The organism is Azospirillum oleiclasticum (genome assembly GCF_013423485.1).
Classification (GTDB): Bacteria; Pseudomonadota; Alphaproteobacteria; order Azospirillales; family Azospirillaceae; genus Azospirillum; species Azospirillum oleiclasticum.
On record NZ_JABFFR010000025.1, the window covers coordinates 169873 to 225624 of the forward strand.

Genomic DNA, 55752 nt, shown 5'->3' on the forward strand with positions numbered 1-55752 from the left:
CTGGCCGACATGGCGCCGCTCGCGCCAGCACAGGATCGTGCGCAGGCGCTCCGCCGGCAGCTCCACCGGGCGGTGCAGATCCTCAGGCCGTGCCGGGGCCACCGCAAAGCGCGCGTTGAAGCGCTCCATGAAACCCGGCAGGAAGGCGTTGCCCGCCTCGATGCCGCCGATCCCGGCCAGCCGCAGCTCCTTCACCAGCCGGTCCTGCAGCGTCCGGTTCACCCGTTCCACACGACCCTTCGCCTGGCTGGAGTTGGCGCACAGGATCTCGATGTTCAGCTCCGCCAGAGCCCGCCCGAACTGCGTCATCCCCTGGCCGCCCTTGGCCTCCCGCCGCGCCACCCGGAACACCGAGTGCTTGTCGGAGTAGAAGGCCAGCGGCCGCCCATGCGCCGCCAGATAGCCCTCCAGCGCCAGACCACGCAGACCCGGACCCAGCCGGTTGTTCGACGGCCGACCCCGCGCCCGGTGCACGATCGCGCCCCCGCCGCCCGTCCGGTAGCGCCGAACCAGACGCCAAACCTGACGCTCGCTCAGCCCCAGCACCGACGCCGCCGACCCCACCGTCAACCGCCCGCCCGCCACCTCCGCCAGCACCTCGACACGCCGGACATCCCGTTCGCTCATCACGACCCAGCCCATCGCCAGCCTCCAAGCCGGGGATCACCCGCTCGAAAACTGACATTTCTGCTTTGCCAGACCGCGACATTCTAACTTTGCGCCTACATCGAAAAGCGTGATAAGTATTCTTATGGAAAATATGGAGTTCGGCAGCGAAGCGGGGGCTCATGCCCCCCAGCGCAGCGCCGCCGTGTGCACCGGCGCGTCCCACAGGGCGACGGTCTCGGGGTCGAGCATCGACAGCGTGACCGAGCAGCCCGCCATGTCGAGCGACGTGACGTAGCTCCCGACCACCGACCGGGCGACGGTCACGCCGCGGCCATTCAGACGGCGGCGGACGGCGTCGTACATCAGGTACAGCTCCATCAGCGGCGTGCCACCGAACCCGTTGATCAGCAGCAGCGCGTCCCCTGACGCCTGATCGGCCAAGTCGCCGAGTACCGCCTCCACCATCTCCGCCGCAATGGCGTCGGCGCTCGCCAGCGGCACGCGGCGGCGGCCGGGCTCGCCGTGGATGCCCACGCCCATCTCCATCTCGCCTTCGCCCAGCGCGAAGGTCGGCTTGCCGGCGGCCGGCACCGTGCAGCTCGTCAGCGCCACCCCCATGGAGCGGGTGCGGCCGTTGACGCGCTCGCCGAGCGCCTGGAGCGCCGCGAGGTCGCGGCCCTCCTCGGCGGCGGCGCCGACGATCTTCTCGACGATCATTGTGCCCGCCACGCCGCGCCGGCCGGTGGAATAGCTCGACGTCTCGACCGCCACGTCGTCGTTGGTGAGGACGGTGGCGACCGGGCGGTCCAACATCTCGCGCGCCATGTCGAAGTTCATGACGTCGCCCTCGTAGTTCTTGACGATGAAGAGCACTCCGGCGCCGCTCTCCACCGCCTCCGCGGCGGCGATCATCTGGTCGGGGGTGGGCGAGGTGAAGACCTGTCCTGGGCAGGCGGCGTCGAGCATGCCTCGCCCGACGAAGCCGGCGTGCAGCGGCTCGTGCCCCGAGCCGCCGCCGGAGATCAGCGCCACCTTGCCCGGCGTGACGGCGGCGCGGCGGACGAAGCGGCCCTCGGGATCGGCCGCCACGATGTCGGCGTGTGCGGCGGTGAAGCCGGCGAGGCTCTCGGCGAGCACGGTATCGACGCTGTTGATCAGCTTCTTCATGGCGGTTGTCTCCTCCCCGGCCCTGGATGTGGTTAGAGGTCGTGCAGCAGATGGGCGATCCTGGCGGCGAATTCGGTGACGATGGCGTCCAGCCGGCGGTTGCGCTCCTCGTCGCCGAGGTCGGGCACCTCCACGCTGATCCGGCGGGCGCGGTGGTGCTCGTGGGGCTGGCGCAGCCGGCGCGGGTGGGCGCGGCGGTAGGCGGCGAGGAACGCCTCGCGCTCGGCCGGCGCGAAGTGGCAGAGATCGAAGATCAGCTCGATGTGCTGGGCCGGCACCGGCGTCGGGTTGGCCGGGTTGGTCAACTGCGACACGAAGCTGCGGTTCTTGCCCATCGCCTCGGCCAGGCGCTGCCGCGTGCCGGACGGCCGCAGGGCCAGAACCTCCTGGAGCACCCGCTTGTAGGCGACCAGCGGCGGTTCCTGTTCGGGCGCAGCACTCACCCCGCCGCCCTCCAGCGCGCGACCGCCGCCTTGACCGCGGCGACGGAGGTCGGCGCCATCGACAGCGTGCGCAGACCGGCGCCCAGCAGCGCCGGCACATGCCGGGGCTCCCCCGCCAGATCGCCGCACAGGCTGACCTCCCGACCGGTGGCGGCACCATGTACGGCGACGCGGGCGATGAGCTCCATCACCGCGGGCGACGGTTCCGCCAGCTCGGCCAGCTCGGGCTCGTCCCGGCTGGCGGCCATGGTGTACTGGATCAGATCGTTGCTGCCGATGGACAGGAAATCGGCGTCGAAATCGGCGACGGACAGGGCCGCCGCCGGCACCTCCACCATCATGCCGAGCGGCGGCCGGGCCGCCGGAACACCCTCGCCCTCCAGCCCGGCCAACGCCTCGTCGAGCAGATCCCGGCACCGCCGCAGCTCGTCGGGCACCGACACCATCGGCACCATCACCTTGAGGTTGCCGGCGACGGCGGCACGGGCGAGCGCCCGCAGCTGCACCCGGAACACCTCCGGGTGACGCAGCGACAGCCGCAAGCCGCGGACGCCGAGGAACGGGTTGCCCTCCCCCGCCCGCGTCAGGCCGGGTATCGGCTTGTCCCCGCCGGCGTCCAGCGTGCGGATGGTCACCGGCCGGTCGCCGGCCCAATCGAGGATGCGGCGGTAGGCGGCAAGCTGCTCCTCCTCGCCGGGCAACCGGTCGCGACCCTGGAACAGGAACTCGCTGCGCACCAGCCCGATGCCGTCGACATGGGCGGGGTCGAGCGGCGCCAGATCGTCGGGGCCGGCGATGTTGAGCATCACACGCACCCGCGTGCCATCCGCCGTCACCGCCGGCTTGGCGAGATACGCCGCCTCGACCGCCCGGCGCTCCTCCCACGCGGCGCGCCGTTCGGCGAAGGCGGCGGCCGTCGCAGGGTCCGGGCGCACCACCAGCGTGCCGGCCGCGCCGTCGAGCAGCGCCGGCGCGCCGTCCTCAAGGCCGCGCAACGCGACACCGACCAGCATCGGCACGCCGCGCGCCCGCGCCAGGATCGCCACGTGGCTGGTGGCGCTGCCGCGCTCCAGCGCCAGCCCTCCGCCCGCCCACGGCACCGCCAGGAAGCGCGACGGCGGCAGGTCGGCCGCGGCCAGGATGGCGTCTCCGGGCAGCGCCCGCTCCGCCACGCCGGCCAGCCGGCGCAGCACGCGGTCGCGCAAATCCTCAAGATCGGCGGCACGGGCGCGGAAATAGGCGTCCTCGGCCGCCGCGTAATCGGCCACCTGGGCGTCGAGCGCGGCGCGGAACGCCACGTCGGCGGGCGTGCCTCCGGCGATGGCAACAAAGGCCGCCTCGGTCAGCGCCTCGTCCTCCAGCAGGGCGATCTGCACGGCCAGCACCGCCGCCGCCTCGTCGTCGCCGGCCGCGTCGGCGAGACCGGCAAGCTCGTCGGCGGCCTCCGCCATGGCCCTGCGCAGGGCCGCCGTCTCCATCACCGGAGTGCCCGCGGCGCGCACCCCCGCATCGCCATCGTCGAGCCGCAGCAGCGGCCCGGCGGCCATGCCGGGGCTCGCCGCCCTGCCCTGCCGGCTCTCCTCAGTCGCCATCATCGAAATCCCGCTCGACCAGTCCGACCAACGCCGCCACGGCATCGGCGGCGTCGTCGCCCTCGGCGCGGAAGTGGAGTTCGGTGTCCTTCGGCGCCTTGGCGGCCATCACCTTGACGATGCTCTTGGCGTCGATCCACGGTCCCTCGGCCGACAGGCCGAGGTCGATCCGGCTCTGGAAGCTCTTGGCCAGCTTGGTCAGCTTCACCGAGGGTCGGGCGTGCAGCCCGACCTCGTGGCGCAGCAGGACCGATCCGCGGCTGTGGCCGTTCATCATGCCGTCCCCTTTCACGCCGGCCTCAATTCTTCGGCGGTGCGGCGCACCTCCTCCAGGGTGGAGCCGGCCGACGCCTCGGTTCCCGCCATCACCGCGCCCTCGACGATCGGGGCGTTGCACAGCAACACCCGCCCCTGCCGCTCCTCCGGCAGCATCTCGATGGCCATCTCGCTGTTGGTCTCCGCCCCGCCGAGATCGACCAGGATGGCGACGCCGCGTTCCGACCACGCCCGGTCGATGGCGTCCAGGATGGCCGGCACGCTGGTGCCGAGACCGCCGTCGGGATTGCCGCCGCACCAAGCCAGCGGCACCTCGTCCCCCACCATCTGGCGGACCATGTCCGCCGTCCCCCGCGCCACGTCGGGCGAATGCGAGACGATGACGATGCCCACATTTGCGTTCGCGTCCGGCCCAGTCACGCCTGCTCCTCCAACCAAGTCACCACCGCCTCCACCATCAGCGCGGACGACCGCGCCCCCGGATCCATGTGCCCGACGCTGCGCTCGCCCAGGAAGGACGCGCGCCCGCGCACCGCGCGCATCGGCACCGTCGCCTCCGCCGCGGCATGGGCCGTCGCGGCGAGCCGCGCGGGCAGCCCCTCCCCGCCCGCCTTCAGCTCCTCCAGCACCGGCACCAGCACGTCAAGCATCGTCTTCTGCCCGGCGTCCGACTTGCCGCGCGCCTTCACCGCGGCGACCGCCGCCTCCAGTGCCGGGGCCGCGTCGGCCATCCCCGACTCCTCCGGCAGCGTCTTGCCCAGCGTCAGGAACAGCGTTCCGTACAACGGTCCGCTGGCACCGCCGACGCGCATCACCAGCGTCTTGCCGATCCCGGCGAGCATGGCGGGCAGCGGCTGCGCGGCCAGCGTGTCGGCCTCGGCCAGGACCGTCTCGAACCCGCGCTTCATGTTCAGGCCGTGGTCGCCGTCGCCGATCGCCTGGTCGAGGCCGGTCAGCTCGTCCGCGTGCGCGATCACCGTGCCGGCGAGCGCGCGGATCAGCCGGGCGCGGGCCGCGGCGTCGATGGTCATGGCTGTGCCCTCCTCAAGGGGGTGGCGGCCGCCGGCTCGCGCGCCGGCGGGGCGGCCTCGATACGCTCGCCCGCCGCGTCGAAGCACAGCGGCGCCACCAGTTCAACCGCAATCGTGTCGCCGGCCCGCAGCGGCGCGTGCGGGTCGGCCAGCACCACCAGCGCATGCCCGCCGGTTTCCAGATGCAGGTAGCTCTGGTCGCCCAGATGCTCGACCCGGCGCACCAGCGCCGGCCGGGCGTTCGGCCCCAGGCTGCCGTCCGGGGGGCCGAGGCGCAGATGCTCGGTCCGGGCGCCGATGGTGCGGGTGGCGGGCGGCGCTCCGGGGGCCGGCAGCAGCCCGGCCGGAAACAGGTTGATCGCCGGCGTGCCGAGCCGGGCCGCGACCTGCACCGAGCGGGGGCGCTCGTACACCTCCCGCGGGGTCCCGACCTGGAGCAGACGGCCGCGGTCGAGCACGCCGATGCGGGTGGCCAGCGTCATCGCCTCGATCTGGTCGTGGGTGACGTACAGGATGGTGGCTCCCAGCTCGTCCTTGATGCGCTTCAGCTCCAGCCGCAGCCCGGCGCGCAGCTTGGCGTCGAGCGCCGACAGCGGCTCGTCCATCAGATAGACCGCCGGACGCCGCACCAGGGCGCGGCCGATCGCCACCCGCTGCATCTCGCCGCCCGACAGCCGTGTCGCCCGATTGCCCAGCTTGTGCCCGATGCGCAGCAGCGCCGCGATCTCCTCCACCCTCGCGCGGATCGCCGGCTCGGGCTGGCGGTGCAGCGGCGAGCGCAGGGGGAAGGCCAGATTGTCGAAGACTGTCAGGTGCGGGTACAGGGAGAATTGCTGGAACACGAAGGCCACGTCGCGCCCGGCCGGCGGCACGCCGTCCATCGGCAGGCCGCCGATGGAGACGGTTCCCGACTCCGGCCGCTCCAGCCCGGCGACGAGGCGGAGCGTCGTCGTCTTCCCCGCCCCGGTCGGTCCCAGCAGCACCACCAGCTCGCCGTCGCCGACGGTGAGGCTCAGGTCATCCACGGCGACGGTGGAGCCATAGCGCCGGGACACCGCGTCGAGCGCCACCTCAGCCATGCGCCACCCGATCGTAGAGGTCGCTGCGCAGCGCCCGCCCCGACGCCGCGTCGAACAGCGCGAGGCTGGCGGCGCGGAAGCTCAGGCCCACCGTCTCCCCGGTGCGCACCCGCCGGCTGGCGGGGATGCGGGCCTTGAGGGCGCCGGCGGCGGTGGTCACGGTGACGATCTGCGTCGTGCCCATGTACTCCGCCCCCAGAACGGCGCCGCGCAACGCCGCCGCGTCGTCGAAGCGCACATGCTCCGGCCGGACGCCGAGCGCCAGCGGCCCCTCGGCGCGCTCCTCGTGCAGCTCCGGGACCGGGATGGCGGCCTCGTCGATGACCACCCGCCGGTCGCCGCGCCGCACCGCGCCGTGGAAGGACAGGAAGTTCATCGGCGGCGAGCCGAGGAAATCGGCCACATACATGGTCGCCGGCCGGTCGTAGATCTCCTGCGGCGGGCCGTGCTGTTCGATGACGCCGTGATTCATCACGGCGATGCGGTCGGCCATGGACATCGCCTCGAGCTGGTCGTGGGTGACGTAGACGGTGGTGGCGCCGAGCCGGTCGTGCAGGTCGCGCAGCTCCCCGCACATCAGATGGCGGAACTCGCTGTCCAGCGCGCCCAGCGGCTCGTCCATCAGGAAGGCCTTGGGCTGGCGCACGATGGCGCGGCCCAGCGCCACCCGCTGGCGGTCGCCGCCGGACAGGCCGGAGACCGGCCGGTCGAGCAGCCCGTCGATGCGCAGCAGCCGCGCCGTCTCCTCGACGCGGCGGCGGATCTCGGCGCGCGGCACACTCTGGCAGCGCAGCGGGAAGGCGATGTTGCCGCGCACGTCCATGTGCGGGTACAGCGCGTACATCTGGAAGACGAAGGCGATGTCGCGCGCCGCGGCGCGGCGCATGGTCACGTCCTCGCCCCCCAGCAGGATGCGGCCGGAGGTCGGCAGCTCCAGCCCGGCGATCATCCGCAGCGTCGTCGTCTTGCCGCAGCCGGACGGCCCCAGCATGACGAAGAAGGTGCCGTCGTCGATGGTCAGGGTCGAGCCCTGGACGGCGACGAAGCCGGCGAACTCCTTGCGCACGTTCTCGATCCGGATCTCGGCCATGGCGGGTCTACTCCGGGAAATGGCTGACGACGAGGAAGGCCGCGGTGCCGGCCAGGATCACCGCGAAGGACCAGCCGTACAGGTCCAGCGAAAAGGGCTGCATCAGCATCGCGGCACCGGCGCCGATGGTCGCGGTCGCCGCGTTCTCCCACGGCCGGCGGCGCAGGACGCGGGGCCACCGGCGGGATCGCCCGCTGCGCGCGCTCATCGCCGCACCGCGCCGAAGGTGATGCCGCGCAGCAGATGCTTGCGCAGGATCACGGTGAAGACGACGATCGGCACCAGGAACAGGGTGGTCCCGGCGGCCACCGCCGGCCAGTCCTGCCCGCCCTCGCCGATGATGAAGGGAATGAAGGGCGGCAGGGTCTGCGCCTCGCCCGAGGTCAGCAGCACGGCGAAGGCGTATTCGTTCCAGGCGAAGATCAGGCAGAAGATCGCGGTGGCGGCGATCCCGGTGGCGGCCTGCGGCAGCACCACCTTGCGGAAGGCGGCGAGGCGCGAATAGCCGTCGATCAGCGCCGCCTCCTCGTACTCGCGCGGGATCTCGTCGATGAAGCCCTTCAGCAGCCACACCGCCAGCGAGATGTTCACCGCCGTGTAGAGCAGGATCATGCCAAGGTGCGTGTCGGTCAGGCCCAGCGACCGGTACATCAGGAAGATCGGGATCGCCACGGCGATGGGCGGCATCATCCGGGTGGACAGGATGAAGAACAGCAGATCGTCCTTCAGCGGCACCTTGAAGCGCGAGAAGCCGTAGGCCGCCAGCGTGCCGAGGAACACCGCCAGGACGGTCGAGCCGAAGCCGATCACCAGCGAATTGACGAAACGCTGTCCGAACTTCGACGGCCCGGCCACCACCATGTTGCGCGAGCGCACGAGACGGTCGACCCAGCCGTCGGCCGGCGGCAGCGCGGCGATGTACTCCGGCGTCTGGCGCGAGCGGGTGGTGAACAGGTTGACGTACCCCTCCAGCGAGGGTTCGGCGAGCAGCTTCGGCGGGTAGGCGATGGAATCGGGCGGCGTCTTGAAACCGGTCTGGACGATCCACAGGATCGGCAGCAGCGTGATCAGCGCGTAGGCGATCACCGCCGCCGCCGCCGCCCGGTTGCGCCAGCGTTCCGCCCGCGGGGGGATGGGTGTGGCGCCGCTCATCGTTGCTTCACCCCGTTCAGGACCTTGACGTAGATGTTGGCCAGCCCGAACACCGTGACGAACAGGATGACCGCGAAGGCGGAGGAATAGCCGGTCCGCCATTTCTCGAACGCCTCGCGCTTCAGGGTGATCGAGGCGACCTCGGTCGTCGATCCCGGCCCGCCCGAGGTCAGCAGATTGACCATGTCGAACATCTTGAAGTTCTCGATGCCGCGGAACAGCACCGCCAGCATCAGGAACGGCAGGACCATCGGCAGGGTGATCGACCAGAAGCGCCGGAACGGCCCGGCCCGGTCGACCTCCGCCGCCTCGTAGAGATCGTCGGGGATGGAGCGCAGGCCGGCGAGGCAGATCAGCATCACGTAGGGCGTCCACATCCAGGTATCGACCAGCACGATCGCCCAGGGGGCCAGCGTCACATCGCCGATCATCTGGAAGGAGCTGGGGTCGCGGCCGGAGACGAACGCGACGACATGGTTGAAGAGGCCGGTCTGCGGCTGGAACAGGAAGGTCCAGAAATTGCCGACCACCGCCGGCGACAGCATCATCGGCAGCAGGATCACCGTGGTCCAGAGGCCATGGCCGCGGAACTGCCGGTTGATCAGCAGCGCCAACCCGAAACCCAGCAGAACCTGGAGCGTGATCGACCAGACGACGAAATGCGCCGTCGTCTGCATGGCGTGCCAGACATCGGGATCGGACAGGATGCTGGTGTAGTTCTCCAGCCCGACCCAGCGCAGCGGCGCGTTGGGCCGGTTGGCGCGGTAGTTGGTGAAGGACAGCCGGATCGTCCAGATCAGCGGGAAGACGTTGATCGCCAGCAGAAGCAGCATGGTCGGGGTGATGAACAGCCAGGCGACGGCGCGGTCCGACAGGCCGCGCACCCGTGCGGCGACGACCGGCGGCGTGGCGGCACCGGCGCGCCGCGCCAGCGTGTGGAGGCTGGAGGTCTGGGTCATGACGGGGCCGTCCGCTGGTGGCCGGGATGCGACGGAGAACCCCCGGCCGGGTGTGCCGGGGGTGCGGGCCGGCTAGAGCTTGCCGTCATCCTTGAACACCTTGGTCCAGTCCCGGATCAGCAGGTCGAGCGCCTGCTGCGCCGTGCCCTGGCCGGCGATCACGTAGTCGTGCATCCGCTTCTGCATGTCGAGCAGCAGCGTGGCGTAGGACGGCTCGGCCCAGAAATCCTTCACCATCCCCATGGAGGTCAGGAAATCGGCGGCGAACGGCGCGCTGGCCGGGAAGCCGGGATCGTTCAGCACCGCCTTGTGGCAGGAGTAGCCGCCCAGCGACCACCATTTCTTCTGAACGTCCGGCTGGGCGAACCACTTGATGTACTGGAGCGCGTCGTCGCGCCGCTCGGAATAGGCGACGACCGAGATGCCCTGGCCGCCGAGCTGGGTCCCACGCTCCTTCTGCATCGGGTTGACGAAGAATCCGATCTTGTCGCCACCGACGTTGGGGTCCTTGTACAGGCCGGGGAAGAAGGCGAAGAAGTTCATCTGCATCGCCACCTGGCCCGACTTGAAGGCGTCCAGCCCCTCCTGCATGTAGGCGTTGGTCATGCCGGGAGCGGTGCAGCAATCGTAGAGCTGCTTGTAGAACTCCAGCCCCTTGACGGCGTCGGCGGAGTTGACGAAGCCCTGCATGCTGTAGGGCTTCTTGGGATCCTCGTACTTGAAGCCGAAGGCGTAGAGCGCGTTGGTGACGCCCATGGTGATGCCTTCGGAACCGCGCTCGGTGTAGATGTAGGCGCCGTAGACCTTGCGGCCGTCGATTTCCCGCCCCTGGAAGAAGGACGCGACCTCCTTCAGCTCGTCCCAGGTCTTGGGCGGCGCCAGTTCACGCCCCGCCTTCTGCTGGAACGCCGCCTTGATGTCGGGGCGGGAGAACCAGTCCTTGCGGTAGGTCCAGCCGATGGCGTCGCCCATCGCCGGCAGCGCCCAGTAATTGGGTGTGTTCTTCGGCCACTCGGAATAGCCGGTGACCGTCGCCGGCATGAAGTCCTCCATGCGGATGCCTTCACGCTGGAAGAAGTCGTTCAGCTTGACGTAGTGCCCGTTCTCCGCCGCGCCGCCGATCCACTGGCTGTCGCCGATGATCAGATCGCACAGCTTGCCCTTGGAGTTCAGCTCGTTGAGGAAGCGGTCGGCGTAGCTGGTCCAGGGCACGAACTCGAACTTCATGCCGATGCCGGACTTGGCCGTGAAGTCCTTCGACAGCTCGACCAGGGCGTTGGCCGGGTCCCACGCGGCCCAGCACAGCGTCAACTGCTTCGATTGCGCCATGGCCGGCTGGGCCGCCATCACGGTCAGGCCGCAGGCGGCCGCACAGATCAACGTCACCGGAGTTCGCACGCTTTCCTCCCCAGGAACGACCGCCACCAGTCGGAGGCGGCCATCCGCCCCCACGCGCCGGGTGCCGGAATGTTTAGTGATTTGCTTAGTGGAAAGGTTTTCACTTAACAGACCGCCTGTCAAGTCCGCTTAACGGATTGTTTGATGTTGGCGCATAATCCGGTTCCCAGGCCAAGCTCGCCCCATCCGGGTTGACGGTCAGGTGATCCGGGCCTCGGCCTTCTGTGCGGGGAGAGTTCTGGCACGCAGGCTGCGTCCGATGAGGACCGAGTTGGTCCCCGTTTCCCGGACAGTTTGGCGGCTGGAACAAGCTTGGCCCTGATCTCCGGAGCGCCGCCACTTTGATCCGATCCGGTGTGCCCTGGCAGGTCTCGTCCGGGGTGCGGGCGGACTTTCCGGAAACCGGGCCCAACTCACTGTTTCCGGGAAATTGGACACCGGCGACTTCCACACAACACGCTTTACCACTGGATTTCGCGCCAATGTCACGACTGTGAAAGTAATTCATTCATAAATAAGCCAGCAACGCTGAACCATACGGTAGTATGTAAGGTATTGTTATTAAAATGCAAGAAATCCAACTATGAAAACGACTGCGTTAGTGGGCGATGTTCACAATTTTTAAATATGTTCAAGCGTAATGATTATGCGAGATACAAAGGCGCAAGTATAAGGAATTTGGTCATTTCGCTAAAGTGGCCTCCTGGGCAGCGGTCGTTCGGCGACACCTGCGCCGGGGACATGGGCGACGCCAAAAGGAAAACTTGTCCGATTCGCCGATTCTGGCGGCAGATCACGTTCAATGGAGAAGAATGTCTCATGAGCATGGATCTTGCGCGTCTCACAAACCTTGAGCGGCTGATCACGCTTGTGCATCAGGGACACCGAGAACTCGATACCTGGCCGTTGGAATTGGACGGCGTCTTCCAGCGGCGCGCCATGAGGTCGGACGAGGCAATGCGGGAAACCGTCGCATGCTTGGCGGCTGGCTTCCGCAAGTTGCGTCCCGCCGAGTTTCCGGTTCTCTATTGCGGATGGGGCAAGGCCCGGGTCGGATCGACTGCTCTCAACAACCTGTTCGGCATGGCCGGGATTCCGTCCTATTACCAGCCGGTGAAGGCGCTGCTCCGGCAGGTGCTCGCCGACTCCGAGCGAACGCCGTGGGAACCTCCGGCGGCAGCGGTGCATTCTCATGTATTCACCAAGGAAACACAGGGTCCGTACTCCGTGGCGGAATGCCTGTTCATCCCCCTCCAAGCGCTGGTCGAAGCCGGCTATCCCGCCGACCGACTGCATCTTATCGTACTGGACCGGGACCCAGCCCGGTCACTGGCCTCCTGGCTGGCCAAGCTGGCGCATTTGGTGCCTGCCGAGGTGTTGCAGCGCCACTACGTGATCGCGGCGCTCAACGCGCGCCGCGTCAAGGCTTATGCCCGCAGCCACGGCATTCCGATGACCCACTACGTCTACGAAGCGAGCAAGGAGCCGGTTGACGCGGTGCGCGCCTTGTTCCGCCGCCTGGGATTGGCCGCGCGCTTCACCGAGGCGGCGGTGATGGACTGGAGGGAGCAAGGCACGCTCGCGCCGGACAAGTCCAGGATCCACTTCCCCAACGAACCGGCCATCTACCATGTGCCCGGCCTGCACGGTGCGGACACCGCCTATCGCTTCCGCAACGGCGGGACGACGCTGACCGACGAGCAGGCGGAGTTCCTCGTGCACAGCGGGGTCCCGGAACTCTATCGCGAGTCTGTACTTGCCTGCATCGACGATCTCGGATTCGACAACGCCACCGCCAAACGTCTGTTTGGTGTCGTTCGTGCCGCATCCGACGCCATCCGCAAGATGCCGGTCCTTGCCGCCGCGCCGACGCCGGCGTGATACCGCAACGCTTCATGGTAAGGAAACCATCCATGCTCAAGAAGATGCCGATCGCCCGTCGGCTCATGCTGTTCATGTCGATGCAGGTGTTCACACTGGCAGCGATCATCTGGTTCGGCCTGGCGACGCTGGACAGCAACCTGCTCGACGACCGCAAGGAAATGCTCAAGCAAGTCGTCCAGATCGGTCAGCAAACCATCAACTATTGGCACGAGAAGCAGAAATCCGGTGAGTTGAGTGAGGAGCAGGCCCAGAAGGGTGCGCGCGAGGAGCTGCGCCAGGTGCGGTTCGGCGACAAGAACTACTTCTTCATACAGCGTTACGACGGGACCACTCTGCTGCACGTCCAAAAGGATCTGGAAGGCAAGAACCGGATCAACGCAACGGACGTGGACGGCGTGCCGACCGTGCGCAGCCAGATCGAGGCGGCCCGCCAGGGCGGCGGCTACGTCTACTACCGCACAGCGCGCAACGGCACGCTGGGCGACCAGAGCAGGATGCTCAAGCTCTCCTACGTCCTCGGTTTCGAGCCGTGGCAGTGGGCGGTCGGCACCGGCATTCTGATCGACGACGTCGATGCCATCTTCTATGAGATGATGCGCTATTACGTCGGCATCGCCGTTTTCGTGCTCGGCATCGGCGCGATCCTGGCGTACGGCATCGGCAGGAGCATCACCCGCCAGCTGTCGATGATCACCGAGCGCATGGGCCGGCTGGCCGACGGCGATCTGTCCATCGACGTGCCGTTCCTCGGCGATGGCCACGAGATGGGCAAGCTCGCCCGCGCGCTCGAGTTCTTCAAGATCAACCGCCGCAAGGCGGACGAGCTGACCGCCGAGCAGCAGGCGGAACAGGCCGCCAAGCAGCACCGGCAGGCCACGCTGGAGAGCATGATCGCCGAGTTCCAGAAGCGGACGGAGGTCGCCATCGCCTCGGTGGTCCAAGCCTCGGAGCTGGTCCAGACGCACGCCGGCGGCTTGGCGGCCACCGCCACGCAGACGCTCAACCAGGTCGAGAGCCTGAACCAGGCGACGACGGAGACCTCCGGCAACGTGCAGACCGTGGCGGGCGCGGTCGAGGAGCTGTCCTCGGCCGTCAACGAGGTCAACCGGCAGATCGTCCAGTCCACCACGATCGCCCAGCGCGCGGTCGGCGAGGCGGACAGGACGAACGTCACCATGACCGGGTTGACCGACGTGGCGAACCGGATCGGCGCCATCGTCGAGGTGATCCACGGCATCGCCAGCCAGACCAACCTGCTGGCGCTGAACGCCACCATCGAGGCGGCGCGGGCCGGCGAGGCCGGCAAAGGCTTCGCCGTGGTCGCCTCCGAGGTCAAGGCACTGGCCAACCAGACCACGAAGGCGACCGAGGAGATCCAGGCACAGGTCGCCGGCATCCAGAGCGAGACCGCCCAGGCGGCCGGGGCCATCGTCGGGATCGGCGGCACCATCAACGAGATGCGGACGATCGTGACCGGCATTGCCTCGGCGATGGACCAGCAGGGTGCCACCACCCGCGAGATCGCCCGCAACATCAGCCAGGCCGCCGCCGGCACCAATGCGGTCGCCACCAACACCGCCGGCGTCGCCGAAGCGGCCGAAGCGACGGACGCCGCCGCGGCGGCTCTGCACCACGCCTCCGAGGACCTGCGGCGCGAGGCCACCACGCTGAGCCGCGAAATGTCCGCCTTCTTCGAACGGATGCGGGCGGCCTGACGCGGTTGCCCCCGGCCCGGAACCCGGCTTCACGAATGGAATTGGACGATGCGGTCACAGTCAGACGATAGCGCCGTTCCGAACCCGGACCCCGGCGACGGCGCTCCGCCGCCGGTGCGCCCTCCCGGCGACGTGGTGTTCTCCGCGGCGATGCACCTCCGGCTTCTCCTGCGCGTGGATCGCACGCAGAGCATCCGGCGGGCGTTGCAGGCGGCCGTGCGGCCCGGCGGCCGCGTCCTCGACGCCGGGTGCGGCTCCGGCCTGTTGTCCCTCCTGGCGCTGGCTGCCGGGGCGTCCGACGTGGTGGCGATCGATCGCGACAACATCGACCTGGCCCGTGCCCTGGCGCGCGAGAACGGTGTCGAGGGGCGCATCCGTTTCATCGAGGCGGACCTCAACACCCTCGACGCCCAGGCCGTGCCCGGGACGTTCGACTCCCTGCTGGCCTTCGTCTACACCAACCACCCGATCGTCGACGAACCGCGTTCGCGGACCGTCGCGTCGCTGCGGCGGCGGTTCGGCTCACCCTCCTGCGTCACCGTCCCGAACCGCGTGCGGTACTGGGCGGTGGCGTGCGAGTGGCCGCAGTTCGACGCTTTCACCGAGCTGGCCGACCTCCGCCACGCCGTGGCCGACATGGAGCACCGGTACTCCCTGAAGTTCGGGCCGCTGTTGGAGGCGGCGACGGGGGAAGTCTTCTTCAACGGCACCGGTCCACGGATCCATGGTGATCGCAAATGGATGCCGGGCTCCACCAACGGCGGCTATCGCCATGGGCGGGACGGCGGGCGCTTCCTCAGCGAGCGGACCGCGGTCGCCGAGATCCTCTACGACGGCGGTGGTGGCTTCGAGGGGCTTCCCGCACGGGTGGGGCTGACGGTCAGCAGCCCCGGCACAGTCACCGCGGTGATGTGGGGGCAGGAACTGTGGTTCGACGAGTTTCTGCTCTGGTCGTCGGAGACGTTCAGCCCGGCGGCGGAGGCGGTCGCCGCCCGCGCCGGCGAGCGCCTTGACCTGATCCTCGATGACCGCTGGCGCGCCACCAACCTCGTCACGCTGGCGCCGGCAGAATTGCCCCGGCAAGAACGTGAATAGGATAAGGATCATCGTCCGTCCACCTCGAGGCGAGTGTGGTATCGGCGACAGGGCCTGTGCGGGCACCGGGGTGGTGCCCTGATCAAGCGGCGCCTTGTGATGCGGCGTCAGCTTGCGCGGGCGCACGCATCCAAGGGGCATTCCCTTCAGTGCTTCCAGGCAACCTGAGAATGCCCTACACCCTGGCGGTGTCGGCCGGCCGTGCCGCCGTGCCGGACCGGACCAGCAGATCGGTGTCGGGGGAGAAGCGTGCCTTGAGCGGCAGCAGCGCCGCACCCAGCACGCGCGCCATCGGCCCGATCGAGCCGGCGGCCACGGTGGTGGGCGTGAGCCCCGACCGGTTGAACCCTTCCAGGGCCGCGGCCAGCCTTGCGGTGACGCGCTGTCGCCAGACCGGCGGCAGCAGGCCGTCGACCACGATCGCCTGGAAGTCGATGACGCTGAGAGCGGACACGACGGCGCGGGAGAGCTCGGCGGTCGCCGTTTCGGACCAAGCGTCGAAAATGGCGTTGGCCTCGTCGCCCTGACCGTCGGCCAGCGCGGTGGATGGCGCGAGGCCGGCCGCGGCCAGCGCCGCCTCGAGCAGGAAGATCGAGGCGCTGTGGATCAGTTGTGCGGGCGGTCCGCCGTCCAACCTCCGGCCGGTCGGCATGGAGCCGATGGCGCCTGCGTTGCGCTGTTCCCCCTGGTAGAGCCGACCGTCGAGCACCACCCCGCCGCCAACGAAGGTGCCGAGATAGATGTAGAGGGCGCTGCGCGTCGTGATCGCGTTCCCCGCGATCATCTCCGCGGCGCAGGCGGCCGACGCGTCGTTGTACAGCGACACCGGAAGACCCGTCGCCCGTTCCAGGGCGCCGGCCACATCGGCGGTCCGCCATCCGTCGAGCGCGCCCACGGGAAGGTCGAGCTCGGTCGCCCAGGCGTGGATCTCGTCGGGCATCGCCACGCCGAGACCGACCACGCGCTCGCGCGCCGCCGCCGGAAGATGCCCGAGCAGGCCCGTGGCCTGCGCGATCGCCGTCGCCATCGCCGGCTCGGGCAGGGGCGCCTCGTACCGCACCCGGCTCGCCCCCAGCTCCTTGCCCAGGAGGTCGACCAGAAGCGCCTCGACGCTCCGCCGTCCGATCTTGATGCCCAGGGAAAAGGCGCCGTCCGGGTTGGGGGCGATCGGAGTCGACGGTTGTCCGATCTGCCCGCGCACCTTGTCGCGCTTGATCAGAAGGCCGCCCTCGATGAGCCGGTTGACGATCACCGACGCGGCCTGACCGCTGAGGCCGGTCTCCCGCGCGATGTCCGCCTTCGACGGCCACCGCTCCGCCTGCAGCACCGCATGCATGACCAGACGCTCGTTGTAGGCGCGAAGCCCGGTGGTGTCGCCGCCCCGCATGCTTCCGCCGCCTCCCGGATGTCCAACGCGGACCCATCGCGTCTATAGCAGATTGGAAGTAACAAAACCAAAGTGATTTATCGGGCGGAGATCCCAGGGATTCGGGATGGTCGTTGAGAGAGAACGGTGCGATTTCAGGGCGGAGAGCCGATCAGTGCGCCCGCCACGGGCATAAAACGCCGGTCGAGCCGGCCAATATGGAAAGCAATATGATTTAATCGTTGCGCGAAGCATTTTGCGGCGTGTATAGTCGCCGCATCGGCTTCAACCGGATTGTGGGGTGGCCCCGGACAACGGGGGCCGCGCCTTGGCGCTCCCCGCGAGGGCGGACGCGCCGGCGATGCCAAGCCCCCATCGGGCCAACGACAAAGGACAAGCGGGAGGATAACGATGAGAAGCGCGCTTTCCCTGACCGGCGCGGCGGTGGCCGCGCTCCTCGGCACGTCCGTGCACGCCGAGACGATCTCCATCGCCACGGTCAACAACGGCGACATGATCCGCATGCAGAAGCTGGCGGGCCACTTCACCGCCGCGCATCCGGACATCACGCTGAACTGGGTGACGCTCGAGGAAAACGTGCTGCGCCAGCGCGTGACGACCGACATCGCCACCAAGGGCGGCCAGTACGACGTGATGACGATCGGCACCTACGAGGTGCCGATCTGGGGCGCCAAGAAATGGCTGCTCTCCCTTGACAAGCTGGGGCCGACCTATGACGCCGACGATCTGCTGCCGTCGATCCGCAGCGGGCTGACCATCGACGGCACGCTCTACGCGGCGCCCTTCTACGGCGAAAGTTCGATGGTGATGTACCGCAAGGACCTCTTCGAGAAGGCCGGGCTGACCATGCCGGAGGCGCCGAGCTGGTCCTTCATCGCCGACGCCGCGCGCAAGATCACCGACAAGAGCAAGGAGATCTATGGCATCTGCCTGCGCGGCAAGGCGGGCTGGGGCGAGAACATGGCCTTCCTGTCGGCCATGGCCAATTCCTACGGCGCGCGCTGGTTCGACATGGGCTGGAAGCCGCAGTTCAACACCGACCCCTGGAAGCAGACGATCACCACCTATCTCGGGCTGATGAAGGACGCCGGCCCACCGGGTGCCTCGTCCAACGGCTTCAACGAGAACCTCGCGCTGTTCCAGACCGGCAAGTGCGGCATGTGGATCGACGCCACCGTCGCCGCCTCCTTCGTCACCAACCCGGCCGAGAGCAAGGTGGCCGACAAGGTCGGCTTCGCGCTCGCTCCCGACAACGGGCTCGGCAAGCGGTCCAACTGGCTGTGGGCGTGGACGCTGGCGGTGCCCGCCGGCAGCAAGAAAGCCGAAGCCGCCAAGACCTTCATCGCCTGGGCGACCTCCAAGGAGTACATCGCGCTGGTCGCCAAGGAGGAGGGCTGGGCCAACGTGCCGCCCGGCACCCGCAGCTCGCTCTACGCGAATCCGCAGTACCAGCAGGCGGCCCCCTTCGCCCAGATGACGCTGAAGTCGATCCAGGCGGCCGATCCCAAGCATCCGACGGTCGAGGAGGTGCCGTACACCGGCGTCCAGTATGCGGCGATCCCGGAGTTCCAGGGCATCGGTACCGCCGTCGGGCAGGTCTTCTCGGCTGCGCTGGCTGGCCAGATGACGGCGGAGCAGGCGCTCCAGAGCGCGCAGGCCCTGACCACCCGCGAAATGACGAAGGCCGGCTACATCAAGTAGCCGGCGGGGCGCCGGCCCCGTTCCATCGACGTGCCCGGCGCCCAGATCGCAACCTCCGTCAAGGGTCGAGCCATGGCCACCGCCCACTCGCGCGCCGCCGCGCGGCTGACGATGGCACCCGCCGTCGTGCTGCTGCTCGGCTGGATGCTGATCCCGCTGTCGATGACCCTCTACTTCTCGTTCCAGCGCTACAACCTGCTGATGCCGGGCGACGAGGCGTGGATCGGGTTCCTGAACTACGAATACTTCCTGACCGATCCCGCCTTCTTCGCCGCGCTGTGGAACACGCTGCTGCTGGTCGGGGGGGTGCTGGTCATCACCATCGCCGGCGGCACCGCGCTGGCGCTCCTGCTCGACCAGCCCTTCTGGGGGCGGGGCGTGGTCCGGCTGCTGGTGATCGCGCCGTTCTTCGTCATGCCGACCGTCTCGGCGCTGGTGTGGAAGAACATGTTCATGAACCCGGTCAACGGCCTGTTCGCCAGCCTGGCCAAGGGGCTGGGGCTGCCGCCCGTCGATTTCCTGGCTCAGATCCCGCTCGCCTCGATCATCGTGATCGTGGCGTGGCAGTGGCTGCCCTTCGCCACGCTGATCCTGCTGACCGCGCTGCAGTCGCTGGACAGCGAGCGGCTGGAAGCGGCGGAGATGGACGGGGCCGGGCCCCTCGACCGCTTCATCCACATCATCCTGCCGCATCTGGCCCGGGCGATGACGGTGGTGACGCTGATCCAGACCATCTTCCTGCTGTCGGTCTTCGCCGAAATCCTGGTGACCACCAACGGCGGGCCGGGCACCGCGACCACCAACATCACCTTCCTGGTCTATGCCCAGTCGCTGCTGCAGTTCGATGTCGGCGGCGGCTCCGCGGGCGGCATCGTCGCCGTCATCCTCGCCAACCTCGTCGCCATCTTCCTGATGAGGATGATCGGCCGGAACCTGGACATCTGAGCCATGGCGCGCGCCGTATCCACCCGCCGCAAGCTGGTCGTCACCGTCGTCGCCTGGACGGTCGGGCTGCTGATCTTCTTCCCGATCCTGTGGACGGCGCTCACCAGCTTCAAGACCGAAGCGGAGGCCATCGCCTCCCCGCCGTCCTTCCTCGCCTTCGACTGGACGCTCGCGAATTACGCCGAGGTGCAGTCGCGCTCGGACTATTTCCGGCACTTCCTCAACTCGGTCATCATCTCCGTGGGCTCCACCCTGATCGGCCTTCTGGTGGCGGTCCCCGCCGCCTGGTCCATGGCCTTCGTCCCCGGACGGCGGACCAAGGACGTGCTGATGTGGATGCTGTCCACCAAGATGCTGCCGCCGGTGGGCGTGCTGATCCCGATCTACCTGCTGTTCCGCGACGCCGGGCTGCTCGACAGCCGGATCGGGCTGGTGATCGTGCTGACGCTGATCAACCTGCCGATCATCGTGTGGATGCTGTTCACCTATTTCCGCGAGATCCCGGCCGAGATCCTGGAGGCCGCCCGCATGGACGGGGCCGATTTCAAGTCCGAGATCCTGCACGTGCTGCTGCCGATGGCGGTGCCCGGCATCGCCTCGACGCTGCTGCTCAACGTCATCCTGGCCTGGAACGAGGCGTTCTGGACGCTGAACCTGTCGGCGTCGCAGTCGGCCCCGCTCACCGCCTTCATCGCCGGCTATTCGAGCCCGGAGGGGCTGTTCTACGCGAAACTCTCGGCGGCCTCGACCATGGCCGTGGCGCCGATCCTGATCCTCGGATGGTTCAGCCAGAAGCAGCTCGTCCGCGGGCTGACCTTCGGCGCCGTGAAATAGGGAGACCCCGCATGGGTGAGATCGTCCTGAAAGGGGTGACGAAGTCGTTCGGCGCGGTGTCCGTCATCCCGCCGCTCGACCTGACCATCGCCAACGGCGAGTTCGTGGTGTTCGTCGGCCCGTCCGGCTGCGGCAAGTCCACGCTGCTCCGCCTGATCGCCGGGCTGGAGGACGTGTCCTCCGGCGTGATCGAGATCGACGGGAAGGACGCCACCGCCATCCCGCCGGCCCACCGCGGGCTGGCCATGGTGTTCCAGTCCTACGCCCTCTACCCGCACATGACCGTGCGCAACAACATCGCCTTTCCGCTCAAGATGGCGCGCCTCGACAAGGCGACCATCGACCGCAAGGTGGAGGCGGCGGCCGGGGTGCTGAACCTGACCCCCTATCTCGATCGCCGGCCGGGGCAGCTCTCCGGCGGGCAGCGGCAGCGGGTGGCGATCGGGCGGGCCATCGTGCGGGAGCCGGCGGCCTTCCTGTTCGACGAGCCGCTGTCCAACCTGGACGCTGCGCTGCGCGTGAACATGCGCATCGAGATCTCCGAACTGCACAGCAGCCTCGCGACCACGATGATCTACGTGACCCACGACCAGGTGGAGGCCATGACGATGGCCGACAAGATCGTGGTGCTCAACGCCGGGCGCATCGAACAGGTCGGCTCGCCGCTCGAACTCTACTCACGACCGCGCAACCGCTTCGTCGCCGGCTTCATCGGGTCGCCACGGATGAATTTCATCGACGGCACGGCGGCGGGCGAGGACGGGGCCGCGACCATCGGCGTCCGGCCCGAGCATCTGGCCCTGTCCACCACGGGCGGCCGCTGGTGCGGGACGGTCACCGTGTCGGAGCATCTGGGCTCCGACACCTTCGTCTATGTCCAGGCCGACGGGGTGGGAACGCTGGTGGCGCGGGCCGGCGGGGAGTTCCCGGTGCATCACGGCGACCGGGTGTGGCTGACGCCGCAGCCGGGCAAGCTGCACCGCTTCGACGCGGAGGGGATGGCGATCGCCGGCACCGGCCAGGATCGCGCCGGTGCCGCGGCGGCCGTCGGAGCAAGCAACCCCAGGGGATCGGAATGACCACGCAACTGTCGGCCGGCGCGCTGCCGGCCATCGCCGCCACGGCGTCGGTGCCCGGCTACGACCGCGCGGGCCTCACCGCCGGCATCCTGCATTTCGGTGTCGGCAACTTCCATCGCGCGCACCAGGCGGTCTATCTGGACACCCTGTTCGACCGGGGGCGGGATCACGACTGGGCGATCCTCGGCGCCGGGGTCATGCCCTCGGACGCGCGCATGCGCGACGCGCTGGAGGCGCAGGACTGGCTGACCACCGTCGTCGAGCAGTCGGCCGGCGAAAGCCGCGCCCGCGTCACCGGCGCCATGGTCGGGATGCTGCCGGTGGGGGACGCCGACGCCATCATCGGCCGGCTGGCCGATCCGGCGATCCGCATCGTGTCGCTGACCGTCACCGAGGGCGGCTACTTCATCGACGCGGCCGGCCGCTTCGACCCCGAACACCCCGCCATCCGGGCCGACGCGGCGGCGCCCGACCGGCCGGCGACCATCTTCGGGCTGATCCTGGCCGGGCTTGCCCGGCGCCGCGCGGCGGGGGTGGCGCCCTTCACCGTCATGTCCTGCGACAACATCCCCCACAACGGCGTCGTCACCCGCAACACGGTGACGGGGCTCGCCCGGCTGTCGGATCCCGGGTTGGCCGACTGGATCGCGACCGCCGTCGCCTTCCCCAACGGCATGGTGGACCGCATCACGCCGGCGACCGGTCCCCATGAGCGCGAGACGCTGGCCCGCGACTTCGCCATCCGCGATGCGGCCCCGGTGTTCTGCGAGGACTACACGCAGTGGGTGCTGGAGGACCGCTTCGTCGCGGGCCGCCCGCGGTTGGAGGAGGTGGGCGTCCAGTTCGTGCCGGACGTGACCCCGTTCGAGACGATGAAGATCCGCATCCTCAACGGCGGCCACGCGCTGATCGCCTACCCGGCCGGTCTTCTCGGCGTCGAGTTCGCGCACGAGGCCATGGAAACCCCGCTCATCCGCCGCTTCCTTGAGAGGGTGGAGCGCCAGGAGATCATCCCGACGGTGCCGCCGGTGCCGGACACCGACCTTGGCGCCTATTTCGACGTGATCCAGCGGCGCTTCGCCAACCCCAAGATCAAGGACACCATCCGCCGCCTCTGCCTGGACGGCTCCAACCGGCAGCCGAAATTCATCGTGCCGACCCTGGCCGCCCGGTTGACGGCGGGCGCTTCCATCGACGGCTTGGCGCTCGGCTCCGCCCTGTGGTGCCGCTACTGCTTCGGTGAGACCGATAACGGCCGCCCGATCGCGCCCAACGATCCCAACTGGGACCGGCTCACCGCGACGGCCCGGCAGGCCCGCGCCGAGCCGGGCGTGTGGCTCGACATGACCGAAGTGTACGGGGAGGTCGGGCGGGCGGAGCCCTTCCGTGACCGGTTCGCCCACGCGCTCCGCGCCTTGTGGACCGACGGCACCGCGGCGGTGCTGGCCCGCTACACCGACGGCGCGCTCTGACGGGGACGGCATGGACATGACCAGTCGGCAATCCGGTGGCGACGCGTTCGACGCCCTGTGCATGGGGGAGGTGCTGATCGATTTCATGCCGATCCGCCCCGGCGCGCCCGCGGGCGGCATCGGCGCCTTCACTCCGGCGGCGGGTGGTGCCCCCGCGAACGTGGCGGCGGGGCTGGCGCGGCTCGGCGTCCGGAGCGCCTTTCTGGGGCGCACCGGGGCCGACGGGTTCGGCCGGTTCCTGGCGGGGGCATTGGCCGGTTGCGGGGTCGATGTCGGGCGGCTGCGGCTGGTGCCCGGTGCGCGGACCCCGGTCGCCTTCGTCTCGCTCGACAACGCGGGCGAGCGCGAGTTCCTGTTCTATGGGGAGCCGATGACGGGCTTCGGGCCCGGCGACCTCGACCTCCCGGCCGTGGAGGGCAGCCGCCTGCTGCATGTCGGCTCGATCGGCCTGATCGACCCGTCGGCGCGCGAGGCCACCCTGCTGGCGGTCGAGGCGGCACGCCGCCACGGGCGCATCGTCTCCTTCGACGCCAACCTGCGCCCGGCCCTGTGGCCGGACCTGGAGACGGCGCGCCGCATGATCCGGCGCGCCGCGGGTCTCGCCACCGTGGTCAAGCTCAGCGACGAGGAGCTGGTCTTCGTCACCGGTTCGGCGGTGCCGGATGACGGCGGGCGATCCCTGTGGCACGACGATCTGCGGCTTCTGGTGGTGACGCACGGGCGCAACGGCTGCACCTTCCTGACGCGTGACGCCTGCGAGCATGTGCCGGGCGTCGCCGTTCCGACCGTCGACACGACCGGTGCCGGCGACGCCTTCATGGCCGCCCTTCTCGCCGGCATGCTGGAGACGCCGGATTTTTCCTGCACCGCCGAGCGCGTGCGCCCGGTCTGCCGCTTCGCCAACGCGGCCGGCGCCTTGTCCACGACGGCCGCCGGGGCCATCCCGGCCCTGCCGGATCGCGACGCCGTGCTGCGCTTGCTGGGCGACGGCTGACCTTCCGGTGGACCGTCGAGCGGTGCCGGCCCAACCGACGGGCGATCGCCGCCACCGGAATACCGGCCGCCACCACTTCCTGGTTCAGCCGCCGCTCGACCATGTCGATGGGAGAATACTGCGTGCCCATGCAACCCTCGCGGCGTAAGCCACTGAAATCAATAGAGAGTCACACTTCGAATTTGAATCCACCCCCCCTACAGAAGAAAATCACTTATTTAGAGTTATGGTACAATTCGTCGTTTGGAGAAGGGCGGCCGCCGGTGATTATCTCTTCCGGCAGACGTTCCTATGCGGGGCATCCGCTGGCGTGAATGCTTTGGTGGAGTGGTTCCCGAGCGGCGCAGCCGACGCCGTATTCCCGGGGGAACCGACACCATGCCCACCTATCGCCTCGGTCGTGGGGACGACCGGTTCGTGTCGTCCGACACGCCGGACTGGTCCGACAACTCCGCGGTGTACGCCGGTTCCGGGGACGACGAACTGGTGATCGCCGGAGGCAATTCCGTCCGCCTCTTCGGCGGCACCGGCGACGATACGGTCCTGTTCGACCAGTTCCGGGAATCCACCGCCTGCGGCGGGGCCGGTGACGACGTCATGTCGGGAATCGCATTCGATTCAACAGTGAAGGGCGGATCGGGAGACGACGACCTCGCCGCCTTCGGCAGCGGCAACACCCTGTCGGGCGGCACCGGTGACGACACGCTGACCATCGGCGGCCAGAGGATCAGCGAAGGCCGGGTGCACGGCGGCGCCGGCGACGACCTGCTGCGTGGCGGCGGTTTCCGCGACAACCGGTTCGACGGCGGGGCCGGCGACGACCGTTTCGAGACCTTCAGCGCCGGCGTTTCGGTGTTCGGCGATGTCGCCACCGGCAACCTGATCACCGGCGGCCGGGGCCACGACAGCTTCTCCGTCAGCAACCGCAACCGCGCCACGGTCCAGGACGACACCAACGGGCGGCTGGACCCCGGCGAGGTGGTGCGGAGCGTCATGGACGTCATCACCGACTACCGCACCGGGGAAGAGCTGGAGTTCGGGGCCACCGAACTGGTGACCGACGTGACGCTGGCCCCCGACGTCCCGCCCGGCACCAGCGTGGTGCAACTCGCCGCCGGCGACTTCGCGATCAATCGGGGCGATTACCTGGGCGACGGGTCGTTCCGGCTCGACGCGCGCGGTGATGACACGCTGATCCTCTACCATCAGGCCGGTGACGACAGCCCCTTCACCGGGAGCCTCGTGCTGCTCGACGTGACCCGAACGGACTGGATCGCGGTGGGCTGACGGTGGATTTGGACGATCACCGCCCGAGCACCCGCCCGAAGCCGGGACCCTCGCGATCGTCCAGCCCCAATTCGGCCGCGCCGTCGGCGCCGCGGCGGATGGCGGTGAGCGGGCCGTAATACTGCGTCCATTCCTCCGTTCCAACGCTGCGAAAACGACCGGCAAACGCGGCCTCCACGGCGGGCTCGTGGCGGGTGCGCTCCAGGGTGGCGGCGTCGCGGCTTTCGGCGTGCAGACGGCCGGCGGAGACCGCGTCCGGAAGTGTGAAGCCACCCCACAGGGCGCGGGCCAGCGTGGTCGCCACGATGCCGGGGATGCGGCGCGCGCCGGGCGTGCCGGCGGCACAGCGTGTCCCGTCGTCGCACCGCACCAGCGTCGGCGCGAGGTTGGTCACGGCGAAGCGCCGGCCGCCGCGGTGCACGGGGTCGGCCCAGCGGAACAGCGGCATGCCGGCGTTCATCACCACGCCGGTGCCGGGCAGCACCCACCGCCCGCCGAACCAGAAGGGCCCGTGGGTCAGCGTCATCGCCACCATCGTCCCGTCATGGTCGAGGGTGTTGAGGTGGCAGGTGTGGCCGACGTCGCCGGGGCGCGGGCCGGAACCCGGCATTCCCGACAGCGCCCGCCGGATCCAGTCCGGCAGGCCGGCCGGATCGACCGCGTTGCCGCCGGACGGGCCGAAGCGGTGGGACCACACCGCCGCCATCGCCCCGGCCAGCCGCGCCAGCCCCTCCGGCCTGCGCAGATCCCGGCCGATGTCGGCCGCGGCGGCCAGGATGCCGAACAGGCAGAGCGAGCCGCTGGTGCCGAGCGGCCCCGACCAGACATCGGCGTCGGCGATGCGCAGCCGCGGCGCCGGCGCGATCCTCACCGCGTCCGGGACCGCGCGCCAGTCGGCGGGATCGAGGGAGAGGCCGGCGCTGCGCCAGGATTCCGCGGCGCGCCCGGCCAAGGGGCCGTCGTAGAACCAGCCGGGTCCATCCTCCGCCATGCGCCGCAGGGTCGCGGCCAGGGCCGGTTGCCGGAAGACCAGCCGGTCGCCCTCCTCCTCCAGCACGAACGTTTCACCGACGAAGTTGCGGCCCCGCACCTGGGCGAAGGCGGCGCGGGTGGTCGGGTTCGCTTCCACCCCCGTCTCAGCGGCCTGGATGGCAGGGGTGGAGACGCGCGCCCAGTCCAGCCGGCCGAACCGGGTCAACGCCGCGGCGAGGCCGGCGACCACGCATGGCATGGTGGATACGGCCGGCCCGGTGCGGGACTCCACCGTGCGCAGATGGTCATCCGGCACGCCGGGCGGGGCGAAGGTGTTGAAATCGACGCACCAGCCCTCCCCCTCCGGCGTCAGCACGACCATGTGGCCGCCGTAGCCGCCGATCCCGGTGTTGCAGGGGTCGGCGACGCAGGCCGCCAGCGCCGTGGCGACGGCCGCGTCGACGGCGTTGCCGCCGGCCCTCAGGATCTCCGTCCCGGCGTCCACCGCCGCGGCGCAGCTTCCGGTGACGGCGGCCTCGCCGCCCGGCTGACGGGTCATCGCGCGCTCCATTGCCCTGCCCCGCTCACATCGACAGTTCCAGGCGAATCCCGGCGGTCTGCACCACCACGTGCCGCCGATCGCACCGTGCTGCGACCTCCTTCAATAGCCGCAGCAGCGGCTTGCCGGCCGCCGACAACGCCGCGTCGTCGGCCATGCCCGCCCGCATGGCGTCGAGCAGCGCCGGGTCGAAGAAGTGGCGCAGCAGCAGCTCGTCGTCGTCTACGCCGGGATGGCGGCGGCGCAGTCCCGGAAGCGCCGGTTCCGGCCGCTTCGGCTCCAGCGGAATGTGCGGCGAGCCGCGCGCGACGATGCGATCGAGCACGTCCGGGTCCACCGGCGACAGCAGCTTGCCGTAATGGCCGAGCGCGTATTTCTTCACCTCGTCCGGCACCACCGCGTAGCGGTCGCCCTGGATGACGTTGAGCACCGCCTGCACCCCGATGAACTGGGCGAAGGGCGTGACCTGGATCGGCCAGCCGAGATCGGCGCGCACCCGTCCGCACTCCACCAGCACCTCCGGCAACCGGTGCTCCAGCCCGGCGGCCTTGAGCTGGGCGGTCAGGTTGCTGAGCACGCCGCCGGGGATCTGGTGGTCGAAGCTGGCGGCGTCGAAATCAGCGGGGGCGCCTGCCGGCTTTCCCTCCCGCTCCGCCACCTCGGCAAAATGGCGGGCCACATCGCGCAGCGTTTCCGCGTCCACCCGGCAGTCGTGGCCCATGTGGCGCAGGTTGTTCAGCGTGGTGAAGACGTTGGGCGGGGCGTTGCCGTCGGCCAGCGGCGGGATGCAGGTGTAGAGGTTGTCGACACCCCGATCGACGGCCGCGAGGTAGGTCCGCTGCGGCAGGCCGAGCAGCCCGTGGCTGTGCAGACCCAGAGGCCGGTCGCCGATCACCCGCTTCAGGGCCGGCACCAGGGTGGCCGCGCGCTCCGGCGTCAGCACGCCGCTGGCGTCCTCGATCATCACCGCGTCGGCCTGGCAGCGTTCGATGAACGCGCGGGCCTTGGCGACGTACAGCTCGTCGGTGTGCACCGGGCTGTGGCTGAAGGTCAGCCAGCCGGTGGTGTACGCGCCGAGCGACTTGGCGTGCAGCATCGCGTCGGCGAGGTTGTCGAGGTCGTGCAGACCATCGAAGGCGACGAAGCGCCGGATGCCGTTGCGCACCAGCCGCTCCACCCACAGACGGGCGATGTCGTCCGGCTGCAGGTCGAAGCCCAATGCGCATTTGCTGCGGATCAACGCCTGGAGCGGCGTTCGGGTGACGCGGGCGCGGATGGCGCGCAGCCGTTCCCACGGATCCTCCCGCAGGTAGCGGACGGCGGCGTCGACCTGCACCGCGCCCATCAGCTCGATGGCGAGGAAGCCGGCGCGGTCCATCGCCTCGGCCACCGGCAGCATGGCGCGGGTCGACATGCGCGTGGCCCACAGGCACTGCTGCCCGTCGCGCATGGTGGTATCGACGATTCCAACCGTGCGCCTCATGCCCCGCCCTCCCCGTCGCGGCGGATCAGCAGGATCTCCTGCCCGGCCTCCACCATGGCGCCGTTCTCCGGCACGATGCGCACGATGGTGCCGGCCATGCCCGCCGGGATCGAGGTGAAGAGCTTCATCACCTCCACCAGAGCGACGGTCGTCCCCGCCTCCACCCGGTCGCCCACCGCACAGAAGGGATCGGCGCCGGGGCTGGGGGAACGGTAGAAGGTGCCGGACACCGGGGAGCGCACGGCCGTCAGCCCGTCCGTCGCCAGGGTCGCCGGCTCGGCGGCCGGAACCGGCCTGGGTGCGGGGACAGGTTCGGGGCGCGCCGCCGCCGGGGCGGTGGTTTCGGCCGTAGGTGCGGCGCGAGCCGCATCCCCCTCGCGCGGAAGGGCGCCGTCCTTGCGCACGGCGATGCGGGTGGCGCCGACGTCGAGCCGCAGTTCGGCGAAGCCGGACTCCCGGAAGATCGCCAGTATGGCCTTGATGTCCTCGACCGTCGGTTCGTCGTGGTCAGCGCGCATCGGTTCCTCCCGTCACCATCGCCTTGGCCTCGCGCCGCAGCACCTTGCCCACCGGGCTGCGCGGCAATTCGGGCACGATGTGAATCCGTTTGGGGGCCTTCACCCCGTCCAGCCTTTCCTTGACGAAGGCGATCAGCGCCGCCTCCCCCGCTTCTGTGCCGGCGTGCAGCTCCACGGCGGCGTGCACCGCCTCCCCCCACTTGTCGTCCTCCACCCCGAAGACCGTGCATTCGTGCACGGCGGGGTGACGGCCCAGCACCGCCTCCACGTCGGCGGGGTAGACGTTGAAGCCGCCGGTGATGATCACCTCGCGCGAGCGGCCCTTGATCGACAGGTAGCCGTCCGCGTCCAGCACCCCCAGGTCGCCGGTGCGCAGCCAGCCGTCCTGGATGGCCGCCGCGGTGGCCTCGGGGTTGTCGAGATAGCCGGTCATGATCAGGTCGCCGCGCACCGCGATCTCCCCCACCTCGCCGGCCGGCAGTTCGGCGCCGTCGGGGCCGAGGATGGCGACGCCGGTCAGCAGGCAGGGCCGTCCGACCGAGCCCAGCCGGGACTCGTCCAGGAACTCCGTCCCGCGCATGGCGCTGATCATCTGCGGCGCCTCCGCCTGCCCGTAGCAGGTCTCGATGCAGGGGCCGAACACCGCCTGCGCGGCCCGGATCTGGGCGGCCCGCATCGGCGCTCCGGAGTAGATCAGGTGCCGCAACGCGGGATAGGCACGCCCGCCCACCCCCGGCTCGGCCAGCAGCATGTAGATCATGGTCGGCGTCAGGTAGGTTGCGGTGATGCCGCGCTCCCGGAGGGCCGTCAGCACGTCGGGCGGCTTCGGGCGGTCGAGCAGCACCAGCCGGCCGCCGCGCGCCAGCACCGGCAGCACGAAGCAGGAGCTGCCGTGCGTCAGCGGTGCGGCGACCAGGAAGCGCTCGTCGGCGTCGAAGCCGAAGGCGTCCAGGATGTTGGCGGTGAAGCAGTTCCAACTGCGGTGCGACTGTTGCACGCCCTTGGGTTTGCCGGTGGAACCGCTGGTGAACTTGATGGCCTGGGTGGCGTCCAGCGGCGGGTGAAGGCGCTGCGGGCAAGCGCCGCGGAACCGCTCCAGCAGCCGCTCGGTTGCCGGGCCGCCGTCCGGATCGTCCTCGCCCAGCAGAAGGTGAATCCCGCTGGCGCCCGCCACTTTGGACCGGTTGGCGGCGTCGGCGATGATGATGCCCGGCCGGGTCGTGTCGACCATGGCGCGCAGCTCGGCCTCGCCGTTGCGCGGGTTGAGCGGCACCCAGCATTTGCCGGCGGCCAGGATCGCCAGCAGGGCGGTCAAATGAGGCTCGCCGTTGGCGGCGAGCAGCCCCACCCGGCTGCCGGGCGAAGGGTCGAGCGACTGGAGGGCGGCGGCCAGCGCGTCCACGCGGGTCGCCAGCTCACGGTGGGTGACGGTGCCCTCCGCCGTTTCCACGGCCACGGCGTCCGGTGTCCGCGCGGCAGCGCGGCGGAAGAACTCGATGGGAAGCATGACGGATCCTAGGCGGCCGGGGTCAGGCGGCCGGGGTGAGGCGGACGAGCGGCTGGCCGTACTCGACCAGGTCGCCATCGGCGACGAACAGGTCGGTGACGGTGCCGGCGACGCCCGCACGCACCAGCTCGCCGGCCCCCTCGGGGCCGATGGTGGCGATGTCGGTGTCGGCCGAGACAGCACGCCCCGGCACCAGCCCGGCCGGCAGCGTGATGCCCCCGGCGCGCGGCGCCAGCACCGCCTGCGGGCCGGACGGCAACGGTGCGGGGAAGGCGGCGACGGGCTCCACCGCCGCAACCGAACGGGATGGTGCCGCCGCCCTGCCCTCCGCCCGCAGGCTGAGGCCGTCGACCGCAAGGTCGATGTCATGTCCCGCCGTGCCGTCGAGCAGGGCGAGGATGCGGTCGACGGCGGCGTGGGTCAGGCGGCCTTCGCCGGGCATGGCATGCTCCCTGCGGCGTCCTCGATCCAGCGGGTGTGCACGCGCGCGGCCACGAAGTCCGGATGGCGCGCGAGGTCCCGGTGGAACGGGATGGTGGTGGCGATGCCCTCGACCAGGAACTGGTCGAGGGCGGCGGCGGACCGGGCGAGGCACTGGCTTCGGCTGTCGCCGCGCACGATCAGCTTGCCGATCATGGAATCGTAGTGCGGCGGCACCGCGTAGCCCGGATAGACGTGGCTGTCGAACCGCAGCCACGACGCCTTCGGCGGCCGCCAGGTGGTGATGCGGCCAGGCGACGGTTGGAAGTTGCGGGCGGGGTCCTCCGCGCAGATGCGCCATTCGATGACGTGGCCCGGCGGTGGCGCCAAGCCGGCCGCGGGGATGGACAGCCGCTCCCCCGCCGCGACGCGGAGCTGTTCGACCACAAGGTCGTGGCCGGTCAGCATCTCGGTCACGGGGTGTTCGACCTGGATGCGGGTGTTCATCTCGATGAAGAAGAAGCGCCCGCTGTTCTCATCGACGATGAACTCCACCGTGCCGGCGCCCTCGTAGCCGGTCGCCTCCACAATGGCGGCGGCGGCTTCGCACATCGCGCGGCGGGCGGCGGGGTCGAGCGCCGGGGACGGCGCCTCCTCCACCAGCTTCTGGTGGCGGCGCTGGACGGAGCAGTCGCGCTCCCACACATGGCGCGCGGTGCCGTGGCGGTCGCCGAAGACCTGCACCTCCACATGCCGCACACGGTCGAAGAAGCGCTCCAGATAGACCTCGCCGTTGCCGAAAGCGGCCTCCGCCTCCGCCACCGCCTGGGGCAACAGCGTGCGGAACTCCTCCACCGAGCGGGCGACCCGCATGCCGCGCCCGCCGCCGCCGGCCGTCGCCTTCATCAGCAGCGGGAAGCCGACGGAGCGGGCGGCCTCCACCGCCTCATCGACCGTCCGGAAGGTGCCGGTGGAGCCCGGCACCACCGGCACGCCCAACGCCGCCACCCGGCGCCGCGCCTCCGCCTTGTCGCCCATCGCGGCGATCACCTCGGGCGACGGACCGATGAAGGTCAGGCCCGCCGACCGACAGCGCTCGGCGAAGCCGGCCCGCTCCGACAGGAAGCCGTAGCCGGGATAGACCGCGTCACAGCCGGTGCGGCGGGCGACGTCGATCAGCACATCCTCGCGCAGATAGCTCATCGCCGCCGCGGGCGGGCCAATGCAGACGGCGGCGTCGGCCGCCCAGATGTGGGGGGAGGCGGCGTCCGCCTCCGAATGGACCGCGACGGATTCGAGACCGGCCTTGCGGCAGGCGCGCATGGCGCGCAACGCGATCTCGCCGCGGTTGGCGATCAGGACACGCCTCATCGGCGCTCTCCTCCCTTGTCGTTCGACCCGGCCGGCGGTGGCGGGCATGACCCGCAGGGGCGCTCAGCCGAAGCGTTGGAACATGGTGCGCACCGCGCGCACCGCCGGCGAGGCGACGGCGATCAGGTCGGCACGCTCGCGCAGCACCCGCCCGACCTCGGGCAGGCGGTCGCCCTGGAACTTCTCGCTGGCCCCGGCCACCGTCAGGCAGGCGACCGGCCCCTCCCGACCCATGGCGTGGACGGGTGCGGCGGCGGCGCACAGACCGACGAAATTCTCATCGAGGTTGGAGGCGAAACCGCGGCTGCGGGTCAGCTCAAGCTCCTCCTGGAACGCGCCGGCGTCGGTGATGGTGTGTTGCGTGTAGGGCTGGTAGGGCGCCGGCCCCAGGAGCTGGGTCTGGCGCTGGCGCGGCATCCCCATCAGCAGGATCTTGCCCGACGCCGAGGCGTGCAGCGGGGCCGTCAGGTGGGTGTTGTAGTAGGGCGAGATGTCGATCGCCGCCGAGATGTCGAGCACCAGCCGCTCGATGCCGACGAAGACGATCAGGGAGCTGGTCATACCCAACTGGTCGCGCAGGCCGCGCAGCGTGTCCGACACCTCCCGCCGCAACTGGTGCAGGGGGTGGTAGAGGCTGAGCGGCAGCAGCGCGTCCGGGCTGGCGTGATACCGCTTGGCCTCGTCGCGGCAGACGTAGCCCTCGTCCTTCAGGGTTTGCAGAAGCCGATGGGTGGTGCTGTCGTTGAGGCCGACGGCCTCTGCGATCTCCCGGGAGGAGAGCGGGGTCAGCGCCTCCGCCAAGAGGCGCAGGATGGCGAGCCCGCGCTGCAAGGTGCCGGAGTCTCCCTTGGCGTCGTCCGCGCGCGGATGGCTCAGCGGCTCGGTCGTATCCAATGGAAAACTCCTTTCAATCACCGGGATCATCGTCTCAAAATATGTTGGTTCGGTCAACCAATGAATTGACCCGTCCCCTCATCGCAGCCCGCCGCCGGCCAGACCGACGAACTGGACGACGTAGAGCGTCAGGATTGGAAAGGCGGCGATGACGATCCAGGCCGTCAGCAACGCGAACAGATAGGGTAGCACCGCCCGCGCGATTCTCAGATAGGGCACGCCGGTGACGCTCGACACCACGAACAAGTTGAGCCCGAAGGGCGGTGTGATGAAGCCGATCGCCGCCCCGACCATGAAGACGATGGCGAAATGGAACGGGTCGGCCCCGGCCGCCACCGCCGCGGGGGCGAGGATGGGCGCCAGGATGATGGTGACCGGCACCGATTCCAGGAAGCAGCCGGCGATCAGGACCGCCACCATGCAGATCGCCATGATCACGGTGTAGTCGCCGATGCCGGCCAGCATCTGCTGCACGCCGCGGCTGACGCCGATCACCGAAAAGATCTCCTGCATCATCATGGATACGGCGACCAGCGGCATGATGATGCCGACGATCATCGCGCTGCGCAGCACGATGCGCGGCAATTCCCGCAGGCTCAGTTCGCGAGTCAGCAGCAGACCGGCGAACAGGCAGTAGGCGACGGTGACCGCCGCGGCCTCCGTCGGCGAGAAGACGCCGGTGTAGATGCCCCACAGCACCAGCACGACGGCTCCCATGGCAATGCCGATGCCGGGCGTCCGCCGCGCCGCCTCGCGCGCGCGGAACGGGATGATGGTGCCGAGCCCCTGGAAGCGGCTGACGAGGTGGCAGGCCAGCAGCATCGCCGCCACCATCAGCAGCCCGGGCCCCACGCCGGCCAGGAACAGCTCCCCGACCGGCACATTCACCAGATAGCCGTAGATGATGAACAGGATGCTGGGCGGGATGATGATGCCGACCACCCCGCCGGAGGCCGCCGTGGCCGCCGAGAAGGAGTCCCCGTATTTCTGGTCGCGCATCGCGGGAAAGGTGATGGAGCCGATGGTGGCCGCGGTCGCCGAGTTCGACCCGCTGATCGCCGCGAACATGCCGCAGGCGGTGATCGCCGCCATGCCCAGCCCGCCGCGCAGCCAGCCGAGTGCCGCCAGCGTGAAGTCGGTGATGCGGCGCGCGATGCCGCCGCCGGCGATCAGGTCGCCGGTCAGGATGAACAGCGGTGCGGCCAGCAGAGCGAAGCTGTTCAGCCCCTCGAACATGCTGATGCCGATGTTGGCGAGCGAGAAGTCGTAGATGAGGTGGGCCGCCACCACCCACAGCCCCATCAGCAGGAAGATGGGCGTGCCGTAGACGAACAGCCCCAGCGCCGCCGCCGTGGTGAGAATGATCAGGAATGTGTCCGACATCGTCCGTTCCCCCGGGTCCGCCGCCCTTGTCGCGGGTCGGCGTTATGGGTCAGTCGAGCGCCAGTTCGCCGCGCACCTTCAGCGGCGCCCCCGTGCGCATGGCGCGGAAGTCGATCACCGCGTTCTGCAACACCCGGAACAGCAGCAGGCACCAGCCCACCGGCGTGGCGCTGTAGAACCACCATTGCGGGACGTCGTCGGTGCCGGGCACGACCGAGAAATTGTCCATCTGCATGGACAGCAGTTCGCCGGAGTAATGGATCACCACCAGCCCGAAGACCAGGTACAGCAGGTAATCCATCTGCATCAGCAGATACTGCGTGCGCCGCGACAACCGGTCGCGCACCTCGCCGAAGCTCAGATGCGCCCGGATCTTCACGCCATAGGCCGCCCCCAGCCAGGTGACCCACAGGAACATGTAGGCCGGGATGGTCGTGCTCCACGGCGCCTGGACCGAGAGCGCGTAGCGGCGGAACACCTCCACCGCGATGATCACCGCACAGGCCGAATAGGCCAGCAGCAGCACCGATTTTTCAAGGTTGCGGTCGAGCCACCGCACGGCTCCGAGCGCGAGCCCGGCCGGCGATGGCCCGGCGGAGCGGGGGCCAGAGCGGGCGCTCACGACGGCGCCCCCCTCCGTGCCCAGGCCGAAGGGAGGGCGCTGGCGCCCTCCCGCCGCCTCAGGCCTTCCACCAGCGCCGCGGCTCGACATTGATCGCCAGCCCGTCCACGGGGTATTCGCGCACGACCGGCAGCATCGCCTCGTACACGTTGAAGCCCGCCATCTTGTTCAGCCGCTCGTGCCAGCTGTCGTATTCCTTGCGGGTCGGGCTGGCGATCTTCTCGGCCTCGTCCAGCGCTTCGGCGGAGAGGAAGTTCATCTCGACCTTGTTCTTGCCCAGGATGGTGTCGGGCGGCGGGTTCGCCATCTCGCCGCTGAGGATGCGCAGCCCCGCCTCGTTGTTGTACATGACGGTCGACTGCGTGTGGTAGGCGCTCTCCATCACCTGCGCGCGCAGTTCCGGCCCGATCTTTTCCAGCGTCTTGACCCGCATGGACACGTGCTGGATGCCGGGGATGAAGTTCAAGCCGACGTATTTCGAGACCACTGGTGCCATGTTGAAGGCGGTGCAGGCGGTGGTCCAGGTCTCCATCCCATCGATCAGGCCGGACTTCATGCCATCCAGCGTCTCCACCCAGGCCACCGGCACCGGATTCAGCTCCATGAGCTGCATGGCGATGCGGCCGAGCTGGGTGTTGGTGACGCGGTTCTTGGTGCCGGCGAGCTGCGTCACGCTGGTGACCGGCGGCTTGTCGCGCCACTTGGCGCCCATGAACAGCTTGCGCATCTCGCACAGGCCGAACAGGTACTCCATCCCGTGCTGCTCGCGGAAGGTCTTGCGGAACAGCCTCTCCGACGCGGGATTGAAGAAGAAATGGTAGATCTGCGCGTTGCTGCGGAACATGTAGGGGAAGTCGAGCGCGTTCAGCCAGGGTGCGACGCCCGACGCGTTCTGGGTGGACGAGCTGGCGATATCGAGAACGCCGCCCATGGATTTCTGCACGCAGACCGGCTCGGCGCAGACGCCGCCGCCGGTCAGCATCTCCACCCGGAGCGCGCCGTCGGTGCGGTCCTCCAGGTCGCGCACGAAATCCCACACGCCGGCGCGCTGCACGTTGTGCTGCTCGGGTGTGAAGATGGTGCCGAGCGTCAGCACCTGCTTGGGCTGTGCCGCGTAGCGCCGGTTGTAGACGCTGTTGGCGGTCTGGGCCAGCGCCTCGGCCGAGAACACACCGCCCATGGTGGCCGCCGCCGCCAGGGTCGAGGTGATGCCGACCGTGGACGCGATGCGCATCAGGTCGCGGCGGGACACGCCGGAGAGCTTGATGCCGAGGTCGTCGGTGGTGTCGAGGGTTTCTTCGGTCAGCGCGCCCAGCCGTCGGGCGGATCGGGCGTCCTGCGCCAGATCGATCGGTGTCTTCATCGTCTCCTCCCACTCAAGCCGGCCCTCCGACAGCGTCGCCGGGGGCCGTTATGGTGCCGGTGCGCGCGGCCGCCAAGCCGCGTCGGCGGCTCCGGGGGCGGTCCGTTCCTTATCGCTTCGGGTCTTGCGGGATGTCGCGCCGGCGACCGCGCGCATCGGCCGGCCGGACGAGGGGCATGGCTGCTGCCCTGGAGACGATGCTATGCCGGGTTGGGACGAAGCGCAACAAGATCGTTTGGCAAACATACAATTTTTCGGGATGATGATTTCAATGATGGGGAACATCATCCCGCACTTGACGGCCCGGCGAGCGCGTGGAGGGAGGAACCGCGGTGCGGCCCCTCCCCTGCCCTCACAGCGACTCCATGCCCAGGAAGTCGAGCGCGTTGCGGTGCATCACGCGCTCCATGTTCTCCGGACGGATCGGCAGCGTGGTGAACCACGCGTGATAGTCCTTCAACGGGCAGAAGGGGAAGGAGCTGGCGTAGACCGTGCGCTCGGCCAGGAAGCCGTCCGCGGCCTTCACATACTCCTCCCATCCCGGCATGCGGGAGAAGTACATGTCTGGCGACAGGTAGAAGTTTGGGCGGCGGAAGGCGACGTGCAGGATCTCCGTCACCCAGGGCCAGTTGCCGTGCACCGCCATCATCTTCAGTTTCGGGAAGTCGGCCAGCACCCGGTCGATCAGGATGGGGTTGGAGTAGCTGAGGTCCGGCCCGGCGGTGCCCCCGGTCATGATCACCACCGGCACCTTCTCATCCTCGCACATCGCGTAGATCGGGTAGAGGCGGCGGTCGTCGGTGTAGAGCGGCACCGGGTAGGCGCCCGGCTCGATGTTGATCGCCTTGAAACCGGCCTTCATGGCGTCGCGGATGGTGTCCATGGCACGGCGCCGGTCGGAAGGATCGATGGAGGCGACGCCGAGGAAGCGGTCGGGATGGTCCCGCACCACCGCGGCCACATCGTCGTTCGACACCGAGCCCAGCATCCCGGCGAAGCGCCCGACCACGACGCCGCGGGTCACGCCGGCCTCGTCCATCTCCTTCAGCAGCAACTCCATGGACTGGGACTGCGCGGCGGGCGACGGCTCGAACCCGACGCTGCGGGTGAAGGCGTCGCGGCGGGCGCCGTTGCTGTACATCAGCGTGTCCAGGAAACCCCGCACGGGCGGGCGCACGCGGAAATCGATCACCGGCATGATGGTCCGTTCCCTCCTTGTCGCGACTCCTCTATAGGTCGCTTCGAGGGAACTTTAGGCATGCAAAGCGATCCACGTCAACGACGGCGGTTTTGGCGAACCATCCTCTGTAGGACCATCCCCCTACAGGCGATGCCCGGTGAACCCCATGATGGTGGACACCTTGGTCGCGGCGGCGAGCAGGGACTGGACCGTCTCCTCCCGCGGCGGCTTGGGCAGATAGTGGATGGAACCGACCACGGCGAGGCTGCCGTAGAGCGTGCCGTCCGCCTGGAAGAGCGGGGCGGCGATGGCGTTCACGCCGGCGAACACCTCCTCCGGCGCGTCAGCCCAGCCGCGGCGGCGCACCATCTCCACCTCCAGCGTCAGCCGGTCGGGGTCGATGACGGTGTGCGGCGTGCTCGGCCGCAGCGGTGCCGCGGTCAGCCGCTGCAGCAGCGCCGGCGGGCCGAAGGCCAGCGCGATCTTGCCCTGCGCCACCGAGTTGAAGGTGAAGCGCGTGCCCGGCCGCAGCACCATCTCCAGCGCGCTGCGGCCGGGTACGAAGTCGAGAACCACCACCTCGTCCTCGGTGAAGGTGGAGATCACGATGGTCTGCTCGACCCGGTCCCGCAGCTCCTCCATCACCGGCTTCGCCAGCGACACCACGTTGAAGCGCCGCACGAGCTGCTGGCCCAGCAGGAACAGCCGCCAGCCGATGCCGTAGCGGTTGGTGCGCGGGTTCTGCGCCACATAGCCGTGGTCGCGCAGCGCGGTCAGGTGCCGGTGCACCCGCGCCTTCGGCATGCCCAGCTCGCGCGCCAGCTCGGTCACGCCCAGTTCACCGTCGGCGCCGCTCAGCGCCTCCATCACGCGCAGCGCGATGACCGCCGTCGGCAGCCCGTCGGCCAACTCGTCGCGGCCGGCGCCGGCCGGGCGCGCAAGCTCCACGGCCGGTGGGAGGGCCGACGGGAGGATCACCGGGTCGCGTGTGCGCTCGCTGCTGTCGTCCATGCCTGGGGTCCCGTCGATCGTCCGGCCGGCAGTGGGCCGGGGATGGCGCCGCTACACGCTGCCCGATCCCCAATCCCCTGCCAAGGGGTGAGCGCCTTCAGGCGCCAAGCGTGATGAAGCGTTCGCCGAACACGTGGTAGCGCTGCGTCTTCGGCACCGCCGCGTCCTCCGGCCGGACGTAGCGGATGGAGCTGCGGCTCTTGCAGGCGCGCGGCAGGATGAAGCAGCGGATGAAGGCCGTCTCCTCCCGCTCGGTGGTCGGCGCCAGCACCGGTTCGTACCCGCGCTCCAGCCACGCGTGACCGGCGGGGAAGGTGCCGCTGCGCCCTTCGGTGTCGATGCGGATCTCGCCATACAGGCAGCAGCGGATGCCGGGGCCCTGGTGAACGTGGGTCAGCGCCACGCCGCCCTTGGGGAACTCCACGCGGTCGCAGCGCATCAGCCAGTCCTGCCGCCGGTCGAACTCCAGGTCGGCCTTCAGCTTCAACGCCGATGAGCTGCCGGGGGCGGAGCGCAGCAGACCGTCGCCCTCGCCACCGGCCGCCACCAGCTCCCAGCGCCACAGCCGCGCCCCAGTGGAGCCGGCCAGCAACGCCACCGGGGCGCCGCCCAGCCACGCGCCGTCGGCGCGCTGGTGCTGGCAGCCATCCGGCTGCTCGACGGTGACGTCACCCTCGACCACATAGATGGCCCGCTCGGCGGCGGGCAGATAGACCGGCTGGGCGGACGGCGGCAGCACGTCCTCCACCAAGCGCAGCGTGCAGGTCGTCACCCCGTTGTCCCCCGTCATGACGCGGCTCACGCCGCACCGCCCGCGGCCTTGCTGCGGCCGGCGACGCCGAAGCGGCTCGGCGGCACTTCGCGCACGACCACGCGCACCGTCTCGCGCGGCGCGTCCAGCGAGCGCACGGCGGCGTCGGTCACCTCGGCGATCAGGCGTTCGATGCGGTCGTCGGGGCGGCCCTGGACCAGCGTGATGTCGATGATGGGCATCGATCCCGTATCCTTCTGTCAGTCCTGTGGGAATTCCGTTGAAGCGCGAAGCGTCCGTTCCGGTCGCGGAACGTTCGCATCCGCTGTATCCTAAACACGTATCGTCTGTCGATACAAGCGTCTCGAAATTTAGAATCGGCGCTTGACAGCGGATCATAGGACGGCGATTAATCGCGCAAGGCGACAATCGTCTCGCACAACGAAACACTCCCGTCCTGCACGACCCTTTGGAGGATACGATGCGCACTGCGATGCTGGCGTTCGCGCTGGGCGCGGCCCTCATGGCGGCTCCGGTGGCCCAGGCCGCCGACGTCACGCTGAAGCTCGGCCACGTCACCCAGACGTCCCACCCCTTCCACATCGGGGCGGAGATGTTCCGCGACGCCGTCGCCAAGAAGAGCGGCGGGAAAATGGAGATCAGCGTCTACCCCGCCCGCCAGCTCGGCGACGACCGCCAGCTTCTGGAAGGGGTGCGGCTCGGCACCATCGACGCGGCCGTGGTCTCCTCCTCCACCTTCGCGCTGTTCACGCCCGTCATGGACGCGCTGCAGCTTCCCTTCCTGATCCCGTCCTACCAAGCGCTGTCCGACGCGTTCCTGTCGCCGCCGGCCGACAAGATGCTGGCGAGCCTGGATGCGCTGGGCATCAAGGGGCTCGGCTATTACGAGGGCGGCTTCCGCCATTTCCTCAACAGCAAGCGTCCGGTGCACAAGGTGGCCGACATGCAGGGCCTGAAGATCCGGGTCGTGCCGAACCCGCTGCACATCGCCATCTTCCGCGCGCTCGGCGCCAACCCGACGCCGATGCCCTATGGCGAGGTCTACACCGCGCTTGAGACCGGTGCGCTCGACGGGTCGGAGATCAACGTGTCGTCGGTGCTGTCGGAGCGCTTCTACGAGAAGGCCAAGCACATGACGATGACCGGCCAGTACTTCTTCCCGGCCGTCACCATCGTCAACAAGGCGAAGTTCGACCGGCTGACCCCGGAGCAGCGCAAGGTGCTGACCGACGCGGCGCGCGAGACCATCCGCCCGCAGGTCGAGGCCGCCGCCGCGCAGGAGGGCGACGCCGCCAAGAAGATCAGTGCCCAGGGTGTCGAGATCATCAAGTTCGATGACGTCGCCACCGCGCGCGAGAAGGTGAAGGCCCTGTCGGCGGAGTACGAGGCCAAGAACCCGCTGATCAAGGAGTTCGCCGAGCACGTCCGCAAGAACGCCCAATGATCCAGGACAGCCGCGGGGCCGACGGCCCCGCGCGCGGCATGCCGGAAGCCACGGAAAAGGAAGGCGCCATGGTCATGGCGGTGGACAACGCAACGACGGGACGCGCGCGACGGTCGGTCGGCGCCTCCCTGTATTGGGGGGCGGTCGGCGTCGTCTCCGTCATCACCATGGGCGGCATCGTGGCGCTGACCGCCGCCCAGGTGGTGTCGCGCTATATCTTCGAATCCTCGCTGTTCTGGCCGGACGAGGCGGCCCGCTTCCTGCTGATCCTGCAAACCTTCCTGCTGGCCGGCGCCTCCTTCGAGAAGGGGGAGATGGTCGGGGTCACGGTCTTCACCGACCGGCTGGGCCGGGTCCCGGCGCTGGTCTGCGCGGTGGTGGCCGACCTCTTCGCCATCGCCCTGCTTCTCGTGCTCGCCTGGTACGGCTGGGAGTTCGCGGACATGAACAGCATGCAGACGGCCGCGGCCCTGCAGATCCCGGTGTCCTGGGTCTACCTGTCGGTGCCGGTCGGTCTGCTCATCCTCATGGCGCACATGGCGGCGGCGCTGGTCCGCCACCTGCGCGGGCTCTTCGGCGGGGACCACCGGCCATGACCATCTTTCTCGGCAGCTTCTTCGTCTTCCTGCTGATCGGGGTGCCGATCGTCATCGTTCTGGGGCTGGCGGCCGCCGTCTACATGATCGCGACGGGCCAGATGTCCATGCTGCTGGCCTTCCCGCAGCGCCTCATCGTCGGCGTCGACCAGTTCATCCTGCTGACCGTGCCGCTGTTCATCCTGGCCGGCAACATCATGAACGTCGGCGGCATCAGCGACCGCATCATCCAGTTCGCGCAATGCGCGCTGGGGCGCTTCCGCGGCGGGCTGTCGCTGGTCAACGTCAGTTCCAGCGTGTTCTTCGCCGGGGTCAGCGGCTCCGCCACCGCCGACGCCGCGGCGATGGGATCGGTGCTGATCCCCGGCATGGCGAAGCAAGGCTACCCGGTGCCCTACGCCGCCGCACTCACCGCGGTGTCCTCGATCATCGGCCCGATCATCCCGCCCAGCATCGCGCTCGTCGTCTACGGCGCGCTGTCCAGCACATCCATCGGCGAGCTGTTCCTGGCCGGCGTGGCGCCGGGCCTTCTGCTCGGGCTGTCGCTCGCGGTGTACGCGGTGTGGGTGGCGCACCGGAACAATTATCCCAAGGCCGAGGCGGTCGGCCTCGCCGGCTTCCTGCGCGCCTTCCTGCGGGCGATCCCCATCCTGCTGCTGCCCGTGGTCATCCTCGGTGGCATCCGCACCGGAATCGTCACGGCGACCGAGGCGGCCGTGGTCGCGGTGATATACGCGCTGCTGATCGCCGGCGTGCTCTACCGGTCGCTGACGCTGGCGTCGCTGTACGAGGCGATCGTATCGTCGGCGATCATGACGGCCGGCATCATGCTGGTGGTCGCCATGGCCAGCATCGTGTCCTTCGTGTTCGGCATCGAGCGCATCCCGGAAGCCATCGTCAACGCCATCTCCGGCCTGACCGACGAGCGTTGGGTGATCCTGCTGCTGATCAACCTGGTGCTGTTGCTGCTGGGCTGCTTCCTGGAGCCGATCGGCGCGCTGATCGTGACGCTGCCGGTGCTGCTGGAGCTGGCGCAGCGCTTCGACATCGACCTTATCCATCTCGGCATCGTGGTGTGCGTCAATCTGGTGATCGGCATGGCGACCCCGCCGGTCGGCCTCTGCCTGTTCATCGTCTGCGCCATCAGCAAGGCGTCGCTGGAGGAGGTGTCGAAGGCGGCCCTGCCGATGCTCGGCATCGCCATCGGCGTTCTGATGCTGATCACCTACGTGCCCGAGATCGTCCTCTTCCTGCCGCGGCTCGTGGGGCCGTGAGCCCCGACGCCCTCCTGCCATCACGGAACAGGGAACCCGAACCATGACCGCCGCCGACATCGCGCTCAGCCTGCGCACCGCGCAGGAGACCGGGCAGCCGATCGCCCCGATCCGCGACCTGCTGCCCGCCGGTGACCTGGACGCCGCCTACGCCGTGCAGGATGCCAACACCGCCCACTGGATCGACGCCGGCCGACGGCTGGTCGGGCGCAAGATCGGGCTGACCTCCGTCGCCGTGCAGAAGCAGCTCGGCGTCGACCAGCCCGATTACGGCATGCTGTTCGCCGACATGGAGCTGCTGGACGGCGCGGAGATCGCCGCCGGCCGGCTGATCCAGCCGAAGGGCGAAGCGGAGGTGGCCTTCGTGCTGGAGCGCGACCTGCCCCGCCCCGATTCCACCTTCACCGAGGTGCTGGGCGCCGTCGCCTACGCCCTGCCGGCGATCGAGGTGGTGGACAGCCGCATCGCCGCCTGGGACATCCGCATCCTCGACACCATCGCCGACAACGCGTCCAGCGGGCTGTACGCGCTGGGCAGCACGCCGGTGGCGATCGACCGCTTCGACCTGCGACTGTGCGGCATGGTGATGGAGAAGAACGGCGAGCCGGTGTCCTTCGGCGCCGGGGCCGCCTGCCTGGGCAACCCGCTGAACGCGCTGGTCTGGCTGGCCCGCAGGATGGCCGCGGTCGGACGGCCGCTGGCGGCCGGCGATGTGGTTCTGTCGGGGGCGCTCGGCCCCATGGTGGCCTTTGGGCCGGGCGACCGGCTGGAGGCGAGGATCAACGGGCTCGGCTCCGTCCGGGTCGCGTGCGCGGCGTAAGGGGACAACGTCATGAGCGGTAGGACCAAGGTCGCCATCATCGGCTCGGGCAACATCGGCACCGACCTGATGATCAAGGTGATGCGGATGGCGGAGCGTCTGGAGATGGCCGCGATGGTCGGCATCGATCCGGACTCCGACGGGCTGGCGCGGGCGCGCCGCATGGGGGTCGCGACCACGCACGAGGGGCTGGAGGGGCTGACCCGCCTGCCCGGCTACGCCGACATCGGCATCGTCTTCGACGCCACCTCGGCCGGCGCGCACGCCCGGCACGACGCCGTGCTGCGGCGCGACGGCAAGCGGGTGATCGACCTGACCCCGGCCGCCATCGGCCCCTACGTCGTGCCCGTGGTGAACATCGACCAGCATCTGGGGGCCGCCAACCTCAACATGGTGACTTGCGGTGGGCAGGCGACCATCCCCATCGTCGCCGCCATCCGCCGGGTGACGCCGGTGGCGTACGGGGAGATCGTCGCCTCCATCTCGTCGCGCTCCGCCGGTCCCGGCACGCGCGCCAACATCGACGAGTTCACCGAGACCACCAGCCGCGCCATCGAGCAGGTGGGCGGGGCCGAGCGCGGCAAGGCGATCATCATCCTGAACCCTGCGGAGCCGCCGCTGGTCATGCGCGACACGGTGATGTGCCTCGCCGCCGACGCCGACCCGCAGGCCATCGCCGATTCCGTCGAGCGCATGGTGGCCGAGGTGCAGCGCTATGTGCCCGGCTACCGGCTGAAACAGGCGGTGCAGATCGACCGTATCGGCGACAACAACCCCGTGCGCATCCCCGGCCTCGGCGACCGCACCGGCCTCAAGGTCTCCGTCTTCCTGGAGGTGGAGGGGGCCGCCCACTATCTGCCCGCCTACGCCGGCAACCTCGACATCATGACCTCGGCGGCGCTCGCCACCGCCGAGCGGCTGGCCGCGGCCTGAGGGGGAACCACGCGATGACCCACCGCCTCTACATCCAGGATGTCACCCTGCGCGACGGCATGCACGCCGTCCGCCACCGCTACTCCATCGACGAGGTGAAGGCGATCGCCGCGGCTCTGGACCGGGCCGGCGTCGACAGCATCGAGATTTCGCACGGCGACGGGCTGTCCGGAGCCAGCTTCACCTACGGCTTCGGCGCCCACACCGACCTCGCCTGGATCGAGGCAGCGGCGGAGGTGGCGACCCGCGCCACCGTCGCCACGCTGCTGATCCCCGGCATCGGCACCGTGCACGACCTGGGCGAGGCGTACGCGGCCGGCGCCCGCTCCGTACGCGTCGCCACCCACTGCTCGGAGGCGGACGTCGCCAAGCAGCACATCGAGCACGCCCGAAAGCTGGGCATGGACGTCGCCGGCTTCCTGATGATGGCGCACATGCTGCCGCCGGCCGAGCTGGCGAAGCAGGCCAAGCTGATGGAGAGCTACGGGGCGCACTGCGTGTATGTCACCGACTCCGCCGGCGCCCTGCTGATGGACGGCGTGGCCGACCGCTTCAAGGCCTTTGCCGACGTGCTGGACCCGAAGACCCAGACCGGCATCCACGCCCACCACAACCTGTCGCTCGGGGTCGCAAACTCCGTCGTCGCCGTGCAGCACGGGGCGACGCGGGTGGACGCTTCGCTCACCGGCATGGGGGCCGGGGCCGGCAACGCGCCGCTGGAGGTGTTCATCGCCGTCGCCGACCGCATGGGCATGGCGCATGGCTGCGACCTGTTCGCCCTGATGGACGCGGCCGACGACCTCGTCCGCCCCTTGCAGGACCGTCCCGTGCGCGTCGACCGGGAAAGCCTGTCGCTCGGCTACGCCGGGGTCTATTCCAGCTTCCTGCGCCACGCCGAGACGGCGTCCAAGACCTACGGCGTCGACACCCGCACCATCCTGGTGGAGCTGGGCCGCCGCCGCATGGTCGGCGGGCAGGAGGACATGATCGTCGACGTCGCCCTGGATCTCGCAAAAGACCTTGCCAAGACCCGCAACGCGGAGGCCACCGATGCCTGAGCTCGCTTCCATCGCCGCCCGGCTCGACGAGGCCGCCGTCACGGCCCGAGCCGTCGCCCAGTTGCCCGAGCCGCTGTCGCTCGACAACGCCTACGCGGTGCAGGCCGCCCTGCTCCAGTGCCGCTACGACCGCGGCGAGCGGCGCATCGGCGTGAAGATGGGCTTCACCAGCCGCGCCAAGATGGCCCAGATGGGCGTGGACGAGATGATCTGGGGCCGGCTGACCGACGGCATGCTGGTGGAGGACGGTGGCGACATCGACATCGCCCGCTACGTCCACCCCCGCGCCGAGCCGGAGATCGCCTTCCTGCTCAAGGCGCCGCTGGCCGGCAAAGTGTCGATGACCGAGGCCATGGCCGCGGTGGCGGCGGTGGCCCCGGCCATCGAGATCATCGACAGCCGCTACGAGAACTTCCGCTTCTCCCTGACCGATGTGGTGGCGGACAACAGCTCCTCCTCCGGCGTCGTGCTCGGGCCGTGGTGCGACCCGGCGACCGACGTCGCCAACCTCGGCATGGTGGTGGAGATCGACGGGCGGCCGGCGCTGATCGGCTCCTCCGCCGCCATCCTCGGCCACCCCGCCCGTTCGCTGGTCGCGGCGGCGCGGCTGGTGGCGCTGCGCGGCGAGCGGCTGGAGGCCGGCGACATCGTGCTGGCCGGTGCCGCCACCGCCGCCGAGGCGCTGAAGCCGGGCCAGCGCCTGCGCCTCAGCGTGGAGCGTCTGGGCGCGGTGGGCTTCCGCACGCGGATGGGCTGAACCCGACACCCCCTGCCAAACGAACAGCCACGCCGCAGGCCGCCTGCGGCGTGGCTGTTGGTCATGCAAATTTTCTCGATCCAAACCAAAAAATCGATATTATGCTCCCACCGTGGCGCGGGCGGCGTCGCCCGACCGCGCGAACCAAGTCAAAGCAGGGGTGGGACCATGATCAGGGTGCTCGGCATTTCCGGAAGCCTCCGGCGGGGCTCCTACAACACCGCACTGCTGCGTGCCGTGCAGGAGCTGGCGCCCGCGGGCATGACGGTGGACATCCACGACATCGCCGATGTGCCCCTCTTCAACGACGACGTGCTCCAGGCCGGCTTCCCGCCGGCGGCGGACGCGCTGCGCCAGGCGATGCGGGCGGCCGATGCCGTCGTCTTCGCCACGCCGGAATACAACCGCTCGATCCCCGGCGTGCTGAAGAACGCCATCGACTGGGCCTCGCGCGGGCCGGACCAGCCCTTCGACGGCAAGCCGGTGGCGATCATGGGCGCCAGCCGGGGCCTGATCGGCACGGCGCTGGCCAACCACCACCTGCGCCAGATCCTCGTCTACCTCAACGCCTTCATGGTCAACGGGCCGGAGGTGCTGGTGGGCGGTGCGCCGCAGAAGTTCGACGGCGACGGGCGGCTGACCGACGAGCCGACCCGCCAGTTCGTCGCCGCCCACCTCGTCCGTCTGGAGGCGATGGTGCGCGTCAGCCGGGAGCTGAAGGCCGCGCCCCGGTGACGGGGCCGCGAGCCGCCGCCTCAGCCATCCAGGTCCGGCAGGTCGCTGACGCCGCCGCCGACCAGCGGCGGCCGGGCCAGTTCCAGCGCGATGGCGCCCATGTGGTAGTAGCCGATCAGCGCCCCCAGCTCGACCGCGCCGCGCGCGCCGAACAGGTCGGTGACGCGCCCCAGCGTGTCGTCATCGACCCGGTGCCGCTCCAGGATCTGCGTGGCGAAGGCGTAGACCGCGGCCTCGTCCGCCCGCTCGAATTCGGGTGTGCGGCGGTGGCGGATGGCATCGACCACGGCGGCGGACAGCCCGCAAGCCTCGGCGGTCGGGGAATGGTTGCGCCAGACATAGTGCGCCGTCACGTGCCGCGCGGTGACGAGGATCGCCAGCTTGCTCAGCCGCTCCTCGAACACCGTGCCCCAGCGCAGCGTTTCGCCCAGCCGCTGGGCGCGGTCGGCCAGTTCCGGGCTGTAGAGCCAGATCTGCGTCGGCCCGCGCACGCGGCCCCGCGGTCCGGCCGCGATGGCGTCGTGCACGGCGCGCTGCTCGGCGTCGAGGGCGTCAAAGGTGGGGAGCGGGATTCGTCTGCTGCTCATGCCGGGTTTCCAATCAGTCGATGACAATCAAGAGAGGGAGGGACAAGACGATGACTCATACGCTTTTGCCGACGACGGTGGTCGGCAGCTACCCGCAGCCGGACTGGCTGATCGACCGCGAGCGGTTGAAGACCTTCGTGCCGCGCATCCGCGCCGCCGATCTCTGGCGCGTGCCGGCCGAGTTCCTGGAGGAGGCGCAGAACGACGCCACCCTGGTCGCCATCCGTGACATGGAGCGGGCCGGACTCGACATCATCACCGACGGCGAGATCCGACGGGAAAGCTACTCCAACCACTTCGCCAACAGCCTGGAAGGCGTGGACATCGACAACCCCGCCTCGATCGTCGGGCGCGCCGGCAAGGCGGTGATGGTGCCGCGCATCACCGGCCGCATCCGCCGGACGCACGCCGTGGAGAACGAGCCGCTGGCGTTCCTGAAGCGCAACACCGACCGCCGCATCAAGATCACCCTGCCCGGCCCGTTCACCATGGCCCATCAGGCGCAGGACGAGACCTACGGCGACGTGGAAGCCCTGGCGATGGACTTCGCCGCCGCGCTGAACGAGGAGCTGCTGGAACTCCAGGCCATCGGCCCGGACGTGATCCAGCTCGACGAGCCCTGGCTCCAGGCCTTCCCCGACGACGCGGCCCGCTTCGGCGTGCGGGTCATCGACCGGGCGCTCCAGGGGATCACTTGCACGAAGGCGGTCCATCTCTGCTTCGGTTATGCCCAGTTCGTCCATGACAAGAAGGGCGGCTACGCGTTCCTCGGCCAACTCGCCGACAGCGCGGCGGACCAGATCTCCATCGAGGCGGCGCAGCCCGACTACGATCTCGGCATCCTCCGCGACTTCACCCGCCAGTCCATCATCCTCGGCGTGATCAACCTCGGCGATCCGGAGGTGGAGGCGGAAGCGCTGGTCGCCTCCCGCATCCGCCGCGGTCTGGAGCATGTGCCGGCCGAACGGCTGATCGCCGCCCCCGACTGCGGCATGAAGTACCTGTCGCGGGCCAGCGCCTTCGGCAAGCTGAAGGCGCTGTCGGCCGGAGCCGCCATCGTCCGCCGGACGATCTCCTGATGACGAGCCCTCCCCCGCTCCGAGGCGGGGGAGGGTTTTCGTCCCTCACCCCTTGCGGGCCAGGAACTCCTCCAGCGAGATCAGGGTCAGCGGGATGTCGGACGGCTTGACGGTGGCACCGTCGAATTCGGTGGCTTCGAACAGCCAGCTCTTGGGCGGCGGCATTTCCCACGACTGCCGGTTGGCGGTGTGCCAGTGCACCGGCCCGTCGTCCAGGTCGAGAATCTGGATGGGCGGCGGCAGGATTTCCACCCGGTGCCCGTCCGGGTCGCGGAAATAGACGTAGAAGCTGTGCCCCTGCCCGTGCCGCGCCGGGCCGCGCTCGATGCTGGTCTTGAAGCCGGTGTTTCCGGCCGTATCCAGCGCCCGGAACAGGCAGGTGGTGTCGGTCACGATGTAGGCGAAGTGGTGCATCTTCGGACCCGGCCGGGTCAGGAAGACGATGTCGTGCGGGTTGTTTTTCCGGTAGAGGAAGATGGCGAGGGGCTGGTCGTCCTCCGGCTTGTCGGTGGCGTAGTCGGAGATGCGGAACCCCAAATCCGTGTAGAAGCGCGCGGCGGACCCCACCTCGGGCGCCAGGAACTGGAAATGGTCGAAGCGGAGCGCGCCGCCGCCCTTGTGCAACTGCACTTGGTCGTGCAGACGCCGCTGCACCGGCATCGACGCCACGAATTCTAGCGGCATGCCGAGTGGATCGGACACGTGTAGCGTGCGGCCCTGATGGGGCCGATCGACCCACACCGCCTCGCGGCCGGTGCCGTCGAAATGCTCCTTGGCCCGGTCGAGGTCGTCGTCCGAGAAGACGCGCAGGCCGACACGCTGGCAGAGCGGTTTGCCGTCGCTCCTCACCAGGACAAGGCTGTGGTGGCAGGACTCCTCCAGCCCGCGCAGATACACGGTGTTCGAGTCTTCGGCCGTCACCACCAGCCCGATCACCTCGGTGTAAAAGGTCTTGCTCGCCTCAAGATCCCGAGCGGTCAGCACGATGTGGCTGGCTCGCGTGATGTTGAAGGGAGGGTCGAAATTGGTAACTGGCACCGGCATTGCTGTTTCTCCCGTTTTATTCGAGGTAGAGCGCGCCAATAAAGGAGTCTTCTTTATTGATTTGCGCTCCATACTGTTGCATGCTTCAGCATGTATTGCTGAAGAGGAACGCGATGACGACGCTCACCTTGACCTTCGACAATGGTCCGGTGCCGGGGGCCACCGACGCCATCCTCGACCGGCTGCGCGACCGCGGGCTCCTCGCCACCTTCTTCGTCATCGGCGAGCGGCTGCTCGATCCGGCGGGGCGCCGACTGGCGGAACGCGCGCGGGCCGAAGGCCACTGGATCGGCAACCACACCCTGACCCACACCAAACCCTTCGGCGAGTACGAGGAGCCGGGCCATGCGGCGGTCGAGATCGGCGGGGCGGAGGCGCTGATCGGCGACCTCGCCTCGCCCGAGCGCTTCTTCCGGCCGGTCGGCCGCGGGCAGCTCGGCCCGCATCTGCTGACCCCGGAAGCGCGCGACCATCTGATCGACCATCGCTACACCCTGGTCACCTGGAACAACGTGCCCCGCGACTGGGTCGAGCCGCAGCGGGATTGGCTGGAGCGGGCGATCGATGGGATGGCGGCGTCCGAGCGGAACCTCATCGTCCTTCACGACCACTGCATCGTCGAGATGCTGGACACGCTCGACGCTTTCCTCGACCGGATGGCGGCTGACGGAGTGGAGATCGTCCAGGCGATGCCCGAGGAATGCCTGCCGATCCGCCGCGGCCGGGTGGTCCTGCCCATCGACGGCTTCGTCGGCGACGCGGCGGCACCGGGGGCGTGACCCCCGGCACCGCGCGGTCGCGCTCAGTGCGTGCCGATCGCGCGTTCCAGATCCAGCTCGTACTGCTGGAAGAGCGGGTCGAAGCGGTTGCGCGGGCGCGGCAGCTCGATCCTCTGCTCCATGGCGATCTGGGCCGGACGGCCCGCCAGCACCAGCACGCGGTCCGACAGATAGACCGCCTCGCGGATGTCGTGGGTGATGAACAGGATGGTGTTCCGCGTCTTCATCCAGATGTTGCTGAGCGCGGTCTGCATCGCCTCGCGCGTCTGGGCGTCGAGCGCGCCGAACGGCTCGTCCATCAGCAGCGCCGCCGGTTCGATGGCGAGCGCGCGGGCGAGGCCGACGCGCTGGCGCATGCCGCCGGACAGGCGGTACGGGAAGTAATCCTCGAAGCCATTGAGGCCGACCAGCTCCACATACTTGCGCGCCATCTCCATCTGCTGGCGCTGCGGCACCCCCTTCGACTTCAGGCCGAAGGCGATGTTGCCGAGCACGGTCAGCCAGGGGAACAGCGCGAATTCCTGGAACACGATGCCGCGGTCCAGGCCGGGGCCGGTGACCGGGTTGCCATCGACATAGATGGCGCCGTCCGACACCTCGGCCAGACCGCCGGCCATGCTCAGCAGCGTCGACTTGCCGCAGCCCGACGCGCCGATGATCGACACGAACTCCCCGTCCTCGACGGTGAAGGAGATGTTGCGGAAGACGTGCAGCAGGCGGGTGGTGTTCCAGCCTTCCTTGCGGCGGTACGTCTTGCTCAGATTCTCGATGCGCAGCTCGCCCATGGTCAGCTCAGCTCCCGGACCGTGCCCCAGCGTTCGACGGTCATGATCTCAAGGGTGCGCAGGAAGACGCGCTCGATCAGCAGCCCGACCAGCCCGACCACCAGAAGGCCGGCGTAGACCACCTCCGAATGGAAGAACTCGCGGCCCCAGTAGATGCGGTAGCCGAGACCGGAGGTCACCGACACCAGCATCTCCGCCACGATCAGGATGCGCCAGCAGCGCGAGAAGGCCAGCCGATAGCCGGCGATGATCGACGGCAGCGCCGCCGGGATCAGCACCCGCCAGAACAGCGACAGGCCGGTCGCGCCGAACGCCTTGCCGGCGCGGATCATCGAGTTGTCGACCGCCTTCACGCCGCTCCAGGTGTTCAGCACGACGGTCAGCGCCACCTCGTACATGAGGATGCTGGTGATCGCCGCCTCGGTCAGGCCGAACCAGATCATCGACAGCGGGAACAGCGCGGTGCCGGGGATCGCCAGCAGAAAGTTCACCGGGGCCGACAGCACCCGTTCCCACATCTTGAAGTAGCCCATCATCACGCCGATGGCGGTGCCGATGACGATGCCGACGATGACGCTCTTGAACAGCCGGGTGATGGTACCGGCGATGTCGGTCCACAGGAAGCCGTCGGCCGCCAGCTTGACGATGGCCGCCAGGATGTCGCTGACCGGCGGCAACAGGGCCGCCGGCATGCCGCTGAGCCGCGCCAGCAGCTCCCACGCCACCCCCAGAGCCACCAGCGGCAGAATGACGTACAGGAGATTGGTGACGCCGGTCATCAGGCCGCCGCCGGAGCGCGTCTCCTCCGGCAGGGTCGGGTGCGCAAGACGGTCGTCGGCCGTCCGTGTCATGGCCATCATGCCCTCCGGGCGCAGGTCGGGTGCCGGTCCTCTTCGGGAGAGCGGCTTATTTCAGGGCGGCTTCGGCCTTGTCGCCGAAGCTGCGGTCGACGATCTTCGCCAGATCGGGCTTGCTGCCGATCTGCCCGGACTCGACCAGGAATTCCGCAGTGCTCGGCATGTCGCGCAGGTCGCCCTCGGTGAAGTTGGCGCCGCCGAACTTGTCCACCTCGAACATCATCACCCGCAGCGTCGCCTCGTCGAGATCGGCGCCGGTCTTCTTGATGTAGTCGGTGTAGATGCGGACGGCGGCATCCTGGTTCTCGCGGATGAACTTGTGCGCCTTGGCGTAGGCATTCACCACACCCTGCACCATCTTGGGTTTGGCCGCCATGTAATCCGGCGTGGTGATCAGGATCAGCGGGTAGGTGATGTCGGCCTGCTGTTCGAAGTCGCGGGCGGACATGACCTCCTTGCCGTTCCCGGCCTGCACGATCCGCTGCATCATCGGGTCCCAGCCGACCACCGCATCGAAGCTGCCGGCCGAGGCCATGGCCGTTGGCATGTCGGTGACGCGGACGTTGGCGATCTGGAAGTCGGTCTCCTTCAGGCCGGCCTTCTTCACCAACATCTGGAAGACGCCGTGCACCCCGGTGCCGACCTGGATGCCGATGCGCTTGCCCTTGAAGTCGGCCAGGGTCTTGCGGTCGGCGTTGGCGTTGGAGGCGACCATCTTGCCGGTGAAGCCGCGCGACCCGACGCCCACCGCGACCAGGGGAATGCCCTTGGTGACGGCGGAGAAGAATGTGACGTGCGCCACTTCGCCGAACTGGATCGACTTGGACGCCAGCGCCTCGATGGCAATGTTGCCGCGCGGCACCGGCTTCAGGTCGGCGTCGATCCCCTGCTCCTTGAAGAAGCCCTGCTCATGGGCGACCAGCGAGGACACGAAGTTCACCCCCGACGCCATGCTGATCGCGACCTTTTCGGTCTGCGCCGCCGCCGGCAGTGCCGCGAAGCCGATGCCCGCCGCCAGAAGCGCTCCGAATGCGGTGGTCTTCCAATCCATTGTCCGTTCCCTCCCGATGATCCGGGCTCGTCCGGCGTTCACCGCGCCGGTGATGGCCTCGCTCCGGCTGGGGGAATGTCCCCGATGGCCAGGGGCCTTGAGCCGTTGCTCACTTGCCGTCACGGATCGTACGGCTTCAAACGAAATGGGTCAAGATATCGATATTCCATCCGACTGACATTTTTATCGATGATCAGTCCGTTTTCCGATCAATCCGCTTGACGGCCCATAAAAATCGATATTATGTGTGCAAAACGCCGCCATCGGCGGACATGCCCGGCCGGCGCTCCGCCGACGCCGCGGGCCGAGAGGAGGAAGCCAATGCGAATTCTGCGGTTCGACCATCACGGAACGCCGGACATCGGGATCGCCCTGGGCGACGAGATCGTGCCCCTGTCGTCGCTTCCCGGCGACCCGCTGCCGGTGTCGATCCGCGGCGTGATCGAGGGTGGTCCGGCGGTTCTGGCGGACATCGCCCACCGGCTCATGGCGGTGCCGGCCAGCGCCCGCCTGCCGATGACTGACGTGCGGACGCTGATGCCGATCCCCGATCCCGGCAAGGTCGTCTGCCTGGGCCTCAACTACGCCAAGCACGCCAAGGAGGGCGGGCACGAGGTTCCCGACTACCCGTCGATGTTCCTGCGCTGCACCACCTCGCTCATCGATCCCGGCGCGCCCATGGTGGTGCCGCGCTGCTCGGAGCGTCTCGACTACGAGGCGGAGCTGATGGTGGTGATCGGCAAGCGCTGCCGGTACGTTCCGGAATCGGAGGCGCTGGACGCGGTGTTCGGCTACACGCTGTTCAACGACGGCTCGGTGCGCGATTACCAGCGGCGGACGGCGCAGTGGACGGCGGGCAAGAACTTCGACGGTACCGGCCCGGTCGGCCCCTGGATCGTCACCGCCGACGAGCTGCCGCCGGGTGCGGACGGGCTGCGCATCCGCTCCCTGGTCAACGGCCAGGTGATGCAGGACGCGAACACCAACACCATGCTGTTCAACGTCGCCCGCACCATCGCCATCGTGTCGGAGATCATGACGCTGGAGCCGGGCGACATGATCGCCACCGGCACGCCGGAAGGCGTCGGCCACGCCCGCAACCCGCCGGTGTGGCTGCGGCCCGGCGACATGGTGACCGTCGAGGTCGAGCGGGTGGGTTCCCTCACCTGTCCGGTGGTCGCGGATGTCGAAGCGGCGGTGCCCGAAGCGGTATGATGGCGGCAACGCCCACAGCCCAGCGCGGATCCCGGCATGAGCGACCGAGCCCCCCCTTCCCGCCCGACCACCCGGTCACGCACCCACTCGATCTACGAGCGGCTGCGCGACGACATCATCAGCGGTGAGCTTGCGCCGGGGCTCAAGCTCAAGATCGAGGCGCTGCGCGAACGCTACGACGTGGGCGCCACACCATTGCGGGAGGCGTTGAGCCTCCTCACCTCCGACGGTTTCGTGGAGCGGCTGGACCAGCGCGGCTTCCGTGTCGCCCAGGTCGGCCTCAGCGACTTCGACGAGCTGCTGCGCACCCGCTGCTGGCTGGAGGAGCGGGCGTTGCGGGAGTCCATCGCGCATGGCGGGCGCGACTGGGAGGAGGGCATCGTGCTGGCCCTCTACCACCTGTCGCGCACGCCGCGGGTGTCGCCCGACGCCGACTACGACGGCAACCAAGCGTGGGAGCGCTGCCACCGGGAGTTCCACATGCGGCTGATCGCCGGCTGCGGCTCCACGATGCTGCTGCGCTTCTGCGGCCAGCTCTGCGACGAGAACAACCGGTACCGCTACATCGCGCGGCTCGCCCCCGACGCCCGCGACAACGCCTACGAGGAGCACAACCGCATCGCGGAGGCGGCGCTCGCCCGCGACGCCGAGCTCGCCGTGCGGCGGCTGATCGATCATTACCACCGGACCGGGGAGCTGCTGCGGCCGCGGCTGGAGGCCACCGCCGCGCCCGCCCGGGCGCCGCGCGCGTCCGCCGCCCGCGGCTCTCCCCAGGACCAGACGAAATCCACGCAGCGCGTGTGACGAGGTGAGGAACCATGCGGATTTGCCGTTTCGATGACGACCGCGTCGGTGTCGTCATGGGCGACGAGGTGGTCGATGTGACCGACGCGGCGGCGGCCCTGCCGCCGGTGCGCTGGCCGCTGCCCCGGGGCGACCTGTTCATCGCAGCACTCGCGGAACTCCGTCCCGAGATGGAACGGCTTTCCACCACGGGTACGCGCCGCCGGCTGGCCGATCTGCGGCTGCTCAGCCCGGTCGCGAACCCCGGCAAGATCATCGCCGCACCCGTCAATTACCAGTTGCACCTGGACGAATCGCGCAAGGACACCGGCATCAATTTCGGGTCCCATGTGAAGACCATCGACGAGTACGGGGTGTTCCTGAAGGCCAACAGCTCCCTCGTCGGCCCGGCGGAGGGCGTGGTCGCCGACCGGCCGGAGCGGCGCACCGATCATGAGATCGAGCTGGCCGTCGTCATCGGCCGCACCGTGCGCAACGTGCCGGAGGCCGAGGCGCTCGATTGCGTGGCCGGCTACACCATCGGGCTGGATATGACCATCCGCGGCACCGAGGACCGCAGCTACCGCAAGTCGCTCGACACCTTCACCGTGCTGGGGCCGTGGTTGGTCACCGCCGACGCGTTCGGCGATCCGGGTGCGGTGGACTTCGAGATCAAGGTCAACGGCGAGACGCGGCAGAAGGCCAACACCC

Annotated in this window: 56 protein-coding genes and 1 pseudogene (2 of these 57 cut by a window edge); 23 read left to right on the forward strand and 34 right to left on the reverse strand. The window is 69.3% G+C overall.

Going from position 1 to position 55752, the window contains the following annotated elements; all coding sequences use genetic code 11:
- The 13 genes from HL658_RS23630 to HL658_RS23690 form a co-directional block, all read right to left on the reverse strand.
- Positions 1–642 carry the 5' portion of a helix-turn-helix domain-containing protein gene (locus HL658_RS23630; protein ID WP_180284334.1) on the reverse strand. It extends 381 nt beyond the left edge of the window, so 642 of the gene's 1023 nt are visible here — the first part of the coding sequence; it begins with the start codon at positions 640–642; the stop codon falls past the left edge of the window.
- A 144-nt stretch (positions 643–786) separates the two neighbouring features.
- Positions 787–1776: a dihydroxyacetone kinase subunit DhaK gene (dhaK, locus tag HL658_RS23635; protein WP_180284335.1), complete on the reverse strand. Its 990-nt coding sequence runs from the start codon at positions 1774–1776 to the stop codon at positions 787–789.
- 32 nt (positions 1777–1808) lie between these two features.
- The gene (locus HL658_RS23640) at positions 1809–2219 is read right to left on the reverse strand and encodes a hypothetical protein (protein ID WP_180284336.1); all 411 of its coding nucleotides are present in this window, start codon (positions 2217–2219) and stop codon (positions 1809–1811) included.
- Complete coding sequence (ptsP, locus tag HL658_RS23645) at positions 2216–3814, reverse strand: phosphoenolpyruvate--protein phosphotransferase (protein WP_211109825.1); 1599 nt, start codon at positions 3812–3814, stop codon at positions 2216–2218. Before ptsP ends, HL658_RS23640 begins: the two co-directional genes overlap by 4 nt.
- Positions 3801–4088: an HPr family phosphocarrier protein gene (locus HL658_RS23650; RefSeq protein ID WP_211109826.1), complete on the reverse strand. Its 288-nt coding sequence runs from the start codon at positions 4086–4088 to the stop codon at positions 3801–3803. Before HL658_RS23650 ends, ptsP begins: the two co-directional genes overlap by 14 nt.
- Before the next feature lie 11 nt (positions 4089–4099).
- Complete coding sequence (gene dhaM / locus HL658_RS23655; RefSeq protein ID WP_180284339.1) at positions 4100–4507, reverse strand: dihydroxyacetone kinase phosphoryl donor subunit DhaM; 408 nt, start codon at positions 4505–4507, stop codon at positions 4100–4102.
- A complete protein-coding gene (gene dhaL / locus HL658_RS23660) occupies positions 4504–5118 on the reverse strand; it encodes a dihydroxyacetone kinase subunit DhaL (protein ID WP_196242315.1) in 615 nt (204 codons plus the stop codon). Before dhaL ends, dhaM begins: the two co-directional genes overlap by 4 nt.
- On the reverse strand, positions 5115–6197 hold the full coding sequence (locus HL658_RS23665) for an ABC transporter ATP-binding protein (RefSeq protein WP_180284340.1): 1083 nt from the start codon (positions 6195–6197) through the stop codon (positions 5115–5117). Before HL658_RS23665 ends, dhaL begins: the two co-directional genes overlap by 4 nt.
- A complete protein-coding gene (locus HL658_RS23670; RefSeq protein WP_180284341.1) occupies positions 6190–7287 on the reverse strand; it encodes an ABC transporter ATP-binding protein in 1098 nt (365 codons plus the stop codon). The genes HL658_RS23665 and HL658_RS23670 overlap by 8 nt, the downstream gene beginning before the upstream one ends.
- Before the next feature lie 7 nt (positions 7288–7294).
- Positions 7295–7495 carry a hypothetical protein gene (locus tag HL658_RS23675; protein ID WP_180284342.1) on the reverse strand — a complete coding sequence of 67 codons (201 nt, stop codon included), beginning with the start codon at positions 7493–7495 and terminating at the stop codon, positions 7295–7297.
- Positions 7492–8439: a carbohydrate ABC transporter permease gene (locus tag HL658_RS23680; RefSeq protein WP_180284343.1), complete on the reverse strand. Its 948-nt coding sequence runs from the start codon at positions 8437–8439 to the stop codon at positions 7492–7494. Before HL658_RS23680 ends, HL658_RS23675 begins: the two co-directional genes overlap by 4 nt.
- Entirely contained in the window at positions 8436–9398 is a 963-nt protein-coding gene (locus HL658_RS23685; protein WP_180284344.1) for a carbohydrate ABC transporter permease, read from the reverse strand. Before HL658_RS23685 ends, HL658_RS23680 begins: the two co-directional genes overlap by 4 nt.
- Before the next feature lie 72 nt (positions 9399–9470).
- Complete coding sequence (locus HL658_RS23690; RefSeq protein WP_211109827.1) at positions 9471–10796, reverse strand: ABC transporter substrate-binding protein; 1326 nt, start codon at positions 10794–10796, stop codon at positions 9471–9473.
- Between the two features lie 819 nt (positions 10797–11615).
- Here HL658_RS23690 and HL658_RS23695 point away from each other — a divergent pair.
- The 3 genes from HL658_RS23695 to HL658_RS23705 are packed head-to-tail and all read left to right on the forward strand — an operon-like array spanning position 11616 to position 15490.
- Entirely contained in the window at positions 11616–12677 is a 1062-nt protein-coding gene (locus HL658_RS23695; RefSeq protein WP_180284345.1) for a sulfotransferase family protein, read from the forward strand.
- Between the two features lie 32 nt (positions 12678–12709).
- Complete coding sequence (locus tag HL658_RS23700) at positions 12710–14395, forward strand: methyl-accepting chemotaxis protein (RefSeq protein ID WP_180284346.1); 1686 nt, start codon at positions 12710–12712, stop codon at positions 14393–14395.
- 48 nt (positions 14396–14443) lie between these two features.
- On the forward strand, positions 14444–15490 hold the full coding sequence (locus HL658_RS23705; protein ID WP_180284347.1) for a methyltransferase domain-containing protein: 1047 nt from the start codon (positions 14444–14446) through the stop codon (positions 15488–15490).
- A gap of 175 nt (positions 15491–15665) precedes the next feature.
- Here HL658_RS23705 and HL658_RS23710 read toward each other — a convergent pair whose 3' ends face one another.
- The gene (locus HL658_RS23710) at positions 15666–16877 is read right to left on the reverse strand and encodes an ROK family transcriptional regulator (RefSeq protein WP_211109828.1); all 1212 of its coding nucleotides are present in this window, start codon (positions 16875–16877) and stop codon (positions 15666–15668) included.
- Positions 16878–17267: 390 nt separating this feature from the next.
- Here HL658_RS23710 and HL658_RS23715 point away from each other — a divergent pair, with 390 nt between their 5' ends.
- The 6 genes from HL658_RS23715 (at position 17268) to HL658_RS23740 (ending at position 23902) form a co-directional block, all read left to right on the forward strand.
- Positions 17268–18578, forward strand: a complete 1311-nt coding sequence (locus HL658_RS23715) for an ABC transporter substrate-binding protein (protein WP_180284348.1) — start codon at positions 17268–17270, stop codon at positions 18576–18578.
- A 72-nt stretch (positions 18579–18650) separates the two neighbouring features.
- Positions 18651–19523, forward strand: coding sequence for a carbohydrate ABC transporter permease (locus HL658_RS23720; protein ID WP_180284349.1), 873 nt, complete (start codon positions 18651–18653; stop codon positions 19521–19523).
- A 3-nt stretch (positions 19524–19526) separates the two neighbouring features.
- Complete coding sequence (locus HL658_RS23725) at positions 19527–20357, forward strand: carbohydrate ABC transporter permease (protein ID WP_180284350.1); 831 nt, start codon at positions 19527–19529, stop codon at positions 20355–20357.
- 11 nt (positions 20358–20368) lie between these two features.
- Entirely contained in the window at positions 20369–21436 is a 1068-nt protein-coding gene (locus HL658_RS23730; RefSeq protein ID WP_180284351.1) for an ABC transporter ATP-binding protein, read from the forward strand.
- The gene (locus tag HL658_RS23735) at positions 21433–22908 is read left to right on the forward strand and encodes a mannitol dehydrogenase family protein (protein WP_180284352.1); all 1476 of its coding nucleotides are present in this window, start codon (positions 21433–21435) and stop codon (positions 22906–22908) included. Before HL658_RS23730 ends, HL658_RS23735 begins: the two co-directional genes overlap by 4 nt.
- Positions 22909–22924: 16 nt before the next feature.
- Complete coding sequence (locus tag HL658_RS23740) at positions 22925–23902, forward strand: PfkB family carbohydrate kinase (protein WP_180284353.1); 978 nt, start codon at positions 22925–22927, stop codon at positions 23900–23902.
- A gap of 40 nt (positions 23903–23942) precedes the next feature.
- Here HL658_RS23740 and HL658_RS38250 read toward each other — a convergent pair.
- Positions 23943–24032 (reverse strand): annotated as a pseudogene (locus HL658_RS38250) (hypothetical protein); the annotation flags it as partial.
- A gap of 248 nt (positions 24033–24280) precedes the next feature.
- Here HL658_RS38250 and HL658_RS23745 point away from each other — a divergent pair.
- Positions 24281–25189 carry a calcium-binding protein gene (locus HL658_RS23745; RefSeq protein WP_180284354.1) on the forward strand — a complete coding sequence of 303 codons (909 nt, stop codon included), beginning with the start codon at positions 24281–24283 and terminating at the stop codon, positions 25187–25189.
- A gap of 16 nt (positions 25190–25205) precedes the next feature.
- On the opposite strand, the gene HL658_RS23750 is transcribed toward HL658_RS23745, so the two are convergent.
- The 14 genes from HL658_RS23750 to HL658_RS23815 all read right to left on the reverse strand — a co-directional run bounded on the left by HL658_RS23750 (position 25206) and on the right by HL658_RS23815 (position 39465).
- Entirely contained in the window at positions 25206–26720 is a 1515-nt protein-coding gene (locus HL658_RS23750; protein WP_180284355.1) for a gamma-glutamyltransferase, read from the reverse strand.
- A 25-nt stretch (positions 26721–26745) separates the two neighbouring features.
- Complete coding sequence (locus HL658_RS23755) at positions 26746–28203, reverse strand: pyruvate carboxylase subunit B (protein ID WP_180284356.1); 1458 nt, start codon at positions 28201–28203, stop codon at positions 26746–26748.
- Positions 28200–28721: an acetyl-CoA carboxylase gene (locus tag HL658_RS23760; RefSeq protein ID WP_180284357.1), complete on the reverse strand. Its 522-nt coding sequence runs from the start codon at positions 28719–28721 to the stop codon at positions 28200–28202. Before HL658_RS23760 ends, HL658_RS23755 begins: the two co-directional genes overlap by 4 nt.
- Positions 28711–30228, reverse strand: a complete 1518-nt coding sequence (locus HL658_RS23765) for a class I adenylate-forming enzyme family protein (protein ID WP_180284358.1) — start codon at positions 30226–30228, stop codon at positions 28711–28713. Before HL658_RS23765 ends, HL658_RS23760 begins: the two co-directional genes overlap by 11 nt.
- Positions 30229–30250: 22 nt before the next feature.
- Positions 30251–30670, reverse strand: a complete 420-nt coding sequence (locus HL658_RS23770) for a biotin/lipoyl-binding protein (RefSeq protein WP_180284359.1) — start codon at positions 30668–30670, stop codon at positions 30251–30253.
- Positions 30649–32019, reverse strand: a complete 1371-nt coding sequence (locus tag HL658_RS23775) for an acetyl-CoA carboxylase biotin carboxylase subunit (protein WP_180284360.1) — start codon at positions 32017–32019, stop codon at positions 30649–30651. The genes HL658_RS23770 and HL658_RS23775 overlap by 22 nt, the downstream gene beginning before the upstream one ends.
- Before the next feature lie 63 nt (positions 32020–32082).
- The gene (locus tag HL658_RS23780; protein ID WP_180284361.1) at positions 32083–32913 is read right to left on the reverse strand and encodes an IclR family transcriptional regulator; all 831 of its coding nucleotides are present in this window, start codon (positions 32911–32913) and stop codon (positions 32083–32085) included.
- Positions 32914–32991: 78 nt separating this feature from the next.
- Positions 32992–34296, reverse strand: coding sequence for a TRAP transporter large permease (locus HL658_RS23785; RefSeq protein ID WP_180284362.1), 1305 nt, complete (start codon positions 34294–34296; stop codon positions 32992–32994).
- A 49-nt stretch (positions 34297–34345) separates the two neighbouring features.
- Complete coding sequence (locus HL658_RS23790) at positions 34346–34918, reverse strand: TRAP transporter small permease subunit (RefSeq protein ID WP_180284363.1); 573 nt, start codon at positions 34916–34918, stop codon at positions 34346–34348.
- Positions 34919–34976: 58 nt separating this feature from the next.
- The gene (locus HL658_RS23795) at positions 34977–36281 is read right to left on the reverse strand and encodes a TRAP transporter substrate-binding protein (RefSeq protein ID WP_180284364.1); all 1305 of its coding nucleotides are present in this window, start codon (positions 36279–36281) and stop codon (positions 34977–34979) included.
- A gap of 352 nt (positions 36282–36633) precedes the next feature.
- The gene (locus tag HL658_RS23800; RefSeq protein ID WP_180284365.1) at positions 36634–37479 is read right to left on the reverse strand and encodes an amidohydrolase family protein; all 846 of its coding nucleotides are present in this window, start codon (positions 37477–37479) and stop codon (positions 36634–36636) included.
- 123 nt (positions 37480–37602) lie between these two features.
- Complete coding sequence (locus HL658_RS23805; protein WP_180284366.1) at positions 37603–38472, reverse strand: IclR family transcriptional regulator; 870 nt, start codon at positions 38470–38472, stop codon at positions 37603–37605.
- A 97-nt stretch (positions 38473–38569) separates the two neighbouring features.
- The gene (locus HL658_RS23810; protein ID WP_180284367.1) at positions 38570–39262 is read right to left on the reverse strand and encodes a hypothetical protein; all 693 of its coding nucleotides are present in this window, start codon (positions 39260–39262) and stop codon (positions 38570–38572) included.
- A gap of 8 nt (positions 39263–39270) precedes the next feature.
- A complete protein-coding gene (locus HL658_RS23815; RefSeq protein ID WP_180284368.1) occupies positions 39271–39465 on the reverse strand; it encodes a tautomerase family protein in 195 nt (64 codons plus the stop codon).
- A gap of 239 nt (positions 39466–39704) precedes the next feature.
- Here HL658_RS23815 and HL658_RS23820 point away from each other — a divergent pair, with 239 nt between their 5' ends.
- From HL658_RS23820 to HL658_RS23855, 8 genes are all read left to right on the forward strand, one after another.
- On the forward strand, positions 39705–40688 hold the full coding sequence (locus tag HL658_RS23820) for a TRAP transporter substrate-binding protein (protein ID WP_180284369.1): 984 nt from the start codon (positions 39705–39707) through the stop codon (positions 40686–40688).
- Positions 40685–41284, forward strand: coding sequence for a TRAP transporter small permease (locus HL658_RS23825; RefSeq protein ID WP_180284370.1), 600 nt, complete (start codon positions 40685–40687; stop codon positions 41282–41284). Before HL658_RS23820 ends, HL658_RS23825 begins: the two co-directional genes overlap by 4 nt.
- Positions 41281–42558, forward strand: a complete 1278-nt coding sequence (locus HL658_RS23830; RefSeq protein ID WP_180284371.1) for a TRAP transporter large permease — start codon at positions 41281–41283, stop codon at positions 42556–42558. The genes HL658_RS23825 and HL658_RS23830 overlap by 4 nt, the downstream gene beginning before the upstream one ends.
- Positions 42559–42601: 43 nt before the next feature.
- Positions 42602–43378 carry a 2-keto-4-pentenoate hydratase gene (locus tag HL658_RS23835; protein ID WP_180284372.1) on the forward strand — a complete coding sequence of 259 codons (777 nt, stop codon included), beginning with the start codon at positions 42602–42604 and terminating at the stop codon, positions 43376–43378.
- A 12-nt stretch (positions 43379–43390) separates the two neighbouring features.
- A complete protein-coding gene (locus tag HL658_RS23840; protein WP_180284373.1) occupies positions 43391–44311 on the forward strand; it encodes an acetaldehyde dehydrogenase (acetylating) in 921 nt (306 codons plus the stop codon).
- A gap of 14 nt (positions 44312–44325) precedes the next feature.
- Positions 44326–45369 (forward strand): 4-hydroxy-2-oxovalerate aldolase, encoded by a 1044-nt coding sequence (gene dmpG, locus HL658_RS23845; protein ID WP_180284374.1) that lies wholly within the window; start codon positions 44326–44328, stop codon positions 45367–45369.
- Entirely contained in the window at positions 45362–46126 is a 765-nt protein-coding gene (locus HL658_RS23850) for a 2-keto-4-pentenoate hydratase (RefSeq protein WP_180284375.1), read from the forward strand. The genes dmpG and HL658_RS23850 overlap by 8 nt, the downstream gene beginning before the upstream one ends.
- Before the next feature lie 168 nt (positions 46127–46294).
- A complete protein-coding gene (locus HL658_RS23855; RefSeq protein ID WP_180284376.1) occupies positions 46295–46861 on the forward strand; it encodes an NADPH-dependent FMN reductase in 567 nt (188 codons plus the stop codon).
- Positions 46862–46881: 20 nt separating this feature from the next.
- Here the strand turns inward: HL658_RS23855 and HL658_RS23860 are convergent, their stop codons facing one another.
- The gene (locus HL658_RS23860) at positions 46882–47448 is read right to left on the reverse strand and encodes a carboxymuconolactone decarboxylase family protein (RefSeq protein WP_180284377.1); all 567 of its coding nucleotides are present in this window, start codon (positions 47446–47448) and stop codon (positions 46882–46884) included.
- 50 nt (positions 47449–47498) lie between these two features.
- Here HL658_RS23860 and HL658_RS23865 point away from each other — a divergent pair, with 50 nt between their 5' ends.
- Positions 47499–48527: a 5-methyltetrahydropteroyltriglutamate--homocysteine methyltransferase gene (locus HL658_RS23865; RefSeq protein WP_180284378.1), complete on the forward strand. Its 1029-nt coding sequence runs from the start codon at positions 47499–47501 to the stop codon at positions 48525–48527.
- Between the two features lie 45 nt (positions 48528–48572).
- On the opposite strand, the gene HL658_RS23870 is transcribed toward HL658_RS23865, so the two are convergent.
- A complete protein-coding gene (locus tag HL658_RS23870; protein WP_180284379.1) occupies positions 48573–49571 on the reverse strand; it encodes a VOC family protein in 999 nt (332 codons plus the stop codon).
- Between the two features lie 113 nt (positions 49572–49684).
- Here HL658_RS23870 and HL658_RS23875 point away from each other — a divergent pair, with 113 nt between their 5' ends.
- A complete protein-coding gene (locus tag HL658_RS23875) occupies positions 49685–50350 on the forward strand; it encodes a polysaccharide deacetylase family protein (protein WP_180284380.1) in 666 nt (221 codons plus the stop codon).
- A 23-nt stretch (positions 50351–50373) separates the two neighbouring features.
- Here HL658_RS23875 and HL658_RS23880 read toward each other — a convergent pair whose 3' ends face one another.
- Genes HL658_RS23880 through HL658_RS23890 form a run of 3 tightly spaced genes read right to left on the reverse strand, consistent with a single transcriptional unit; the run spans position 50374 to position 53043 of the window.
- Positions 50374–51135, reverse strand: coding sequence for an ABC transporter ATP-binding protein (locus tag HL658_RS23880; protein ID WP_180284381.1), 762 nt, complete (start codon positions 51133–51135; stop codon positions 50374–50376).
- 2 nt (positions 51136–51137) lie between these two features.
- Positions 51138–51986 (reverse strand): ABC transporter permease, encoded by an 849-nt coding sequence (locus HL658_RS23885; RefSeq protein WP_180287670.1) that lies wholly within the window; start codon positions 51984–51986, stop codon positions 51138–51140.
- A 55-nt stretch (positions 51987–52041) separates the two neighbouring features.
- Positions 52042–53043, reverse strand: a complete 1002-nt coding sequence (locus HL658_RS23890; RefSeq protein ID WP_180284383.1) for an ABC transporter substrate-binding protein — start codon at positions 53041–53043, stop codon at positions 52042–52044.
- Positions 53044–53364: 321 nt separating this feature from the next.
- On the opposite strand from HL658_RS23890, the gene HL658_RS23895 reads away from it, so the two are divergent.
- The 3 genes in view from HL658_RS23895 to HL658_RS23905 are tightly spaced (at most 36 nt apart) and all read left to right on the forward strand, a layout consistent with a single transcriptional unit that may run on beyond the window.
- Positions 53365–54258 carry a fumarylacetoacetate hydrolase family protein gene (locus HL658_RS23895; protein ID WP_180284384.1) on the forward strand — a complete coding sequence of 298 codons (894 nt, stop codon included), beginning with the start codon at positions 53365–53367 and terminating at the stop codon, positions 54256–54258.
- 36 nt (positions 54259–54294) lie between these two features.
- Complete coding sequence (locus HL658_RS23900) at positions 54295–55062, forward strand: GntR family transcriptional regulator (protein WP_180284385.1); 768 nt, start codon at positions 54295–54297, stop codon at positions 55060–55062.
- 14 nt (positions 55063–55076) lie between these two features.
- Positions 55077–55752 carry the 5' portion of a fumarylacetoacetate hydrolase family protein gene (locus HL658_RS23905; RefSeq protein WP_180284386.1) on the forward strand. Its footprint extends 185 nt past the window's final position, so 676 of the gene's 861 nt are visible here — the first part of the coding sequence; its start codon is at positions 55077–55079; its stop codon lies beyond the right edge, outside the window.

Coding starts and splice junctions, on each gene's coding strand:
- dhaK (WP_180284335.1), bottom strand. CDS start 1,776: ATGAAGAAGCTGATCAACAGCGTCGATACCGTGCTCGCCGAGAGCCTC.
- ptsP (WP_211109825.1), bottom strand. CDS start 3,814: ATGATGGCGACTGAGGAGAGCCGGCAGGGCAGGGCGGCGAGCCCCGGC.
- HL658_RS23650 (WP_211109826.1), bottom strand. CDS start 4,088: ATGATGAACGGCCACAGCCGCGGATCGGTCCTGCTGCGCCACGAGGTC.
- dhaL (WP_196242315.1), bottom strand. CDS start 5,118: ATGACCATCGACGCCGCGGCCCGCGCCCGGCTGATCCGCGCGCTCGCC.
- HL658_RS23665 (WP_180284340.1), bottom strand. CDS start 6,197: ATGGCTGAGGTGGCGCTCGACGCGGTGTCCCGGCGCTATGGCTCCACC.
- HL658_RS23670 (WP_180284341.1), bottom strand. CDS start 7,287: ATGGCCGAGATCCGGATCGAGAACGTGCGCAAGGAGTTCGCCGGCTTC.
- HL658_RS23675 (WP_180284342.1), bottom strand. CDS start 7,495: ATGAGCGCGCGCAGCGGGCGATCCCGCCGGTGGCCCCGCGTCCTGCGC.
- HL658_RS23680 (WP_180284343.1), bottom strand. CDS start 8,439: ATGAGCGGCGCCACACCCATCCCCCCGCGGGCGGAACGCTGGCGCAAC.
- HL658_RS23685 (WP_180284344.1), bottom strand. CDS start 9,398: ATGACCCAGACCTCCAGCCTCCACACGCTGGCGCGGCGCGCCGGTGCC.
- HL658_RS23695 (WP_180284345.1), top strand. CDS start 11,616: ATGAGCATGGATCTTGCGCGTCTCACAAACCTTGAGCGGCTGATCACG.
- HL658_RS23700 (WP_180284346.1), top strand. CDS start 12,710: ATGCTCAAGAAGATGCCGATCGCCCGTCGGCTCATGCTGTTCATGTCG.
- HL658_RS23705 (WP_180284347.1), top strand. CDS start 14,444: ATGCGGTCACAGTCAGACGATAGCGCCGTTCCGAACCCGGACCCCGGC.
- HL658_RS23710 (WP_211109828.1), bottom strand. CDS start 16,877: ATGCGGGGCGGCGACACCACCGGGCTTCGCGCCTACAACGAGCGTCTG.
- HL658_RS23715 (WP_180284348.1), top strand. CDS start 17,268: ATGAGAAGCGCGCTTTCCCTGACCGGCGCGGCGGTGGCCGCGCTCCTC.
- HL658_RS23720 (WP_180284349.1), top strand. CDS start 18,651: ATGGCCACCGCCCACTCGCGCGCCGCCGCGCGGCTGACGATGGCACCC.
- HL658_RS23725 (WP_180284350.1), top strand. CDS start 19,527: ATGGCGCGCGCCGTATCCACCCGCCGCAAGCTGGTCGTCACCGTCGTC.
- HL658_RS23730 (WP_180284351.1), top strand. CDS start 20,369: ATGGGTGAGATCGTCCTGAAAGGGGTGACGAAGTCGTTCGGCGCGGTG.
- HL658_RS23735 (WP_180284352.1), top strand. CDS start 21,433: ATGACCACGCAACTGTCGGCCGGCGCGCTGCCGGCCATCGCCGCCACG.
- HL658_RS23740 (WP_180284353.1), top strand. CDS start 22,925: ATGACCAGTCGGCAATCCGGTGGCGACGCGTTCGACGCCCTGTGCATG.
- HL658_RS23745 (WP_180284354.1), top strand. CDS start 24,281: ATGCCCACCTATCGCCTCGGTCGTGGGGACGACCGGTTCGTGTCGTCC.
- HL658_RS23750 (WP_180284355.1), bottom strand. CDS start 26,720: ATGACCCGTCAGCCGGGCGGCGAGGCCGCCGTCACCGGAAGCTGCGCC.
- HL658_RS23755 (WP_180284356.1), bottom strand. CDS start 28,203: ATGAGGCGCACGGTTGGAATCGTCGATACCACCATGCGCGACGGGCAG.
- HL658_RS23760 (WP_180284357.1), bottom strand. CDS start 28,721: ATGCGCGCTGACCACGACGAACCGACGGTCGAGGACATCAAGGCCATA.
- HL658_RS23765 (WP_180284358.1), bottom strand. CDS start 30,228: ATGCTTCCCATCGAGTTCTTCCGCCGCGCTGCCGCGCGGACACCGGAC.
- HL658_RS23770 (WP_180284359.1), bottom strand. CDS start 30,670: ATGCCCGGCGAAGGCCGCCTGACCCACGCCGCCGTCGACCGCATCCTC.
- HL658_RS23775 (WP_180284360.1), bottom strand. CDS start 32,019: ATGAGGCGTGTCCTGATCGCCAACCGCGGCGAGATCGCGTTGCGCGCC.
- HL658_RS23785 (WP_180284362.1), bottom strand. CDS start 34,296: ATGTCGGACACATTCCTGATCATTCTCACCACGGCGGCGGCGCTGGGG.
- HL658_RS23795 (WP_180284364.1), bottom strand. CDS start 36,281: ATGAAGACACCGATCGATCTGGCGCAGGACGCCCGATCCGCCCGACGG.
- HL658_RS23800 (WP_180284365.1), bottom strand. CDS start 37,479: ATGCCGGTGATCGATTTCCGCGTGCGCCCGCCCGTGCGGGGTTTCCTG.
- HL658_RS23805 (WP_180284366.1), bottom strand. CDS start 38,472: ATGGACGACAGCAGCGAGCGCACACGCGACCCGGTGATCCTCCCGTCG.
- HL658_RS23810 (WP_180284367.1), bottom strand. CDS start 39,262: ATGACGGGGGACAACGGGGTGACGACCTGCACGCTGCGCTTGGTGGAG.
- HL658_RS23815 (WP_180284368.1), bottom strand. CDS start 39,465: ATGCCCATCATCGACATCACGCTGGTCCAGGGCCGCCCCGACGACCGC.
- HL658_RS23820 (WP_180284369.1), top strand. CDS start 39,705: ATGCGCACTGCGATGCTGGCGTTCGCGCTGGGCGCGGCCCTCATGGCG.
- HL658_RS23825 (WP_180284370.1), top strand. CDS start 40,685: ATGATCCAGGACAGCCGCGGGGCCGACGGCCCCGCGCGCGGCATGCCG.
- HL658_RS23830 (WP_180284371.1), top strand. CDS start 41,281: ATGACCATCTTTCTCGGCAGCTTCTTCGTCTTCCTGCTGATCGGGGTG.
- HL658_RS23835 (WP_180284372.1), top strand. CDS start 42,602: ATGACCGCCGCCGACATCGCGCTCAGCCTGCGCACCGCGCAGGAGACC.
- HL658_RS23840 (WP_180284373.1), top strand. CDS start 43,391: ATGAGCGGTAGGACCAAGGTCGCCATCATCGGCTCGGGCAACATCGGC.
- dmpG (WP_180284374.1), top strand. CDS start 44,326: ATGACCCACCGCCTCTACATCCAGGATGTCACCCTGCGCGACGGCATG.
- HL658_RS23850 (WP_180284375.1), top strand. CDS start 45,362: ATGCCTGAGCTCGCTTCCATCGCCGCCCGGCTCGACGAGGCCGCCGTC.
- HL658_RS23855 (WP_180284376.1), top strand. CDS start 46,295: ATGATCAGGGTGCTCGGCATTTCCGGAAGCCTCCGGCGGGGCTCCTAC.
- HL658_RS23860 (WP_180284377.1), bottom strand. CDS start 47,448: ATGAGCAGCAGACGAATCCCGCTCCCCACCTTTGACGCCCTCGACGCC.
- HL658_RS23865 (WP_180284378.1), top strand. CDS start 47,499: ATGACTCATACGCTTTTGCCGACGACGGTGGTCGGCAGCTACCCGCAG.
- HL658_RS23870 (WP_180284379.1), bottom strand. CDS start 49,571: ATGCCGGTGCCAGTTACCAATTTCGACCCTCCCTTCAACATCACGCGA.
- HL658_RS23875 (WP_180284380.1), top strand. CDS start 49,685: ATGACGACGCTCACCTTGACCTTCGACAATGGTCCGGTGCCGGGGGCC.
- HL658_RS23880 (WP_180284381.1), bottom strand. CDS start 51,135: ATGGGCGAGCTGCGCATCGAGAATCTGAGCAAGACGTACCGCCGCAAG.
- HL658_RS23885 (WP_180287670.1), bottom strand. CDS start 51,986: ATGACACGGACGGCCGACGACCGTCTTGCGCACCCGACCCTGCCGGAG.
- HL658_RS23890 (WP_180284383.1), bottom strand. CDS start 53,043: ATGGATTGGAAGACCACCGCATTCGGAGCGCTTCTGGCGGCGGGCATC.
- HL658_RS23895 (WP_180284384.1), top strand. CDS start 53,365: ATGCGAATTCTGCGGTTCGACCATCACGGAACGCCGGACATCGGGATC.
- HL658_RS23900 (WP_180284385.1), top strand. CDS start 54,295: ATGAGCGACCGAGCCCCCCCTTCCCGCCCGACCACCCGGTCACGCACC.